This window comes from Actinomycetospora aurantiaca, from assembly GCF_037401875.1.
Classification (GTDB): Bacteria; Actinomycetota; Actinomycetes; order Mycobacteriales; family Pseudonocardiaceae; genus Actinomycetospora; species Actinomycetospora aurantiaca.
On record NZ_JBBEGN010000002.1, the window covers coordinates 617,269 to 661,149 of the forward strand.

General features: G+C 72.6%; 44 protein-coding genes, 2 tRNA genes and 1 other RNA gene (1 of these 47 only partly in view). 41 read left to right on the forward strand and 6 right to left on the reverse strand.

Annotated elements, in window-relative coordinates; all coding sequences use genetic code 11:
* From WCD74_RS07585 to WCD74_RS07675, 19 genes are all read left to right on the forward strand, one after another.
* A protein-coding gene (locus WCD74_RS07585) for an acyl-CoA dehydrogenase family protein (protein WP_337694210.1) crosses the window boundary here: on the forward strand, positions 1-332 show its final stretch. The gene continues 841 nt to the left of window position 1, outside the view; 332 of the gene's 1,173 nt are visible here — the last part of the coding sequence; its start codon lies off the left edge, out of view; it ends in the stop codon at positions 330-332.
* Positions 333-343: 11 nt separating this feature from the next.
* Positions 344-1,441, forward strand: a complete 1,098-nt coding sequence (locus WCD74_RS07590) for an acyl-CoA dehydrogenase family protein (RefSeq protein ID WP_337694211.1) — start codon at positions 344-346, stop codon at positions 1,439-1,441.
* A gap of 146 nt (positions 1,442-1,587) precedes the next feature.
* Positions 1,588-1,917: a putative quinol monooxygenase gene (locus tag WCD74_RS07595; protein WP_337694212.1), complete on the forward strand. Its 330-nt coding sequence runs from the start codon at positions 1,588-1,590 to the stop codon at positions 1,915-1,917.
* A complete protein-coding gene (locus WCD74_RS07600; RefSeq protein ID WP_337694213.1) occupies positions 1,914-3,044 on the forward strand; it encodes a DUF3500 domain-containing protein in 1,131 nt (376 codons plus the stop codon). The genes WCD74_RS07595 and WCD74_RS07600 overlap by 4 nt, the downstream gene beginning before the upstream one ends.
* Before the next feature lie 39 nt (positions 3,045-3,083).
* A complete protein-coding gene (prfB, locus tag WCD74_RS07605; protein ID WP_337694214.1) occupies positions 3,084-4,199 on the forward strand; it encodes a peptide chain release factor 2 in 1,116 nt (371 codons plus the stop codon).
* A gap of 52 nt (positions 4,200-4,251) precedes the next feature.
* Complete coding sequence (gene ftsE, locus WCD74_RS07610) at positions 4,252-4,941, forward strand: cell division ATP-binding protein FtsE (RefSeq protein WP_337694215.1); 690 nt, start codon at positions 4,252-4,254, stop codon at positions 4,939-4,941.
* Positions 4,938-5,843 carry a permease-like cell division protein FtsX gene (gene ftsX, locus WCD74_RS07615; RefSeq protein WP_337694216.1) on the forward strand — a complete coding sequence of 302 codons (906 nt, stop codon included), beginning with the start codon at positions 4,938-4,940 and terminating at the stop codon, positions 5,841-5,843. The genes ftsE and ftsX overlap by 4 nt, the downstream gene beginning before the upstream one ends.
* 13 nt (positions 5,844-5,856) lie before the next feature.
* Positions 5,857-6,399 (forward strand): SsrA-binding protein SmpB, encoded by a 543-nt coding sequence (gene smpB, locus WCD74_RS07620; RefSeq protein WP_337694217.1) that lies wholly within the window; start codon positions 5,857-5,859, stop codon positions 6,397-6,399.
* Entirely contained in the window at positions 6,393-7,316 is a 924-nt protein-coding gene (locus WCD74_RS07625) for an amidohydrolase family protein (RefSeq protein WP_337694218.1), read from the forward strand. The genes smpB and WCD74_RS07625 overlap by 7 nt, the downstream gene beginning before the upstream one ends.
* 57 nt (positions 7,317-7,373) lie before the next feature.
* Positions 7,374-7,750: a transfer-messenger RNA gene (gene ssrA, locus WCD74_RS07630) on the forward strand.
* A gap of 216 nt (positions 7,751-7,966) precedes the next feature.
* Positions 7,967-9,610, forward strand: a complete 1,644-nt coding sequence (locus WCD74_RS07635; protein WP_337694219.1) for a protein kinase family protein — start codon at positions 7,967-7,969, stop codon at positions 9,608-9,610.
* Between the two features lie 246 nt (positions 9,611-9,856).
* On the forward strand, positions 9,857-11,068 hold the full coding sequence (locus tag WCD74_RS07640) for an MFS transporter (protein WP_337694220.1): 1,212 nt from the start codon (positions 9,857-9,859) through the stop codon (positions 11,066-11,068).
* Positions 11,065-12,624: a cryptochrome/photolyase family protein gene (locus WCD74_RS07645; protein WP_337694221.1), complete on the forward strand. Its 1,560-nt coding sequence runs from the start codon at positions 11,065-11,067 to the stop codon at positions 12,622-12,624. The genes WCD74_RS07640 and WCD74_RS07645 overlap by 4 nt, the downstream gene beginning before the upstream one ends.
* A 24-nt stretch (positions 12,625-12,648) precedes the next feature.
* A complete protein-coding gene (locus tag WCD74_RS07650; RefSeq protein WP_337694222.1) occupies positions 12,649-13,389 on the forward strand; it encodes a DsbA family protein in 741 nt (246 codons plus the stop codon).
* 55 nt (positions 13,390-13,444) lie between these two features.
* A tRNA-Ala gene (locus WCD74_RS07655) sits at positions 13,445-13,517 on the forward strand.
* A 219-nt stretch (positions 13,518-13,736) separates the two neighbouring features.
* On the forward strand, positions 13,737-15,494 hold the full coding sequence (ctaD, locus tag WCD74_RS07660; RefSeq protein ID WP_337694223.1) for an aa3-type cytochrome oxidase subunit I: 1,758 nt from the start codon (positions 13,737-13,739) through the stop codon (positions 15,492-15,494).
* 23 nt (positions 15,495-15,517) lie between these two features.
* Positions 15,518-16,753 carry a phosphoserine phosphatase SerB gene (gene serB, locus WCD74_RS07665; RefSeq protein ID WP_337694224.1) on the forward strand — a complete coding sequence of 412 codons (1,236 nt, stop codon included), beginning with the start codon at positions 15,518-15,520 and terminating at the stop codon, positions 16,751-16,753.
* Positions 16,740-17,510, forward strand: coding sequence for a peptidyl-tRNA hydrolase (locus WCD74_RS07670; protein WP_337694225.1), 771 nt, complete (start codon positions 16,740-16,742; stop codon positions 17,508-17,510). The genes serB and WCD74_RS07670 overlap by 14 nt, the downstream gene beginning before the upstream one ends.
* Before the next feature lie 5 nt (positions 17,511-17,515).
* Positions 17,516-18,352 (forward strand): ATP-grasp domain-containing protein, encoded by an 837-nt coding sequence (locus WCD74_RS07675; RefSeq protein ID WP_337694226.1) that lies wholly within the window; start codon positions 17,516-17,518, stop codon positions 18,350-18,352.
* 1 nt (position 18,353) lies between these two features.
* Here the strand turns inward: WCD74_RS07675 and WCD74_RS07680 are convergent, their stop codons facing one another.
* Positions 18,354-20,408 (reverse strand): ATP-dependent DNA helicase, encoded by a 2,055-nt coding sequence (locus WCD74_RS07680; RefSeq protein WP_337694227.1) that lies wholly within the window; start codon positions 20,406-20,408, stop codon positions 18,354-18,356.
* 153 nt (positions 20,409-20,561) lie between these two features.
* On the opposite strand from WCD74_RS07680, the gene WCD74_RS07685 reads away from it, so the two are divergent.
* Genes WCD74_RS07685 through WCD74_RS07700 form a run of 4 tightly spaced genes read left to right on the forward strand, consistent with a single transcriptional unit; the run spans position 20,562 to position 23,592 of the window.
* On the forward strand, positions 20,562-21,008 hold the full coding sequence (locus WCD74_RS07685; RefSeq protein ID WP_337694228.1) for a hypothetical protein: 447 nt from the start codon (positions 20,562-20,564) through the stop codon (positions 21,006-21,008).
* Positions 21,009-21,021: 13 nt separating this feature from the next.
* Positions 21,022-21,663, forward strand: coding sequence for a hypothetical protein (locus tag WCD74_RS07690; RefSeq protein ID WP_337694229.1), 642 nt, complete (start codon positions 21,022-21,024; stop codon positions 21,661-21,663).
* Between the two features lie 28 nt (positions 21,664-21,691).
* The gene (locus WCD74_RS07695) at positions 21,692-22,987 is read left to right on the forward strand and encodes a DUF222 domain-containing protein (RefSeq protein WP_337694230.1); all 1,296 of its coding nucleotides are present in this window, start codon (positions 21,692-21,694) and stop codon (positions 22,985-22,987) included.
* Positions 22,984-23,592: a P-loop nucleotide/nucleoside kinase family protein gene (locus tag WCD74_RS07700; protein ID WP_337694231.1), complete on the forward strand. Its 609-nt coding sequence runs from the start codon at positions 22,984-22,986 to the stop codon at positions 23,590-23,592. Before WCD74_RS07695 ends, WCD74_RS07700 begins: the two co-directional genes overlap by 4 nt.
* Before the next feature lie 7 nt (positions 23,593-23,599).
* Here the strand turns inward: WCD74_RS07700 and WCD74_RS07705 are convergent, their stop codons facing one another.
* Genes WCD74_RS07705 through WCD74_RS07715 form a run of 3 tightly spaced genes read right to left on the reverse strand, consistent with a single transcriptional unit; the run spans position 23,600 to position 26,142 of the window.
* Entirely contained in the window at positions 23,600-24,286 is a 687-nt protein-coding gene (locus tag WCD74_RS07705) for a phosphotransferase (protein WP_337694232.1), read from the reverse strand.
* Positions 24,276-24,842 (reverse strand): isochorismatase family protein, encoded by a 567-nt coding sequence (locus WCD74_RS07710; protein ID WP_337694233.1) that lies wholly within the window; start codon positions 24,840-24,842, stop codon positions 24,276-24,278. The genes WCD74_RS07705 and WCD74_RS07710 overlap by 11 nt, the downstream gene beginning before the upstream one ends.
* Before the next feature lie 4 nt (positions 24,843-24,846).
* On the reverse strand, positions 24,847-26,142 hold the full coding sequence (locus WCD74_RS07715; protein WP_337694234.1) for a nicotinate phosphoribosyltransferase: 1,296 nt from the start codon (positions 26,140-26,142) through the stop codon (positions 24,847-24,849).
* 86 nt (positions 26,143-26,228) lie between these two features.
* Here WCD74_RS07715 and clpS point away from each other — a divergent pair, with 86 nt between their 5' ends.
* The 7 genes from clpS (at position 26,229) to WCD74_RS07750 (ending at position 30,453) form a co-directional block, all read left to right on the forward strand.
* Complete coding sequence (clpS, locus tag WCD74_RS07720) at positions 26,229-26,555, forward strand: ATP-dependent Clp protease adapter ClpS (protein ID WP_373696040.1); 327 nt, start codon at positions 26,229-26,231, stop codon at positions 26,553-26,555.
* Positions 26,556-26,558: 3 nt separating this feature from the next.
* Positions 26,559-27,131 (forward strand): DUF2017 domain-containing protein, encoded by a 573-nt coding sequence (locus tag WCD74_RS07725; protein ID WP_337694235.1) that lies wholly within the window; start codon positions 26,559-26,561, stop codon positions 27,129-27,131.
* A 12-nt stretch (positions 27,132-27,143) separates the two neighbouring features.
* Complete coding sequence (locus WCD74_RS07730) at positions 27,144-27,659, forward strand: M67 family metallopeptidase (protein ID WP_337694236.1); 516 nt, start codon at positions 27,144-27,146, stop codon at positions 27,657-27,659.
* 70 nt (positions 27,660-27,729) lie between these two features.
* Positions 27,730-28,005 carry a MoaD/ThiS family protein gene (locus WCD74_RS07735; RefSeq protein ID WP_286056863.1) on the forward strand — a complete coding sequence of 92 codons (276 nt, stop codon included), beginning with the start codon at positions 27,730-27,732 and terminating at the stop codon, positions 28,003-28,005.
* Between the two features lie 53 nt (positions 28,006-28,058).
* Positions 28,059-29,009, forward strand: coding sequence for a PLP-dependent cysteine synthase family protein (locus WCD74_RS07740; protein ID WP_337694237.1), 951 nt, complete (start codon positions 28,059-28,061; stop codon positions 29,007-29,009).
* A 31-nt stretch (positions 29,010-29,040) separates the two neighbouring features.
* Complete coding sequence (locus tag WCD74_RS07745; protein ID WP_337694238.1) at positions 29,041-29,685, forward strand: rhomboid family intramembrane serine protease; 645 nt, start codon at positions 29,041-29,043, stop codon at positions 29,683-29,685.
* 9 nt (positions 29,686-29,694) lie between these two features.
* Positions 29,695-30,453: an MBL fold metallo-hydrolase gene (locus WCD74_RS07750; protein ID WP_337694239.1), complete on the forward strand. Its 759-nt coding sequence runs from the start codon at positions 29,695-29,697 to the stop codon at positions 30,451-30,453.
* A gap of 98 nt (positions 30,454-30,551) precedes the next feature.
* On the opposite strand, the gene WCD74_RS07755 is transcribed toward WCD74_RS07750, so the two are convergent.
* On the reverse strand, positions 30,552-31,994 hold the full coding sequence (locus tag WCD74_RS07755; RefSeq protein ID WP_337694240.1) for an MFS transporter: 1,443 nt from the start codon (positions 31,992-31,994) through the stop codon (positions 30,552-30,554).
* Positions 31,995-32,060: 66 nt separating this feature from the next.
* Between WCD74_RS07755 and rph the strand changes: the two genes are divergently transcribed.
* The 6 genes from rph to WCD74_RS07785 all read left to right on the forward strand — a co-directional run bounded on the left by rph (position 32,061) and on the right by WCD74_RS07785 (position 35,628).
* Entirely contained in the window at positions 32,061-32,804 is a 744-nt protein-coding gene (gene rph / locus WCD74_RS07760) for a ribonuclease PH (RefSeq protein ID WP_337694241.1), read from the forward strand.
* Positions 32,801-33,409, forward strand: coding sequence for an RdgB/HAM1 family non-canonical purine NTP pyrophosphatase (rdgB, locus tag WCD74_RS07765; protein ID WP_337694242.1), 609 nt, complete (start codon positions 32,801-32,803; stop codon positions 33,407-33,409). Before rph ends, rdgB begins: the two co-directional genes overlap by 4 nt.
* Entirely contained in the window at positions 33,402-34,010 is a 609-nt protein-coding gene (locus WCD74_RS07770) for a class I SAM-dependent methyltransferase (protein ID WP_337694243.1), read from the forward strand. Before rdgB ends, WCD74_RS07770 begins: the two co-directional genes overlap by 8 nt.
* Positions 33,985-34,812, forward strand: a complete 828-nt coding sequence (locus WCD74_RS07775; protein WP_337694244.1) for an alpha/beta fold hydrolase — start codon at positions 33,985-33,987, stop codon at positions 34,810-34,812. Before WCD74_RS07770 ends, WCD74_RS07775 begins: the two co-directional genes overlap by 26 nt.
* 52 nt (positions 34,813-34,864) lie before the next feature.
* Positions 34,865-35,539 carry an HNH endonuclease signature motif containing protein gene (locus tag WCD74_RS07780; RefSeq protein ID WP_337694245.1) on the forward strand — a complete coding sequence of 225 codons (675 nt, stop codon included), beginning with the start codon at positions 34,865-34,867 and terminating at the stop codon, positions 35,537-35,539.
* 13 nt (positions 35,540-35,552) lie between these two features.
* Positions 35,553-35,628: transfer RNA gene (locus tag WCD74_RS07785), tRNA-Leu, on the forward strand.
* Here WCD74_RS07785 and bcp read toward each other — a convergent pair.
* A complete protein-coding gene (gene bcp / locus WCD74_RS07790) occupies positions 35,629-36,102 on the reverse strand; it encodes a thioredoxin-dependent thiol peroxidase (RefSeq protein ID WP_337694246.1) in 474 nt (157 codons plus the stop codon). It abuts the tRNA gene before it with no gap.
* A 177-nt stretch (positions 36,103-36,279) separates the two neighbouring features.
* On the opposite strand from bcp, the gene WCD74_RS07795 reads away from it, so the two are divergent.
* The 5 genes from WCD74_RS07795 to WCD74_RS07815 all read left to right on the forward strand — a co-directional run bounded on the left by WCD74_RS07795 (position 36,280) and on the right by WCD74_RS07815 (position 43,594).
* A complete protein-coding gene (locus WCD74_RS07795) occupies positions 36,280-36,501 on the forward strand; it encodes a DUF3618 domain-containing protein (protein ID WP_179796856.1) in 222 nt (73 codons plus the stop codon).
* An 84-nt stretch (positions 36,502-36,585) separates the two neighbouring features.
* Complete coding sequence (locus WCD74_RS07800; RefSeq protein ID WP_337694247.1) at positions 36,586-38,319, forward strand: AMP-binding protein; 1,734 nt, start codon at positions 36,586-36,588, stop codon at positions 38,317-38,319.
* Positions 38,316-38,735, forward strand: a complete 420-nt coding sequence (locus WCD74_RS07805; protein WP_337694248.1) for an acyl-CoA thioesterase — start codon at positions 38,316-38,318, stop codon at positions 38,733-38,735. The genes WCD74_RS07800 and WCD74_RS07805 overlap by 4 nt, the downstream gene beginning before the upstream one ends.
* Positions 38,736-38,879: 144 nt before the next feature.
* A complete protein-coding gene (locus tag WCD74_RS07810; RefSeq protein WP_337694249.1) occupies positions 38,880-43,244 on the forward strand; it encodes a TreTu family toxin in 4,365 nt (1,454 codons plus the stop codon).
* Positions 43,241-43,594, forward strand: a complete 354-nt coding sequence (locus WCD74_RS07815) for an immunity protein TriTu family protein (RefSeq protein ID WP_337694250.1) — start codon at positions 43,241-43,243, stop codon at positions 43,592-43,594. Before WCD74_RS07810 ends, WCD74_RS07815 begins: the two co-directional genes overlap by 4 nt.
* The last annotated feature ends 287 nt before the right edge of the window (positions 43,595-43,881 follow it).

The window sequence follows — 43,881 nt, forward strand, 5'->3', positions numbered from 1 at the left end:
TGGCCCGCCAGGAGCTCGCCCGGTGCCTGGTCGAGCTGGAGTGCCTGCGCTACCACGCGATGCACATCCTCACGCAGGTCGAGCAGGGCAAGGACCTCGGCTCGGAGTCGTCGATGACGAAGCTGCAGTGGTCCGAGGCGTTCCAGGACCTCTGGGAGGCCTTCGAGCACGTCCTCGGCCCGGAGGCGACGCTCGCCGCGCCGCGGCCCGACGTCGACCTGTCCCCGTTCCACGCGCAGGACCACTGGTCCCGGTCGGTCACGATCTGGGGCGGCTCGTCGCAGGTCCAGCGCAACATCGTCGCCGAGCGCGTGCTCGGCCTGCCGCGGTAGAGGAGAGGGACGTGTTCTTCGCACTGACCGACGAGCAGCAGGCCTTCGCCTCGACGGTGACCGAGTTCCTCGCCGACCGCTTCGACCTCGAGGCCGTGCGCGGCGTCGTGGAGGACCCGGACGGCGACGGCCACCCGCTGACGCTGTGGAAGGGCCTCGCGGACCAGGGCGCGCTCGCCGTCCTCGTGCCCGAGGAGCACGACGGCCTCGGCCTCGGGCTCGTCGACGCGCAGGTGGTCGCCCGCGCGCTCGGCGCCGGCGTCGCACCCGGCCCGTGGCTCGCGACCGTGCTCGCCGCCGAGGCGCTGCGGATCGCCGGGTCGGCCGAGCAGCAGTCCCGCTGGCTGCCCGCGCTCGCCGCGGGGGAGACCGTCGGCACCGTCGCGCTGCGCGGTGAGGGCGGCGCCTGGGACGGCTCCGGCATCACCGTCGACGCCAACGACGGGAGGTTGAGCGGCTCGGCCTCCCCGGTCGACTACCCCGCCGTCGCCGGCCTGCTCGTGGTCGCGGCCACCGACGCCTCGGGCACGCCGGGGCTCTACCTGGTCGAGGCGGGCGCGTCCGGGCTGACGGTGCGCGACCAGCACACCTACGACGGCACCTCTCGGGTGGGCGCGGTGGAGTTCGCCGACACTCCGGCGGAGCCGCTCGCCTCGGGCGACACGGTGGCCGTGCAGGCCCTGCTGGCCCGCGGCGCGGTGCTCAACGCCGCGGACCTGGTGGGCGTCGCGCGCGAGGCGCTCAACCGCACCGTCGCCTACGACCGCGACCGCAACCAGTTCGGCGTCCCGGTCGGGTCGTTCCAGGCGCTCAAGCACGCCCTGGCCGACCTGCACGTCGCGGTGACGATGGCCGAGCACGCGGTGCTGTTCGCCGCGCACGCGCTGGACAGCGACGACCCCGGGACGCAGATCGCGGTCGCGGTGGCGGGGTCGAAGGCCGCCGACGCCGCGTGGGACGCCACCGGCGCGATGATCCAGTTCTTCGGCGGCATCGGCTTCACGTGGGAGCACGAGGCGCACTTCTTCTACAAGCGCGCCCGCCGTCGGGCCCCGCTGTTCGGGTCGGCGGCCGAGCACCGCGAGGCGCTGGCGGCCCTGACCATGTGACTTCGTCACGTGAGCACTAAGTGGGGCCATAGGCCCACTTAGTGCTCACGAGGGCGGAGCCCACCTTTCGGACAGGTCGGGCTGCGCGTCGGGCCGAGGGGTGATGGCATGACCGCCGTCACCCCTCACCGACGAAGGAGACCCCCGTGGCGAGCACGCCGACCCAGGACGACCGCAGCCTGCTCACGGTGATCGCGCGCATGACCGCGAAGCCGGGCAAGGAGGCCGAGCTGCGGGCCGGGCTCGAGGCGCTGATCCCGACGACGCTGGCCGAGGACGGCAACGTCAACTACGACCTGCACGTCGCCGAGGACGACCCGGCCACGTTCTTCTTCTACGAGAACTGGACCTCCGGCGACAAGCTCGACGCCCACCTCGCGGCCCCGCACCTGGTCGACTTCGCGGGCAAGCTCGACGACCTGCTGGTCGGGGGCGCCGACGGCCTCGTCATCAGCCGGGTCAAGCGGATCGCGTGACGGCCACCCCCTCGTCCGTCGCCTCGGCCATGGCCGGGGCGGCGGCGTCGTGGATCGAGACCCTCGACGACGAGCAGGCGGCGCAGGGCTCGTGGGAGTGGCCCGGCTCGAAGGCCGCGGAGGCCGAACGCCTCCGCTGGTACTACACGCCCACCGACCACGGCGGGCTGACGCTGCACGAGCAGCTGCCGCAGCAGCAGCGGGCGGCGATGCGCCTGCTCGCCACGGGGCTCTCCGAGGCGGCGTACGTGTCCGCGTCGACGATCATGGGCCTGGAGAACGTCCTCGACCTCACCGAGGGGTTCGCCACCGGCTTCGCGCGCGACCGCGGACGCGACCCCGGCATGTACTACCTGCGCGTGTTCGGCGACCCGGAGGGCGACGCGCCCTGGGGCTGGCGCTTCGGCGGCCACCACGTGTCGGTGAACCACCTGGTCGTCGACGGCGAGGCGGTCGCGGGCTCGCCGTGCTTCCTCGGTGCCGACCCGATGGTCTCCCCGCTGCTCGGCGGGCAGGAGCTGCGCCCGCTCGGCGGCATCGAGGACGCGGGGCGCGCCCTGCTGCACGCGCTCGACGCCGGCCAGCGCGAGCGCGCGATCCTGACGCCGACCGCGCCCGCCGACATCATCGGCGCCAACCGCGTCGAGGTCTCGCCCGGCGACCGGCTGATCCCGCTGCCGGACCTGTGGCGCGGCCACTTCGACGACCAGACCCTCGAGGACCGCCTGTGGTCGATGCACGACGGGCTGGAGAGCCGGCTCGGCGTCACCGAGGCCGATCGTGCCGCCACCGAGTTCGCGGCGCGGCCGAAGGGGATCGCCGCCACCGATCTGTCCAGCTCGCAGCGCGACGTGCTGCGTGCGGTCGTCGCGGTCTACCTCGACCGCATGCCGGAGGGCCTCGTCGAGCGGGAGTACGAGCGTCTCGACCTCGGCGCCGTGCACTTCGCCTGGGCCGGGGGAGCCGAGCGCGGCGACCCGCACTACTACCGGCTGGAGGGCCCGGGCCTGCTCGCGGAGTGGGACAACACCCAGCGCGACGTGAACCACGCGCACTCGGTGTGGCGGGTGCCCGGTCACGAGTTCGGCCGCGACGTCCTGGCCGACCACCTGCGCGCGCACCACTGAGGTGTCGGGCGTCCCGGGGCCCGGGATTACCCTGGGGTCGTGGACGACTCGACCGCGACCGAACTCAAGGACCTCGCCGCCAGCCTCGACTCCGTGGAGGCGGCGATGGACCTCGACGGTCTGCGGCGGCAGGTCGCCGAGCTCGAGGCGCAGGTCGCCGCCCCGGACCTCTGGGACGACGTCGACACCGCGCAGAAGCTGACCAGCGAGTTCACGCACAAGCAGGCCGACCTCAAGAAGGCGGAGTCCCTGCGCTCGCGCCTCGACGACCTGACCACGCTCTACGAGATGGCCGACGAGGAGTCCGGCTCGGACGCCACGGAGCTGACCGTCGAGGCCGACGCGGAGCGGGCCAGCCTGCACTCCGACATCGACGCGTTCGAGGTCCGCACCCTGCTCAACGGCGAGTACGACGAGCGCGACGCGCTGGTCACGGTGCGCGCGGAGGCGGGCGGGGTGGACGCCGCCGACTTCGCCGAGATGCTCATGCGGATGTACCTGCGCTGGGCCGAGCGGCACGGCTACCCCACCGAGGTCTACGACACCTCCTACTCCGAGGAGGCGGGCATCAAGTCCGCCACCTTCAAGGTCTCGGCGCCCTACGCCTACGGGACGCTGTCGGTGGAGCAGGGCACGCACCGGCTCGTCCGCATCTCGCCGTTCGACAACCAGGGCCGGCGCCAGACCAGCTTCGCCGGGGTCGAGGTCGCGCCCGTCGTCGAGTCCACAGACCACGTGGAGATCGACGAGAAGGACCTCCGCGTCGACGTCTACCGGTCGTCGGGCCCCGGCGGGCAGGGCGTCAACACCACGGACTCCGCGGTCCGCCTGACGCACATGCCCACCGGCATCGTCGTGAGCTGCCAGAACGAGCGCTCGCAGCTGCAGAACAAGGCGACCGCGATGACGGTGCTGGCTGCCAAGCTGCTCGAGCGCCGCCGCGCCGAGGAGCGGGCGCTGCTGGACTCGCTCAAGGACTCCGGCTCGTCCTGGGGCAACCAGATGCGCTCGTACGTGCTGCACCCGTACCAGATGGTCAAGGACCTGCGGACCAACCAGGAGACCTCGCAGACCTCGCAGGTGCTCGACGGGTTCATCGACGACTTCCTGGACGCGGGCGTCCGCTGGCGCAAGCAGACCGAGGCCGCGGCGTAGCCGGGGTTCGCCCGTCCGGGAAGATCATCGCCGCCCAGTAGCATCGCGCCCCGTGCTCCGGCTCGAGAACGTCTCGAAGATCTATCCGACGTCCGCGCGGCCGGCGCTCGACGACGTCTCGGTCGACGTCGAGGCGGGTGAGTTCGTCTTCCTGATCGGCCCGTCGGGCTCCGGGAAGTCGACGCTGCTGCGCCTGCTGCTCCGCGAGGAGACGCCGACGCGCGGAAACGTCTACGTCGCGAACTGGAACGTCGCCCGCCTGGCGAACCGGAAGGTGCCGCGGCTGCGCCAGCGGATGGGGTGCGTGTTCCAGGACTTCCGGCTGCTGCCCAACCGCAGCGTGGGCGACAACGTCGCGTTCGCCCTCGAGGTGACCGGGAAGTCCGAGCACACCATCCGGGCCGTCGTGCCGGAGATGCTCGAGCTGGTCGACCTGACCGGCAAGGCCGACCGGATGCCCGCCGAGCTCTCCGGCGGCGAGGCCCAGCGGGTGGCGATCGCGCGGGCGCTGGCCAACCGCCCGCTGGTCCTGCTCGCGGACGAGCCCACCGGCAATCTCGACCCCGAGACCAGCGACGACATCATGCTGCTGCTCGACCGCATCAACCGCGCCGGCACGACGGTGCTGATGGCGACGCACGACCGCCAGATCGTCGACGCGATGCGCCGCCGGGTGGTGGAGCTGCACCTCGGTCGGCTGGCCCGCGACGACGCCCGGGGCGTCTACGGGGCCCGGCGATGAACGGACTGGCCTTCGTCTGGCGGGAGGCCCTCGCCGGGCTGCGGCGCAACGTCACCATGAGCGTGGCGATGATGCTCACGACGGCGATCTCGCTCGGCATGCTCGGCGCGGGGCTCCTCGCGGTGCGCACCATCGACCGCACGCAGGACCTCTACTACTCCCAGCTCGCGGTGCAGGTGGCACTGGACGAGCCGACGAGCGCCGGCGACCCGGACTGCTCCAGCCCGGTGTGTGCGGGGCTGCGCGGCCAGCTCCAGGGCGATCCCCTGGTGGCGGGGGTGACCTACGAGTCCCGGGAGCAGGCCTACCAGCGCTTCCTGCGGATCTACGCCGGCCAGTCGATCCTGCAGCTCGTCCGCCCGCAGTCGCTGCCCGCGACGCTGCGGGTCACGCTGGAGGACCCGACCCGCGGCGACGCGCTGGTCGCGGGCTACTCGACCCGACCCGGCGTCCGGAACGTGGTCGACCAGCGCCGCCTCGTCGAGGACCTCTTCACCTTCCTCGGCAGCGTGCGCAACGCCGCCTTCGGGCTCGCCTCGGTGCAGGCGCTGGCGGCCCTGCTGCTGATCTCGAACACCATCCAGGTCTCGGCGTTCACGCGACGGACCGAGGTGGGCATCATGCGGCTGGTCGGCGCCACCCGCTGGTACACCCAGGTGCCGTTCCTCATCGAGGCGGTGATCACCGGCGTGGTCGGGGCCGTCCTCGCGACGGTGGGCCTGGTGCTCGGGAAGCTGTTCTTCATCGACCGGCTGCTGTCCGGGCGCCTGATCTCCAACGCGATCCCCGCCGTCGGGATGAGCGACGTCCTGTTGTTCGTTGCACCCTTGTTGCTCGTGATCGGCGCTGCGATCGCGACGGCCACCGGGTATGTCACCCTGCGGCTGTACGTGCGCAACTGAGGAGGAGGACCTCGTGGCCAAGACGGCCGTCCCCACGGACTCGGGCCGCTCGAAGGAGAAGGCGTCGAAGAAGGCGTCGTCCAACCGGCCCGAGGAGCGACGCAAGATCGTCGCCACCAACCGTAAGGCGAAGTACGACTACCAGGTCCTCGACGTCTACGAGGCCGGGATCGCCCTGCAGGGCACCGAGGTGAAGAGCCTGCGGGCCGGGCGGGTCTCGCTCGCCGACGCGTTCGCCACCGTCACCGACGGCGAGGTCTGGCTGCGCGGCCTGCACATCCAGGAGTACGACTTCGGGTCCTGGACCAACCACGAGCCGCGCCGGCACCGCAAGCTGCTGCTGCACCGCGGGGAGATCGAGCGGCTCATCGGCAAGACCCGCGAGGGCGGCATGACGCTCGTCCCGCTCTCGGTGTACTTCTCCGGCGGCCTGTGCAAGATCGAGCTGGCCCTGGTGAAGGGCAAGGCGGCGCACGACAAGCGGCAGGCCATGGCCGAGCGCGACGCGAAGCGGGAGGCCGAGCGCATCGTCGGGCGCCGGATCAAGGGGTGGTAGAGCGGCTGACGTCCGACGAGGACGTCGAGCCCTGGGTCCGGTCCCTCGGGCTCGGTCCCGACGGCCGGTCGGGGCTGGTCGACGTGCACGTGCACTTCCTGCCCGACCGGATGCTGCAGAAGGTCTGGGCCTACTTCGACGACGCGGTCACGCACTACGGCTACGACTGGCCGATCCACTACCGCGCGCCGGAGCCCGAGCGGCTCGCCACCCTGCGGTCGTTCGGGGTCGAGGCCTTCGCGCCGCTGGTCTACCCGCACAAGCCCGACATGGCGGCGTGGCTGACCGGGTGGGCGCTGGACTGGGCGGCCGAGGTCGGGGAGGCGGTGCCGACGGCGACCCTGTTCCCGGAGGAGTCGGTGACGACCTACCTCGCCGACGCGGTCGATCGCGGCGCGCGACTGGTCAAGGCGCACGTGCAGGTCGGCGGCTACGACCCGCGCGACCCGCTGCTCGACCCGGCGTGGGGCCTGCTCGCCGAGGCCGGGGTGCCGGTGATCGCGCACTGCGGCGACGGCCCGATCCCGGGTCGGCACACCGGCATCGACATCATCGGCGAGGTGATGGACCGGCACCCGCGCCTGCCGCTGGTCCTGGCCCACGCCGGGCTCCCCGACTACGACGCGGCCCTGGCCCTCGTGGCGCGGCACCCGGCGGTGCGGCTGGACACGACGATGGTCGGCACGCCGTTCACCGAGGCGTTCGCCCCGCTGCCCGCGGACTGGCCGGCCCGGCTGGCCGACCTCGCGGGGGAGGGCCGGGTCGTCCTGGGCACCGACTTCCCGAACATCCCCTACGGCTACTGGCACCAGCTCGAGGCGATCCGCACCTGGGCGGCGGCCGACGAGCGGCTCGGCGAGGCCTTCCTGCGCTCGGTGTTGTACGACGCACCGGCCGCACTGGTCGGTCACGGATGATCGCGCCGCGGGTGGACGTTATGATGGGCAGTCCCGCCGGGAACATCGGTGGGAGAAGGGGGTGACTGGTTTCGACTCCGGACGGTTGATCAGGAGAAGCGTGCCGAGGAAGGCGACGATGATCTCGATAACCACCCGTCGCAAAGAAATAAGCGCCGAGAACAGTACTCAGCGCGACCTCCAGCTCGCTGCCTAAGTAGCGACTGAGGTCTGTCGGCCCGGGTTCGTTCCCGACCCGGTCGCCGGCATCAGCTAGGGGACTCCACCGTCGGGCCCGGTCACGGGGCCCGGCGGGACATCGAACAGTGACTGGGGTCGTCACGCCGGCGTGTCTGCACGATCGGCGGACCCGAGTAGAGACGACGCAGACTGCGCACGGAGAAGTCCTGACAGGTGTTCGGAGGACCCGGGTTCGATTCCCGGCACCTCCACCCCTCGACGAGGCCGGAGAGCGGATCGCTCTCCGGCCTTTGTCGTATCCGGATGGGACGCCCGCGCGGCCGGCGCGTGACGCGACCGGCACGAGATCCTCGTCGCGGTGACCGGGTCGGCGAACGGTGTCGACCTTCCCTCGGTCGGGGCGCTACGGTCACCCGGCCGAGCTATCTGGTTGGCACCAGTGCTGCACGCCGTGAGGCAGGGGGAGCGTCGTGACCGCCGACGGAACGGTCGAGACGACCGGGTCGACCCGGGACGGTGACGACGGGTCCGCGTCCGACACGCAGCGTGTCCTCGTCGACACCCAGGGCGAGACGGCGACGGACGTGCTCGTCACCGGCGCGGCCGACGCCGCGGTCCGCGGGGTCGACGAGGTCCTCGGCCGTGAGGTCCGGCTGGTCACCCTCCCGCCGACCTCCGGGGACGCCCTCTCCGACCGCATCGAGCAGGTCCGCCACCTCGCGCGTCTGCACCACCCGCACCTGCTCGAGGTCTACGACGTCGACGGGCTCGCGCCGGACACCGAGAGCACGCTGGTGCTCGAGAGCGTCAGCGGGGAGCCGCTGCCGTTGGTGCTGCGCGACGGGCCGCTCCCCGCGGCGGACCTCGCCCGCATGGGCGCCCAGCTCGCGTCGGCCCTCGCGCACGCCCACGCCCACCACGTGGAGCACGGCGCGATCGGACCCGCCAGCATCCTCGTGAACCGCGGCGGGCCCGAGGCGTGGCTGGTCGGCCTCACCGCCTCGCTGTCCGGTCCGCTGCCGGTGGTCGCGGAGACCGACGACGCCGCGGCCCGCCGGTCCGCCGACGTCCGGGCCCTCGTGCGGACGCTCGCCGAGGTCGCCCGGCCCGAGCCCGACGAGCAGGACGACGCGGTCACGGTCCCCACCACCCGCACCGCCCCGGACGACGACCCGCTGGCCGCTCCGCTGCTCGCGCTGCTGCGCGACGCCGACGGCCCGCTCCCGCCGTCCGCGGCGGCGCTGTCCGAGCGGCTCAACCGGCTCGGCCGCGATGACACCCCGGCGACGGACGACGCCGCGGCCGCCCGCCTGGTGCCGGTCGTCGCGTCCTGGTCGGAGAGCCCGTCCGTGCCCGGCGACACCGGGCCGACCGCCTGGTCGCCCGCCGTCGCCGTCGGGCCGGCGGTGCACACGCGCGGGTCGCAGGGCGTGACGCCGCTCGCGGTCGTCCCGGGTCCGCGGGCGGGCCGGGCCGGGGTGCTCGCCGCCGCGACCGCCACGCTCGCGCTCGCCTCCGGCCTGGTCATCTGGGCGGGGGAGTCGCACGTGGTCCGGCAGGAGCCGCAGGCCGAGGTGGCCGCCTCGCCGGCGTCCGTGCCGCGCGGGTTCCCGCCGTTCCTGCCCGTCGCCCCGGTGGTGCCGGCGTTCGCCGACGACGACGGGGAGTCGTCGGGCCGGAGCGACTCCGGGGAGACCGCGGCCGCGTCGGCGCCGTCGTCGGAGTCCCCGACGACGACCTCCACGACCTCGACGACGCCGCAGGGGACGACCAGCGGGCCGACGACGCCGTCGCGCGACACGACCCCGCCGGTCGTCCCGCCGCCGACCGGGCCGACGGGTCCGACCGGACCGACCGGGACGCCCCCGACGACGACGAGCTCGCCGGCCCCCACGCAGCCCACGACGCCGCCGACCACCACCACGGAGCCGACGACGCCGTCGACGACCACCTCGGTCCCGGGGTCGACGCCCCCGCCCGCCACGACGCCGACCGCCACGACGCCGCCTGCGACCCCGCCGCCCGGGACCACGACCACGACGACGCCGGTCACGACGACCACGACGACCACCCCGATCGCGGGGCAGATGCTCGCGTTCGCGCTGGGGCTGTAGCCCGCTCCGCACCGAGTGCGACGTGGCGCAGGTTCGCGCACCCGAATCCTGCGTGGTGTCGCGCTCGGCACGCGGCCGCGGGTCGCCCGTCGCGCGAGTGCGACGTGGCGCAGGTCCTGCGCCGCTGATTCCTGCGTGGTGTGGCACTCGGCGGCCGGGTGGGGATCCCGGCGCCCCGTGAGCGCGGCGTAGCGTCGATTTCCGCGGAGCCGGAGAGGGACCCCCGGGCCGTCGAGGAGGACGTGGATGTCCGTCGCGGCCGAGCGCCGTGCCGCCCTGCCGTGGGAGGTCTGGGCGCTGCTGGCCGGGAGCTTCCTGGTCGCCGCGGGCTACGGGATCGTCGCGCCGGCGCTGCCAGTGTTCGCGCAGACGTTCGGGGTCGGGGTGACGGCCGCGGCCGCCGTCGTCAGCGCCCTGCCGGTCCTGCGCCTGCTGTTCGCCCCGGTGTCCGGGCGGCTCGTGGCCCGGGTCGGCGAGCGGGCGATGTACCTGACCGGCCTGATGGTGGTCGCGGCGTCGACCGGTGCGTGCGCGCTGGCGACGAGCTACGTCCAGCTGCTGGTGTTCCGTGGTCTCGGCGGGATCGGCTCGACGATGTTCTCGGTCTCGGCGTTCTCGCTGATCTTCCGGCTCGCTCCCGAGGGCCGGCGCGGCCAGCTCAGCGGGCTGTTCACGGGGGCGTTCCTGCTGGGCGGCATCTGCGGGCCGGCCTTCGGGGGCGGGCTGGTCGCGGTCGACGTGCGCGCGCCGTTCCTGGTCTACGCGCTGGCGCTGGTGCTCGCGACCGCCGTCGTCGGGATCCTCCTGGCGCGGTCGAGCACGATCGGGGCCCGGCGCGACGATCCCGACGTCGCGCCGCTGACGCTCACCGGGGCCCTGCGCTTCCCGGTCTACCGGGCCGCCCTGGCCTCGGGGCTCGCGACCGGCTGGGCGGTGCAGGGGGTGCGGGTCGCGCTCGTGCCGCTGTTCGTCGCGGTGGCGCTCGGGCGCGAACCGCTGTGGGCGGGGGTCGCGCTGGCCGTGTTCGCGGTCGGCGACGGCGCGATGCTGCTGGCCACCAGCGGGCTGTCCGACCGCCGCGGCCGCAGGCCGGTGGTGATCGCCGGCCTCGCGACGGTCGCCGTCGGGACCGCCTGCCTCGGACTCTTCCCCAGCCTCGTCGTGCTGCTGGTGGCGTCGTTGCTGGCCGGTGCCGGAGCCGGCCTGCTGCAACCGGCGCAGGGGGCGGCGGTCGCGGACCTGGTGGGGTCGCGCCGCTCGGGCGGCCCGGCGCTCTCGGGGTTCCAGATGGCCACGGACGTCGGCGCGATCGTCGGGCCGATCGCCGCGGGTGCCCTGGCGGAGGGGCTGGGCTTCGGCGCTGCCTTCGCCGTGTCGGGCGCGATCGCCGTCGCCGCCCTGCTCGTCTGGCTGTCGGTCGGTTCACGCGCGGAGGAGCCGGGCACCCGCGACGCATGAGCATCGGGCCGAAGAGCGTGCCCAGCGGGGTCCGGGAGACCTACGGCGAGGCGATCGACGCGGAGCTGGACGGCGTCGACCCGGAGGCCCCGCTGTGGGTCTTCGGCGACCAGCTGGGGCCCGCGGTCCATCAGCTCCCGCAGCACGCCGACCGCGAGGTCGTGCTCGTCGAGTCGTCGGCGGTGCTGCGCCGCCGCCGCTACCACCGGCAGAAGCTGCACCTGCTGCTCTCCGGGATGCGCCACCTGGACGACCAGCTCGGCGACCGCTCCACCTACCACCGCACCACGAGCTACCGCGAGGCGCTGGAGAAGGTGGGCCGCCCCGTCGTCGTGCACGAGCCGACGTCGTGGGCCGCCAAGGACTTCGTGGACGGGCTGCGCGAGGAGGGCCTCGTCGCGGCGGTCCTCCCCACGACGACGTTCGCGCGGCCCAAGACGGAGTTCGCCGCGTGGGCGGGCGAGGACCGCTCGTTCACGATGGAGAACTTCTACCGCAACCAGCGGAAGCGGTTCGACGTGCTTATGGAGGGCGAGTCGCCGGTCGGCGGGAAGTGGAACCTCGACCACGACAACCGCGAGGAGCCGCCGAAGCGCGAGACGCTCGGCGTGAAGGACCCGTGGTGGCCGACCGAGGACGGCATCGACGACGAGGTCCGCCGCGACCTCGACGCGATGGATCTCCCGACGGTCGGACAGGACGGCCCGCGGCGGTTCGCCGTGACCCCGGACGAGGCCCGCCGCGCCCTCAAGCGGTTCGTGGACCACCGGCTGGACCCCTTCGGGCCGTACGAGGACGCGGTGCTGGCCAAGGACCCGACCATGGCGCACTCGCTGCTGTCCGTGCCGCTCAACCTCGGTGTCCTGCACCCGTTCGACGCCGTGCACGCCGCCGAGGAGGCCTATCACGACGGGACGGCCCGGCTGAACTCCGTGGAGGGCTTCGTCCGGCAGATCCTGGGGTGGCGCGAGTACATCTGGCACCTGTTCTGGCACTTCGGCCGGGACTACCACCGCTCCAACGAGCTCGACGCGAAGCGCCCGCTGCCGGACTTCTGGACCGAGCTCGACGGGGACGCCGTCACCGCGGCCTGTCTGGGCCACACGATGAACGAGCTCCGCGACCGCGGCTGGGTGCACCACATCCCGCGCCTGATGATCCTCGGCAACCACGCGCTGCAGCGCGGGTACCGGCCCGACCAGCTCACGGAGTGGTTCACGACGTCGTTCGTGGACGGGTTCGCGTGGGTGATGCCGACCAACGTGGTGGGGATGAGCCAGCACGCCGACGGCGGGCGGCTCGCGACGAAGCCGTACGCGTCCGGTGGGGCGTACCTCAACCGCATGACCGACCACTGCGGCCGGTGCGCCTTCGACCCCAAGGTGCGGGTGGGGGAGAAGGCCTGCCCCTTCACCGCCGGGTACTGGCAGTTCGTGCACCGCCACCAGAACCTGCTGCGGGGCAACCAGCGCACCGCCCGGGCCGTCGCGACGATGGACCGGCTGAAGGACCTCGACGCGGTCCTGGAGCAGGAGCAGGGCCGTACGGAGTTCTGATCGCGGCTGGCTACGGTGGTCGGCATGGCCAAGCAGCGCGCACGGGGCCGCGGTTCCGCCCCGACGATCGGGCGGTCGAGGACCCCGACGATCATCGCCGTCGTCACCCTGCTGGTGCTGGTCGGGGTGATCGCGGTCGCGGTCATCTCCGCCCAGTCGAACCGGGACGCCGCGCTGCCGGTCAACCAGCCGATCACGCCGGTGAACGCCACCTACCAGACCCGGGTCGACGGCGGCACGATCGCCGCGGGCAGCGGCCCGACCACGATCGACGTCTACGAGGACGCCCTCTGCCCGGCCTGCAAGCAGTTCGAGTCGGTGTACGGCGAGCGCTTCACCGACGCCCTCAACGCGGGCCGGGTGACCGTCCGCTACCACATGGTCAACCTGCTCGAGCAGCAGTCGACGCCGCCCGGCTACTCGACGGCCGGCGGCAACGCGCTGATGTGCGCGGCCGCGAACGGCGGGTTCCCGACGCTGCACAAGACCCTCTACGAGCGCCAGCCCTCCGAGGGCGGGGCCGGCTACACCGTCGACGACCTCGTCACCCTGGGCCGCAACGCGGGTGCCGGACCCGGCTACGAGGCCTGTGTGCGGGGGAACACCTACGGCGCGGCGGTCGCGCAGAACTACCAGCAGGCCTCCACCGACCCGCGGCTGCAGCAGACCTCCGGGGGCAGCACCGGCTTCGGGACGCCGACCATCGTCGTGAACGGTCAGCTCGCCGAGCCGAACTCGCCGCAGCTCAGCGCGGCGCTCGGGTAGGCGCCACCCCCGCCGTCGGCCGCCGTTCACCCGGCGTGTAACGTTCCGTCGCGTTGGGGCTGTGGCGCAGCTGGTAGCGCATCACACTGGCAGTGTGAGGGTCAGGGGTTCGAGTCCCCTCAGCTCCACCCACGGGACACGAGAGGCCCGCCGACCACCCGGTCGGCGGGCCTTCGTCGTTCCCGGGGCCGGCTCCGGACGGTCCTCCCGACTGTCGTACGACAGGGCGTCGTGGATACGCTCTCCCGGTGAGCCGCGAGGCTCCACGGCGGTTACGATCGCCGGGTCACGACAGGACGGCGCACCCGTGCCGTCGATCAGGAGGCACCCGTGGGCAGGAGGCATCCGTGACGGCCGTCGCACCGAAGCCGATCGCGACCACGCCGTACCCGGCGCGGGAGTACAAGCGCGGCTCGTTCATCGGTCGGATGCTGAAGACGACGGATCCCAAGGACATCGGGATCCTGTACATGATCACGTCTTTCGCGTTCTTCCTCATCGGCGGGCTGATGGCGCTGCTCATGCGCGCCGAGCTCGCCCAGCCGGGCCTGCAGATCCTGTCGGTCGAGCAGTACAATCAGCTGTTCACCATGCACGGCACGATCATGCTGCTGCTGTACGCGACGCCGATCCTCTTCGGCTTCGCGAACTACATCGTGCCGCTGCAGATCGGGGCGCCCGACGTGGCGTTCCCGCGGCTGAACTCGTTCTCCTACTGGCTGTTCCTCTTCGGCGGGACGATGGTCGTCTCCGGGTTCTTCACCCCCGGCGGCGCCGCCAGCTTCGGCTGGTTCGCCTACTCGCCGCTGTCGGACTCGCTCTACACCCCGGGCTACGGCGCCGACCTCTGGATCGTCGGCCTGGCCGTCTCCGGTCTGGGCACCATCCTCGGTGGCGTCAACTTCGTGACGACGATCGTCTGCATGCGCGCCCCGGGCATGACGATGTTCCGGATGCCGATCTTCACCTGGAACATCCTGGTGACGGTCGTCCTGGTGCTGCTGGCCTTCCCGATCCTGACGGCGGCCCTGTTCGGCCTGCTGGCGGACCGGCACCTCGGGGCCCACATCTTTGACCCGGCCAACGGCGGGGTGATCCTGTGGCAGCACCTGTTCTGGTTCTTCGGGCACCCCGAGGTCTACATCGTGGCGCTGCCCTTCTTCGGCATCGTCTCGGAGATCTTCCCGGTCTTCAGCCGCAAGCCGATCTTCGGCTACAAGACGCTGATCTACGCGACGCTGTCGATCGCGGCCCTGTCGGTCGCGGTGTGGGCGCACCACATGTACGCCACGGGCGCCGTGCTGCTGCCGTTCTTCTCCTTCACCACGTTCCTCATCGCCGTGCCGACCGGCATCAAGTTCTTCAACTGGATCGGCACGATGTGGAAGGGACAGCTGACGTTCGAGACGCCGATGCTGTTCTCGGTCGGCTTCCTGGTGACGTTCCTGTTCGGTGGCCTGACCGGCGTCCTGCTGGCCGCGCCGCCGCTGGACTTCCACGTCTCGGACTCGTACTTCGTCGTGGCGCACTTCCACTACGTGCTGTTCGGCACGATCGTGTTCGCCACCTACGCCGGCATCTACTTCTGGTTCCCGAAGATGACGGGCCGGATGATGAACGAGCGCCTGGGCAAGTTCCACTTCTGGGCCACGTTCGTCGGCTTCCACACCACGTTCCTGGTGCAGCACTGGCTGGGCAACGAGGGCATGCCGCGGCGCTACGCCGACTACCTGCCCTCGGATGGGTTCACCACGCTGAACACCATCTCGACCATCGGGGCGTTCGTCCTCGGTGCCTCGACGCTGCCGTTCATCTGGAACGTCTTCGCGAGCTACCGCTACGGGCGTCCGGTCGACGTGGACGACCCGTGGGGCCACGGCAACTCGCTGGAGTGGGCCACCTCGTGCCCGCCGCCGCGGCACAACTTCACCGAGCTGCCCCGGATCCGTTCCGAGCGGCCGGCGTTCGAGCTGCACTACCCGCACCTCACCGAGCGCATCCGGCTGGAGGCGCACGTGGGCGGTGGGCACTCGAGCATCGGTGAGGCCGCGACGGGCAAGGTCGGCCAGGAGCACCTCCCCGGCAGCGACCCCCGGAACAAGTGAGCCGCTCGTCGGGGGACGAGCACGTGGCCGGAGCCGTCGACCAGGAGCGCACCACGCTCCTGGTCACGGTCACCGGGGCGGACTTCCCGGGTGTCTCGGCGACGCTGTTCACCGTGCTGGCCGAGCACGGCGCCGAGATGCTCGACGTCCAGCAGGCGACGATCCACGGGCACCTGACGCTGTCGGCGCTGGTCGGGGTCACGGGGAACCCGACCCGGCTGGCGGACAGCCTCGACGTCGCGATCCCGGCGCTGGGGCTCTCCGTCACCGTCGAGACCGGCGGGGACGCGTCGTCGGTGCACCCGTACTCCACGCACGTGGTCTCGGTGCTGGGCCGGCCGATCACCGCGGCGGACTTCGCCGAGGTGGCGCGGACGCTCGCGTCGCTGCGGGTGAACATCGACCGGGTGCGCCGGGTGGCCGACTACCCGGTGACCGGCCTCGAGCTGCGGATCTCGGTGCCCGGCATCTCGCCGCCCACCGACACGGCCCTGCGGCAGGCCCTCGTGGGCGCCTCGCAGCGGGCCGGGGTCGACGTGGCCGTGCAGCGGGTGGGCATCGCGCAGCGTGCCAAGCGGCTGATCGTGTTCGACGTGGACTCGACCCTGGTCCAGGGCGAGGTCATCGAGATGCTCGCCGCGCACGCGGGCCGCGAGGCCGAGGTGCGTGAGGTGACCGAGGCGGCGATGCGCGGCGAGATCGACTTCGCCCAGTCGCTGCACCGGCGGGTCGCGACGCTCGCCGGCCTGCCCGCGTCGTGCCTGCACGACGTGGCGATGGGCCTCGAGCTGACCCCGGGGGCACGGACCACCGTGCGCACCCTGAAACGGCTCGGGTACCGGTGCGGCGTGGTCTCGGGTGGGTTCACGCAGGTCATCGACTACCTGGTGGACGACCTCGGGCTGGACCACGCGGCCGCGAACGAGCTCGAGATCGTCGACGGGCACCTGACGGGGCGGGTCGTGGGCGAGGTCGTCGACCGGGCCGGCAAGGCGCGGTCGCTGCTCGAGTTCGCGGAGCGCTTCGAGGTGCCGATCGAGCAGACCGTGGCGGTCGGCGACGGGGCGAACGACCTGGACATGCTGGCCGCCGCAGGGCTGGGCATCGCGTTCAACGCCAAGCCCGTCGTCGCCGCGGCGGCGGACACGGCGGTGTCGTACCCGTTCCTCGACGCGGTGCTGTTCGTGCTGGGGGTGACCCGCGACGAGATCGAGGTCGCCGACGCCGCCGAGGGTCTCCTGCGCCGTGTCCCCCTCTGAGTCCCTGGTGGCGCTCGCGCCGCTGGCGGCGCGGGTGTGCCCGTGGACGACGGACCTCGCGGCCCCCGAGGCGGACGAGGACCCCGACGGCCCCGTCCGCGCGATGCCGATGGTCCTGCGCCTCGAGCGGCAGGACCAGCCGTCGCGAACGGCCGTGCTCGAGGCCGCGGCCGCCGCGGCGCTCGCGCTGTGCCTGGACGAGCGCTCGGCGCCGGGCGGGGAGTGGTTCGACGCGGTCGCGGCGTGGTGCGGGGCCGGGCGGATCCGGAAGCTGGCCCGGCGGGCACGCACGTCCCACTGGCGCGCGGTGCAGGACGTCCCGGGTGTGACGGCGGGTGAGCTCGTCCGGGCGCTCGTGCCCGGGCCGGTCGACGAGGTCCCGCACGAGGTGCGGCGCCTGCAGATCGGCGGGACGGACCTGCCGGACGACTCGCCCGGACCTGTGGACGAGGGCCGCCCGGTGATCTGGCTGAACCCGCGCGTGGAGCAGTCGACGGGCAAGGCCGCCGCGCAGGTGGGGCACGCGAGCATGATCCTGGCGACGGTCCTCGCGTGGACCGGGGGCGACCCCGCCGACGTGACCACGCCCGCCGTCCGGACCGCCTCGACGTCGGACTGGGATCTCTGGTGCTCGGCGCTGGACGATCCGGAGAAGGCGTGGGCGCTCCACGGTGTCGCGCCGGTGCGCGACGCGGGCTTCACGGAGGTGGCGCCGGGCACGGTGACCTGCATCGGGCAGGTGCGTACGGGAGGCTGACCTCCGTGATCGTGATCGTCGCCAGTACCCGGGTGCGCTCCGAGCGGATGGACGCGGAGAACCAGCCGCTGGTGGACGCCCTGGAGGCGCGTGGCGCGGCGGCGCGGGTCGAGCCGTGGGACGCCCCGGACGACGTCGCCGGGTGGAGCTCCGCGGACCTGGTGGCCGTGCGCACCACGTGGGACTACACCGCCCGCCGCGACGACTTCCTGGCCTGGGCGCGCGACGTGGCGGCGGCGACCGCGCTGCAGAACCCGCTCGCGGTGCTGGAGTGGAACTCGCACAAGCGCTACCTGGTGGAGCTGGCGGACGCCGGGGTGCCGGTGGTGCCGACGCGACTGGTGCCGGCCGGGTCGTCGCCGGACCCGTTGGGGCCGTCGCGGGTGGTGGTCAAGCCGGCGGTGTCGGCCGGGGGCCGGGACACCTTCGCCGGGACCGGGCCGGAGCTGGACGAGACGCTCGCGGGCCTCGTCGTGGTCGGGGACGCGCTGGTGCAGCCCGCGGTCGAGTCGATCGGCGTCGAGGGCGAGGTGTCGTTGATCCGGCTCGGCGACCGGTGGTCGCACGCGGTGCGGAAGTTCCCGGCCGAGGACGGGTTCCTGGTGCACGAACGACACGGCGGGCGGCTGGAGGACCACGAGCCGACGCCGCGGGAGCTCGCCGTCGCCGACGCGGCGCTCGCGCACGCTCCGGCGCCGGTGCACGCCGCGCGGGTGGACCTGGTGCGCCTCGACGGCGAGCCGGTGGTGATGGAACTCGAGCTCATCGAGCCGGAGCTGTTCCTGCGGCGGTCGCCGGACGCGGCGGGCCTGCTGGCGGACGCGCTGCTCGCCGCCCGCTGACTCAGCCGCGGAGGCGCTCCAGGGCGCCCCGGACGACGGCGGGGTCCTGCGTCGTCCAGAACGGGGGGAGGGACCCGCGCAGGAAGCCGCCGTACTGCTTCGTCGCCACGCGGGAGTCCAGGATCGCGACGACGCCGCGGTCACCCGTCCCGCGCAGGAGGCGTCCGGCGCCCTGGGCGAGCAGGAGCGCGGCGTGGGTGGCGGAGACGGTGAGGAAGCCGTTGCCGCCGCGGGCGTCGACGGCGCGCTGGCGGGCGGCGACCAGCGGGTCGTCGGGCCGCGGGAACGGGATGCGGTCGATCATCACGAGCTGCAGCGACTCGCCGGGGACGTCGACGCCCTGCCACAGCGAGATCGTGCCGAAGAGCACGCTGCCGGTGTCGGCGGCGAACTTCTGCACGAGCGTGTTCGTGGAGTCCTCGCCCTGGCAGAGCACGGTGCCGTCCCAGCGGCCGCGGAGGTCCTCGGTGGCCTGCTTGGCCGCGCGCATGGAGGAGAACAGCCCGAGCGCGCGTCCGCCGGCGGCCCGAACGAGGCCGTCGATCTCGTCGAGCATCGCGCCGGAGAGCCCGTCGCGGCCGGGCGGCGGGAGGTGGCGGGCGACGTAGAGGATGCCGGCCTTCGCGTGGGCGAAGGGCGAGCCGACATCCAGCCCGTGCCACACGAGCTTGGTGGCGGGGTCGTTGCCGTGGCCGGACCCGTCGTCGGGAAGCTCGCTCTTCTGCTCCACAGGCAGGCCCCACTGGCGGGCGAGGGCGTCGAAGGAACCGCCGAGCACGAGGGTGGCGCTGGTGAGAACGACCGTGGACTGCCCGAAGAGCCGGTGGGCGAGCAGGCCCGCGACCGACAGCGGCGCGACGTGCAGCGCGCGCACCGTGGTCGAGCCGAGCTCGCGCTCGGAGCACCAGACGACGTCGGGGCGGGTCGCGGGGTCCTCGCGGTCGAAGGCGCTCAGCAGCCGGCCCGCGACGTCGTGGACCTCCTCGACCATCGCGGTGGCAAAGCGGCGGTTGGCGGCGTCGGCGTCGTTCTCCTTCGCGCCCTTCTCCCGCTCCGGTCCCAGCGCCTGCTTGCACGCCCAGGCCGCGTTGCGGATGGCCGACAGCATGCGGCCGACCGGTTCCGGGAGGTGCTCCCAGCGGCCGAGCGGGACGTCGGTCAGCACGGTGTCGAGGCCCTCGCCGGCGTCGACGAGCTGGTCGGCGAGGGCCTGGTCGATCAGCTTGGCGCAGCGGCGGGCGGCGGCGGTGGCGGTGGAGCCGGTCAGCTCGCCGGTGGCCACGGAGGTCACCCGATCGACGAGGTTGTGGGCCTCGTCGACGACGACGACGTCGTGCTCCGGGAGGACGGCGCGGCCCTCGATGGCGTCGATCGCGAGCAGGGCGTGGTTGGTGACGACGACGTCGGCCGCGCCGGCCTTGTGCCGGGCGAGCTCGGAGAAGCAGTCCTCGGCCACCGGGCAGCGCGAGGCGCCCAGGCACTCGCGGGCGGTGACGCTGACCTGGCGCCAGGCGCGGTCGGGGACGCCGGGGACGAGCTCGTCGCGGTCGCCCGTGGTGGTCTGCTCGGCCCACTCGTGCAGTCGCGTGACCTGGCGGCCGAGGGCGGAGACCTGGAACGGGTCGAAGAGCTGCTCGTCGCCCGGGTCCTCCGCCTGGGCGCCGGACTCGATCTTGTGTCGGCACAGGTAGTTGCCGCGGCCCTTGAGGATCGCGAACGTCGGCCTGCGTCCGAGCACCGGCTCGAGGGCCTTCGTCAGGCGGGGGAGGTCGCGGTCGACCAGCTGGGCCTGCAGGGCGATCGTGGCGGTGGAGACGACGACCGCCTGGTCGGCCTCGAGCGCGTGGCGGATCGCCGGGACCAGGTAGGCGAGCGACTTCCCGGTGCCGGTCCCGGCCTGCACGGCGAGGTGCTCCCCGGTGCGCAGCGCGCGCTCGACGGCGGCCGCCATGCGCTGCTGGCCCTCGCGCTCCGCGCCGCCGAGCGCCTCGACCGCCGCGGCCAGGAGGTCGGCGACGGAGGCGGACTCCGTGATCGACTCCGTCAACTGCGCCATGCGTGCACCCCCTTCGCAGGCTCAGAGTACGGAGGAGGCCGATCGGTTCCCGGCACCGCCACGATTGCTCCATCGGGGTGATCGATGGATCCGCGAGCACGGCGGACGAGTCGCAGCAGGAGAGAACCCACACCTGCGGACCGGGAGTTCACCGTGCGACGACTACTCGTGCTGCTGACCACCGTCGGCGCGCTGCTGGCGAGCGCCACACCCGCGGTGGCCGCTCCGGCGCTCGCAGCGGCCGAGGACTGCGGGGTGCGCGTCAACCGCCCCCACTACAGCCGCGCCTCCGAGCAGATACACACGCGCATCGAGAGCTTCTGTCGCACCCTGCCGGTCGTCGCGAACACGGTGTCGGGCAGGACCTATCGCGAACGCTTCTGGGGCTGGGAACTGGTCGCGGAGCAACCCGCGACGACGACGAAGGGACCGGCCGTCTTCGCGCAGGACCATCGTGAAACCGTCGTGGCCGACTGCGAGGCAGGGTCCCTGTACCGGTACCGGACCGAGGTCTTCGGGACGGTGACGTTCCCCCAGGGCACCTACTCGGCGTCGGCGTACGAGGAGAACGATCAGGAGATCCTGTGTGGGCGACCGTGAGATCGGAGACGACGTGAGCGAGACGGGTCGCACTCCGCGTGTGGAGCTGCTCGGTCGTCTGCTGCGCAGCGCCGTCGTCGCCCCACGTGGGCGCTTCCGGGCGACCGCCGACTACGTGACCTCGCAGGGCCCGCCATCCTCCGCGGTGCCGAGGCGTTTCTCGCCGTTCCGCGACGACGGCCCGCCTCGCGGCGGACAGAATCACGACGAGTGCGAGATCGTCCTGCACGACTGCGACCACTGGCACGTGACGACCTCGCGTGGCGGGGACTATCGGCGGACCGGCGACGACGTCGTCGTCGGGTACCCGGGCCACGCACCGCTCGAGATGGACGTGGAAAACCTCCGTGCCCCGAACGCGGACTGGCCCTACTACGCGGGCCACTGGGCGGAGGAGCTCGTGCTGCCGCACCGACTCCTGGGCCTGCTCGACGATCTCCTCCTCGACGAGGACGACGAGGCCCGCCCGCGCCTGCGGGGCACCGTGTCCCTGCGCCAACCCGAGGCGTACCAGGGGATGGCGGGTCACGAGGTGCTGGAGGTCGAGTTCACCGTCGACCTCCAGCTGGCCGTGATCGTGGACGTCACTGCAAGGACGTGGGATCACCGCGTCGACCGCTACACCCTGGAGGTGCTCGAGCTGAACGGCGCGTGACTGTCGGGGGTCGCGCTATCCTTCGAACATGAGTTCGGACGGTGGTGGGGACGCGGTCAGCGACGAGCTGACCGCGCTGCTCACCCGCCTCTCCGAACTCGCCGACCTTTCCACCGACCCGGCGTGCGGGATCACCGACACGGCGCGGATCGACCGGATCGCGCTGTTGGAGCAGGCCCGGGCCGCGCTCGCGGCCGCTCAGCACACCGAGATGGTCGCCTTCGCCAAAGCCCACGTGGAGGCCCAGGCCGACCTGGTCGCCGCCCACGAACTCGACCCCCGCGACCTCGGCAAGGGCATCGCCGACCAGATCGCCCTGGCCTGCCACGTCTCCCCGACAGTGGGCTCTCGGCGGTTGGGGGTCGCGCAGGCGCTGGCCGACGACCTGCCGTGCACGCGGGCGTTGTTGGTGGCGGGTCGGGTGTCGGAGCGGGTCGCGGAGCTGGTGGTGTCCTGGACCAGCCACCTCGACCCCGAACTGCGCCGACACGTCGACCAGCAGGTCACCGAGGCGGGGATCGAGGCGCAGAGCCGATTCCAGGCCGAGGCAACCATCAAGCGGCTCGCGTACGAGGCGGACCCGGCCGGGTTCACCGACCGCGGGCGGACCGCCCGCAAACAGCGGCGGGTCACGCTGCGCCCCGCCCCGGACACCATGAGCGTGCTCTCCGGGCTGCTGCCGGTCGAGCAGGGCGTCGCCTGCATCACCGCGCTACGCCGCCACGCCGACACGTTGATCGCCGGTGGCGACGCCGACGGGCGCACGCGGGATCAGATCGTGGCCGACACCCTGGTCGAGCGGGTCACCGGGCAGACCTTCGCCGAGGACGTCACCGTCGAGGTCGGGATCGTGCTGCCCCTCGACGCCCTCACCGACCCGGACAGCGAGAAGACCGGGGAGGTCGTCGGGTATGGGCCGCTACCCAGTGGGATCGTCGCGGACCTGCTCAACACCACCCAGGGAAAGAAGTGGTGGCGGCGGCTGTTCAGCCACCCCCGCTCCGGACGCCTCGTCGGCGGCGACCCCACCCGCCGGTTGTTCGACGGGTTCCTGGCCACCCTGATCCACTACCGCGACCACGGCCGCTGCCGCGACCCTTACTGCGGCGCCCCCGCGAGACACACCGACCACATCCGCGGCAAGACCGCCGGCGGGCCGACCAGCCTCGGCAACGGCCGCCGGACCTGTGTGCGCGGCAACCAGATCAAAGAACTCCCCGGCTGGTCCACCGACCTCATCGACGACGGCCTCGGCGAGCACCCCCACGAAGTCCGGACCACCACCCCCACCGGCCACACCTACACCAGCCGCGACGGACCATGACGCGACACCCTTCCGAGCCGGCCCGAGGTGCGAGGTTCGTCGATAGCGTCGTTCGGGTGGCCGCTCCTCCGCCCGTGCCGACGCCGCTGTTGATCTCGTTCGCCGGTTTGCCCGCGTCCGGGAAATCGACGATCGCGAAGGAGGTGGCGCGGTCACTGCGAGCCGCTCACGTGCGGGTCGACACGATCGAGGTCGCGGTGGGTCGAGCGGAGGGCACCGCGGCGGCGACCAACGGGTGGGCGTCGCCGCCCGGGTACGAGATCGCCTACGACGTCGCGGCCGATCAGCTGCGTCTCGGCGTGCCGGTGGTGGCCGACTCGGTGAACCCGCTGCGGGAGAGCCGGGACGCGTGGCGGTCCGTGGGCCGCGCGGCGGGCGCCCGTGTGCTGGAGGTCGAGGTGCTCTGCTCCGACCCGGACGAGCACCGACGCCGGGCCGAGCAACGGGCCATCGACGTGGTGGGACTGATTCGCCCGACCTGGGACGACATCCTCGAACGACGGTACGAGCCGTGGGAGCGCGACCGCACGGTCGTCGACACGTTCTCCATCACCCCCGACGAGGCCGCCGAGGTCGTCCTGACGGCAGTCCGGGGCAAGTCGTGAGGGTCCGTCAGTCGGCAAGATCCCAGAGCCGCCGGTAGTAGGCCGTGCGCTCGGGGTCCGGGGCCACGCCGTACGCATCGAGCAGTGGTTCCTCCCAGTCCGGGCCGTAGTTCCGCTGCGTGCTCCACGTCGCGACGGCCAGGTCGGCCCAGCGGTCGGCGACCCCGAGGGCCCCCAGGTCCACGTGACCGACCACCGCCCCGTCGTCGGCGAGGAGGGTGTTGGGCGCGCAGGCGTCCCCGTGACACACCACCGCGCGGTCGACCGGCGGCGGGTCGTCGACCGGTCCCCGGGCGCGCGATCCGCTCCCTCGCCGACCAGGAAAAGGGCACCCGTCCACCGGCAGCGCGTCGTGCAGCAGGCGCAGGCCACGGCCGAGCGCCCGTACCGCCGTCGCCGGCTCGGCCAGCCACCGCGGATCGACCGCACTGCGCCCGGGCAGGGCGGCCGTCGCGAACCAGTTCGGACCCGTCGTCAGGACCCTGGGGACGACGACGTGGCGCGCCGCCCAGGCGAGGCGTTCGACCTCGGGGCCGAGGTCCACGACGCCGGGCGGCGACCACTTCACGTAGTCCGACGACCTGACGGCGAACGTCAGCCCCCCGAGCTCGTTGCGCCACACGCACTCGAGTGGCCGCCCGGCGGCGAACCGGGCGACCTCGTCGGGGACCTCGACGGGAGAGTCAGGACGCACGGGCGAGCACGATGCCCGCCTCGCGCATCGTGCTGCACGCGGTTTCCGTCGTCGCCGGCGCGACGCCCGCCGTCAGGTCGAGCAGCACCGTCGTCGAGAAGCCCTCGGCGGCGGCGTCCAGGGCGGTCGCACGCACGCAGTGGTCCGTGGCGATGCCGACCACCTCGACGAGGTCGACGTCGCGGTTGCGCAGCCAGTCGACGAGGCGCTCGCCGGAGACCGAGGTCCCCTCGAACGCCGAGTACGCCGCGGTGTACCGGCCCTTGGAGAAGATCTCCTCGATCCGCGACACGTCGAGCTCGGGGTGGAAGGCCGCCCCCGCCTCACCGACCCGGCAGTGCACCGGCCAGCTGTCGACGAAGTCGGGGGTCTCGGAGAAGTGGTCGCCCGGGTCCTCGTGGTAGTCCCGGCTCGCGACGACGTGGGCGTACCGGCCGTGCTCGGCGGCCAGGAACCGGGTGATCGCCCCGGCCGTCGCCGCCCCGCCGTCGACCCCCATGGACCCGCCCTCGCAGAAGTCGAGCTGCACGTCCACCACGATCAGCGCGCGGGCCATCCCGTCACCCTAGCGAGTCCAGCAGGAACGTCGTCGGGATCGCGGGCTCCCCGCGGGAGAGCTTCAGCCCCTCCCACGGGATCGCGACGAGGTTGCGCCGCAGGTGCTCGCGGGCCTGGTCGAGCGAGGGCAGCCCGGCCACCGGCTCGCCGGCCTTGACCAGGTCGACCGGGACCACGCGGTCGTGCTCGCCGACCTCGACCGGGACGTGGTGCTGGTGCACGACCTCCTCGACCGCGGTGCCGGTCGGCTTGTGCCGGCGCACCGCGGACTTAACGCCGCCCCGCGACTCCTTCGACGACGAGCGCTTGGCGACCGGGCGGCCCTCGACCTCGACGAGCTTGTAGACCATGCCCGCGGTCGGTGCGCCCGACCCGGTGACGACCGAGGTCCCCACGCCGTAGGCGTCCACCGGCTCGGCGCGCAGACCCGCGATGGCGTGCTCGTCGAGGTCCCCGGAGAGCACCACCCGCGTGCCGGTCGCGCCGAGCGAGTCCAGCTGCGCCCGGGCGCGCTGCGCCATCACGCCGAGGTCGCCGGAGTCGATCCGCACCGCGCCGAGCTCCGGGCCGGCGACGCGCACCGCGGTCTCGATGCCCTCGGTGATGTCGTAGGTGTCGACCAGCAGGGTCGTCCCGACGCCGAGCGCGGCCACCTGGGCGCGGAACGCCTCCTCCTCGGAGTCGTGCAGCAGCGTGAAGGCGTGGGCACTGGTCCCGGTCGAGGGGACGCCGTGGCGCGCCGCCGCCTCCAGGTTCGACGTGGCGGCGAAGCCCGCCAGGTAGGCCGCGCGGGCCGCCGCGACGGCCGCCTCCTCGTGCGTGCGGCGCGACCCCATCTCGATCAGGCGCCGCCCGGCCGCCGCCGTCGTCATGCGGGCCGCGGCGGAGGCGATCGCGCAGTCGTGGTTGAGGATCGAGAGCACGAGCGTCTCGAGCAGGACGCACTCGGCGAACGTGCCCGTCACCGAGAGGATCGGCGAGCCCGGGAAGTACAGCTCGCCCTCGGGATAGCCGACCACGTCACCGGCGAAGTGCAGGTCCGCGAGGTGGTCAAGCACCCGCTGCGAGAGCGCCCCGGTGGCGCGCAGGGCCGCGATCTCCTCGTCGCCGAACCGGAACCGACCGAGCGCCTCGAGCACCCGCGGGATGCCGGCGACCACCCCGTACCGGCGCCCGTGCGGCAGGGACCGGGCGAACACCTCGAACGTGCACCGGCGGTCGGCCGTGCCGTCGGCCAGGGCCGCGTCGAGCATCGTGAGCTCGTACTGGTCGGTCATCAGCGCCGTACCGCTCGTCATCCGGCCAGCCTAGGGTGCAGGCACTCGCGGGGAGCTGAGACGATGGGGACATGCGCTGCGTCATCGGGTCGAGCTCCCCTATCGGCGTGCTCCCCCTGCCCCAGCGTCTCCCTGCCCTCTCGGCGCCCGTGGAGCCGGCGCCCACGGTGGAGGAGCTGCCCGACGAGCTCGTCGGCGCGGACACCCCGTGGCAGACGATCGTCTGGAACGACCCGGTCAACCTGATGTCCTACGTGACCTACGTCTTCCAGAAGCTCTTCGGCTACGACAAGCAGAAGGCCACCGCGCTGATGATGGACGTGCACCAGAAGGGCCGGGCGACGGTGTCGTCGGGCAGCCGGGAGAAGGTCGAGGGCGACGTCGCGAAGCTGCACGCGGCCGGCCTGTGGGCGACGATGCAGCGCTCGTCGTAGCCCGTGCGAGCCTGGAAACGACACGGGCGGGGTGAGCGGGCCCGCTACGTCGCGGTCCTCGACCCCGCGGAGGCGTCCGTGCTGCGCGGCCTGGTCGGGCAGGTCGACGACATGCTCACCGGCCGCGACGACGCCACCCCGCGCGACGAGCTCGCCGAGCTGACCGGCATCCGCACCGGCCCCGCGACGGCCCCGGACGACCCGGTGCTCGCCCGGCTGCTGCCCGAGTTCCACCGCGCCGACGCCGAGGGCGGGGCGGGCGCGGACGGCGTCGCGCTGTCGGCGGCGATGCGCTCGGTGCACGAGCCGGAGCTGATCGCGGCCAAGCGCCAGGCCATCGGGACGCTGCTCGCGACCTGCCCGTCCGGCGGCGGGCGGGTGGAGCTCACCGTGCCCGAGGCGGAGGCGTGGCTCACCGCGGTCAACGACGTCCGGCTCGCGCTCGGCACCGCGCTGGAGATCACCGAGGACATGCCCGACCAGCTCCCGCCGGACGATCCGCGCACCGACCACCTGCCCGTCTACCACTGGTTGACCTGGTTGCAGGACTCCCTGTTGACCGTGCTCCTGGTCTGAGCCCCACGTACGATGGACGCCGTGCTGGTGATCCGGGCCGACCTCGTCGAACAGATGGTCGAGCACGCGCGCCGAGACTTCCCGCGCGAGGCGTGCGGCCAGCTGCTCGGCCCGGAGGAGTCCGACCGGCCCGAGCGCTACGTCCCGATGACCAACGCGGACGACGCCGACGCCCAGGGCAGTGACTACCGCTTCGACTCCCGCGAGCAGTTCACCGTCTATAAGGAGGCGAGCGAGCGCGACGAGGAGACCGTCGTGGTCTTCCACTCGCACACGCGGGTCCCGCGGCGCGCGCTCACCGACACCGGTCTGCCCGAGGCCTACCCCTCGGTCAAGGACATCGAGTACATGGGCCTGCAGCCCGGCGTCCACTTCGCGATCGTCGCGCTGACCGGCCCCGACGCCGAGCCCGACCTCCGGTCGTTCCTGCTGGACGACGCGGGCGAGGTCGTCGAGGACGAGGTGCAGGTCGTCGAGAACTACATGTTCTCGCACACCGGCGCGGGTGACGTGCCGGACCGTTCCTGACGCCCCGGAACAACCCGGCGTCATGCGACGCTGTGCCTGACCGATCACCCCCGTCTCCTGGAGGAAAGCCGTGTCCGCCACCGTCTCGATCCCGACGATCCTGCGCACCCACACCGGTGGGGAGAAGCAGGTCAAGGCCGAGGGATCGACGTTGCAGGAGGTCATCACCGACCTCGAGGCCAACCACCCGGGCATCAAGGACCGGCTGGTCACCGACGGCGCGCTGCACCGCTTCGTCAACGTCTACGTCAACGACGAGGACGTCCGCTTCGCCGGCGGCCTCGACGCGCAGGTGCCGGACAACGGCACCGTGACGATCCTCCCCGCGGTGGCGGGCGGGCGCTGAGGCCCCGACCCCCGGGCCCGGACAGCCCGGGGGCCATCTTCTCTGGAGGACCGATGGCGCGGTACGACTCGCTGATCCACGCCCTGGGCGACACCCCCGTGGTGGGGCTGCCGTCGTTCTCGCCGGCGCCGCACGTCCGGCTGTGGGCCAAGCTCGAGGACCGCAACCCGACCGGCTCGATCAAGGACCGACCCGCCCTGCGGATGATCACGAAGGCCGAGGAGGAGGGCCTCCTGACGCCGGGGTGCACCATCCTGGAGCCGACGTCGGGCAACACCGGCATCTCGCTGGCCATGGCCGCGAAGCTCAAGGGCTACGAGCTGGTCTGCGTGATGCCGGAGAACACCTCCGCCGAGCGCCGTCAGCTGCTGGAGATGTACGGCGCGCGCATCATCTTCTCGCCGGCCGCGGGCGGCTCGAACCAGGCCGTGGCGACCGCGAAGGAGATCGCGGCGCAGCACCCGGACTGGGTCATGCTCTACCAGTACGGCAACCCGGCGAACCCGCTCTCCCACTACGAGGGGACCGGTCCGGAGATCCTGCGCGACGTCCCGACGATCACCCACTTCGTCGCCGGCCTCGGCACGACGGGCACGCTGGTCGGCACCGGCCGCTACCTGCGCGAGCACAAGCCGGACTGCCAGATCATCGCCGCCGAGCCACGCTACGGCGAGCTGGTCTACGGCCTGCGCAACATGGACGAGGGCTTCGTCCCGGAGCTCTACGACCCCGACGTCCTCACCGGCCGGTACTCGGTCGGCGCCCAGGACGCGCTGCGCCGCACCCGCCAGCTCGTGGAGCAGGAGGGCATCTTCGCCGGGATCTCGACCGGCGGCATCCTGCACGCCGCGCTCGCCCAGGCCGAGAAGGCCGCCGGCAGCGACGACGAGGCCGACATCGTCATGATCGTGTGCGACGGCGGGTGGAAGTACCTGTCGACCGGCGCCTACTCGGGAACGCTGGAGGAGGCCGCGGAGGGGCTCGAGGGCCAGCTCTGGGCCTGATTTCTCAGGTTCCGTCGCTATCGTCGGTGGGGTGAGCAGCCCCGCGGTCCCTGCGAAGCCCCGGATCCTCCCGGCGCACCCGATGCGGGCTGCCGTCGGCATGGTCGCGTTCCTCGCCCTGCTGTGGGTGATCGAGGGCGTCGACCAGTTCGTCCTCGGCGGATCCCTCGATTACGACGGCATCGTGCCCCGGCAGGTCGACGGGCTCGACGGCATCCTCTGGTCGCCCCTGCTGCACGCCGGGTGGGCGCACCTGATCGCGAACTCGATCCCCTTCCTCGTGCTCGGGTTCCTGGTGCTCGCCGGCGGCCTCGGCCAGTTCATCGCGGTGACGGCGCTGGTGTGGCTGCTCGGCGGGTTCCTGACCTGGCTGACCGGGTTCGGCATCACCGTCGGGGCGTCGGGCGTGATCTTCGGGTGGCTCGCGTTCCTGCTGTTCCGCGGCTTCTTCGCGCGGTCCGGGCGGCAGATCGTGCTGGCCGTCGTCCTCTTCCTGGCCTACGGCGGGGTGCTCTGGGGCGTCCTGCCCGGCACGCCCGGCGTCTCGTGGCAGGCGCACCTGTTCGGGGCGCTGGCCGGCGTCCTCGCCGCGCGGCTGGTGGCGTCCGCGGACCGCAGGACGTCCCGCGGGGGCCGTCCGTCCGACGGAGTGTCGCCCTACCCGATCGGGCCGTAGGGTGCGCGCGTGGAACTGATCGTCCTGGGGTGCTCGGGCAGCGGAGCCGGTCCCACCTCACCCGCGTCCGGCTACCTCGTGCGCACGCGGTCGACGACGATCGCGATGGACCTGGGCAACGGGACGTTCGGGACCCTGCAGCGCCACATGGACCCCTTCGACCTCGATGCGGTCGTGCTCTCCCACCTGCACCCGGACCACTGCGCGGACGTCTCCGGGCTGATCGTGCACCGTCGCTACCACCCGGACGGTCCCGGCAAGGTCATGCCGCTGCACGGGCCCAGCGAGTCCGAGGTGCGGCTGGCGGTGGCCTACGCGCCGTCGTCGGACGAGCGGGTGGCGACCGACCTCACCGACGTCTTCGACTACCACGTGTTCGCGGACGGCCCCGCCGGCGTGGGCGACCTCGCCCTGTCCAGCGCGCCCGTCGACCATCCCTGCGAGGCGTACGGGGTGCGGCTCGAGCACGAGGGCCGCACGCTCGTCTACTCCGGCGACACCGGCCCGTGCGAGAGCCTGGTCGAGCTCGCCCGGAGTGCGGACGTGCTGCTGTGCGAGGCCACGTGGACCGACTCGCCGGACCGGCCGCCGGGGGTGCACCTCTCGGGCAAGCAGGCCGGTGAGGTCGCCCGCCAGGCGGGCGTCGGGCGGCTCCTGATCACCCACGTCCCGGCCTGGTACGACGGCGAGGACCTCCTCGCCGAGGCCCGCACGCAGTACGACGGGCCGGCCGAGCTCGTGCGCCCGGACGGGCACTACACGATCTAGAGCCGTGCCGGGCCCGGGTGTCAGCCGTGGCCCACCGCTGACGTCCAGTGTCAGCAGGTCGCCACGCTCGATCAGGCGGGTGTGCCGGGACCGTCCGGTCAGCGAGCCGGAGCGCCGTCGATCGGTTCGTCGACCGCTCCGGCCGGGGTGCCCGCCGACGCCCGGTCCGTGCGCGGCAGCAGCAGCGACACGCAGCCGGCCACCGCGACCACCACGGCCGCGACGGCGAACGCCCGCGTGGTGCCGGCCGTCGACGCCGCGGCGGCGCTCGCCCCGTCGGCGGTGAGAGCGGCGGCCCGGGCGGTGGCGAGCGTGGTGAGGACGGCGAGCCCGATGGCCCCGCCGACCTGACGCGAGGTGTTCAGCAGCCCCGAGGCGAGCCCGGCCAGAGTGCGGTCGACCCCCGACGTCGCCGCGCCCGCGAGCGGGGTGAGCGCCACCCCCATGCCGAGCCCGACGGCCACGCCGGGCCCGAGCACCCCGCCCACCCAGGACGAGGTGGGCGTCAGCAGCGCGAACCAGGCGAAGCCGGCCGCCGTCAGGAACGCCCCGGTGGACAGCAGCGGACGGGCGCCGACCCGGGCCAGCATGCGGGACGAGAACTGCGACCCGAGCACGATCGCGACGGACTGCGGCAGGAACGCCAGGCCGGCCGTGAGGGCGTCGAACCCGAGCACGCCCTGCATGTGGATCGACACGAAGTACCACATGGCGAACATCGCCGAGGACACCAGCGCCATGGTGCCGTTGGCGACGCTGACCGAGCGGATGCGGAAGATGCCGAGCGGGACCAGGGGCGACGCGAGGCGGGTCTCGAGCAGGACGAACGCGGACAGCAGGACCGCGGCGACGACGAAGCTGCCCCACGTGAGCGGGGCGGACCAGCCGGCGGACTCACTGGACACCACGCCGTGCACGAACGCGACCAGCCCGCCGGTGACGAGCAGCGCCCCGCCGGTGTCGAGCCGCGGCCGGTCGTCCGCCCGGGTCTCGGAGACCGCGATCCGGGCCAGGACCGCCGTCAGGACCACCACGGGGACGTTGACCAGGAAGATCCACCGCCACGTGAGGAAGTGCACGAGCAGGCCGCCCGCGATGCCGCCGACGGCGCCGCCGACCCCGCCGATCGCCGCCCACGCCCCCAACGCCCGGGACCGCGCCGCGCCCTCGGCGAAGGTGGTGGTGAGGATCGTCAGGGTCGCGGGGGAGAGGACCGCGCCGCCGAGCCCCTGGGCGGCGCGGGCGGCGAGGACGAGGCCGGGGGAGTCGGCCAGCCCGCCGACCAGGGACGCCGCGCCGAACAGCGCGAGCCCGACGAGGAACATCCGCCGTCGGCCGAAGAGATCCGCCGCCCGGCCGCCGAGCAGCAGGAAGCCCGCGAAGGCGAGCGTGTAGGCGCTGACGACCCACTGCAGCCCCGTGGCCGAGAAGCCGAGCGCCTCGCGCATCGCCGGCAGGGCCACGTTCACGATCGACACGTCGAGCACGACCATGAACTGGGCCAGGCAGGCGACGAGCAGAACGAGACGGTCCCGGGGCACGTGTTCACGCTAACCAAGGGGTCCGACAGCGTCCTGCCGGGACGGCGCCTCCTAGGGTGGGCGACCGTGGCACGCAGTGACGGCAGGTCCGACGACGAACTCCGCCCCATCGAGATCCGCCGGGGGTTCCAGCAGCACCCGGCCGGGTCGGTGCTGGTGTCCTTCGGCAACACCCGCGTGCTGTGCGCGGCGAGCGTGACCGAGGGTGTCCCGCGCTGGCGGCGCGACTCCGGCCTCGGCTGGCTCACCGCCGAGTACGCGATGCTGCCCTCGGCGACGCACACCCGGTCCGACCGCGAGTCGGTGAAGGGCCGCGTCGGCGGGCGCACGCACGAGATCAGCCGGCTCGTCGGCCGGTCGCTGCGCGCGGCGATTGACCTCAAGGCCCTGGGCGAGAACACCATCCAGCTCGACTGCGACGTGCTGCAGGCCGACGGCGGGACCCGCACGGCGGCGATCACGGGCGCCTACGTCGCGCTCGCCGATGCCGTGACGTGGCTCGGCGCGAAGAAGAAGCTCGCCGACCCGAACCCGCTGTCGTGCTCGATCGCGGCCGTGTCGGTGGGGGTGGTCGACGGGCGCGTGCGCCTCGACCTCCCCTACGAGGAGGACAGCCGGGCGGAGGTCGACATGAACGTCGTCGCCACCGACGCGGGCACCCTCGTGGAGGTCCAGGGCACGGGCGAGGGCGCGACGTACACCCGCGCGACCCTCGACGCCATGCTCGACTCGGCCCTCGCCGGGATCGCGAGGCTCACCGAGATCCAGACCGCGGCGCTCGCCGAGCCGTACCCGGGGGAGCTGCCGTGAAGGTCCTCCTCGCCACGCGGAACGACGCGAAGCTCGCGGAGCTGCGCCGGATCGTGTCCGGCCTCGGTGTCGAGGTGGTCGGTCTCGACGAGGTCCCGGAGTTCCCCGAGGCCCCCGAGACCGGTGCGACGTTCGCCGAGAACTCCCTGGCCAAGGCGCGGGACGCGTGCGCGGCGACCGGCATGCTCGCCGTCGCCGACGACTCGGGGCTCGCGGTGGACGCGCTGAACGGGATGCCGGGCGTGCTGTCGGCACGGTGGTCCGGGTCGAGCGGGGAGCGGCGCGACAAGGACGCGAAGAACCTCGCGCTGGTGCTCGACCAGATGGCCGACGTGCCCGAGGAGCGGCGTGGCGCGGCGTTCGTCTGCGCGGCGGCCGCCGCGCACCCGGACGGGCGGGAGGCGGTCGTGACGGAGCGGTGGCCGGGCCGGCTCATCCGGTCGCCGCGGGGCCTCAACGGCTTCGGCTACGACCCGGCGTTCGTCCCCGAGGGCGAGTCGCGGACGTCGGCGGAGATGGCGCCGGAGGAGAAGGACGCGGTGTCGCACCGGGCGCGCGCGTTCCGGGCGTTGGTGCCCGAGTTGCGTGCGCTCCTCGATGGCTGAGCAGTACTTCGCCGAGGAGCCGACGACTCCCTCGTCGCCGGAACCGGCCCGCCTCGACGTCCGGGGCCTGTCGCTGGACGTCACCACCGACTCGGGCGTGTTCGCCCGCGGCCGGCTCGACAAGGGCACGCGGGTGCTGCTCGAGCAGGCCCCCGAGCCGGAGCGGGGCGGCGACCTGCTCGACCTGGGATGCGGCTGGGGCCCGATCTCGTTGTGGCTCGCGACGATCCGGCGCCGCTCGACGGTCTGGGCGGTGGACGTGAACACGCGGGCGCTGTCCCTGGTCGAGCAGAACGCACGCGCGGCCGGCCTGGCCAACGTGCGCGCCTGCCGTCCGGACGAGGTCCCCGACGACGTCCGCTTCGCGGGGCTCTGGTCGAACCCGCCGATCCGCAGCGGCAAGGCCGCGTTGCACGACCTGCTGCTGCAGTGGCTGCCGCGCGTCGACGGACCCTCCTACCTCGTCGTCGCGAAGAACCTCGGATCGGACTCGCTGGGTCGGTGGCTGGGCGATCAGGGGTACAGGGTGTCGAGGCTGTCGTCGAACGCGGGGTTCCGCGTCCTGGAGGTCGTGCGTGCTGACGGTGGAGCGGAGCGGTAGCGGTGCCCCGGTGCTGTGCCTGCACGGGTGGCCGGGCGGGGTGTCGGACTACCGGCTGCTGACGCCGCTGCTGGTGGACGTGGCGGACGTCGTGGTGCCGCACCTGCCGGGGTTCGGTCGGTCGTTCACCCCGGGCGACGAGCTGCGTCCGGCGTCGGACTTCGATCGCGCGCACCTCGTGGCCGCGCTGGTCGAGGTGCTGGAGTCGTCGTTCTCGGAGCCGGCGGTCGTGGTGGGGTACGACGTCGGGATCACGACGGCGGTCGCGCTCGCCCGGGAGGTGCCTGTCCGTGCGTTGGTCCTGGGCAACACCCTGGCGCCGTCGGTGACGGTGGAGGCGGTGCTCTCCGACGAGTACCGCCCGGAGTTCTGGTACCAGGACTTCCACCAGCTGGAGCTGGCCGCTCGCCTGATCGACGGGAACCCGGCTGCCGTCCGGACCTATCTGGAGCACTTCTGGTCGCACTGGGGCGCGCGGCCGGACGCGTTGGTCGACGAGTCGCTGGTCGAGGACTACTCGCGGCCGGGGGCGTTCACGGCGTCGATGAACTGGTACCGGTCCGGGTCGTCGTCGCTCTACTCGGCGTTGGCACTGCGCGGTGTCACGGAGTTCCCGCCGCCGGTCGACGTCCCGGCGACCGTCCTGTGGGGCGCGCAGGACCCGATCTTCCCGGTGGCGTTCGCCGGCGCCGTGACGGACCTGCTGCCGCGGGCCGACGTGCGGGTGCTCGACGACGTCGGGCACTTCACGCCGGTCGAGGCGGCGGCGGAGATGGCGGAGGCGGTGCGGTCGTACCTCTGAAGGGGTGACGGCTGTTGAGTGGGTCGGCTGTTGTTCGAACACGTGTTCGAGTATGATCAACACCATGCCACGCCAACGCTCCTGGACCGACGAGCAGCTCAGGGCTGCTGTCGCCGCCAGTTCCACGCTCGCCGAGATCCACCACCGGTTGGGGCTGAAGCCCGGTCGGTACGACGCGATGCTCAGGCACATCGACCGGCTCGGTCTACCGCGGGCGCACTTGACGACGGTCGTCAACGGCAGGGTCCGAGCGTCGAGGGCGGACACATGCTCCGACGACGAGATCCGCGACCTCGTTGCCCGTTCGACAAGCTTGGCGCAGGTGATCAAGGCGGTCGGCCGGCAGCCGAACGGCGGCTACCACCGATGGATGGCTGGCCGGATCAGGGCCCTGGGACTCGACACCTCGCACTTCACCGGCCAGAGCTGGTCGAGGGGCCGAGACTTCTCGGATCGTCGGAAGCGCTCGCTCGACGAGATCCTCGTGAAGGGGTCCCTCGTAGGTTCTGGAAAGCTGCGTCAGCGGTTGATCCGCGAGGGTCTGAAGGAGCCGCGCTGCGAACTCTGCGGGCTGTCGGAGTGGCAGGGCAAGCCGCTCCCACTGCAGCTCGACCACATCAACGGCGACCACACCGACAACCGGTTGGAGAACCTCCGTATCCTGTGCGGCAACTGCCACTCCCAGACGGATACGTGGTGCCACAGGCGGCGCTCGAGGTCTGGGTAGTCCAAGCGGCAGCGCCGGCGTACTCCAACGGCAGAGAGACTCGGCTTAGACCCGGGACAGTGTGGGTTCGAATCCCATCGCCGGCACCACTACAGCTTCAGATCGCGCAGCAACCGGCCGACGTGCCCGGTGGCCTTGACGCCGTACTGGGCGACCTCGATCTTGCCCTCGGCGTCGACGACGAAGGTCGAGCGGATGACGCCGGTCGAGGTGCGGCCGTACATCGTCTTCTCGCCCCAGGCGCCCCAGGCCGGCATGACCGTCTTGTCGACGTCCGAGAGCAGCGGGAACGTCAGGCCCTGGTCGGCGCGGAACTTGGCGAGCTTCTCCGGCTTGTCGGGGGAGATGCCCACGACGTCGATCCCGGCGTCGTCGAACGTCGCCAGGTTCTCGGTGAAGTCGCACGCCTCCTTGGTGCAGCCCGGGGTGTTCGCGGCCGGGTAGAAGTAGACGACGACGCGGCGCCCGTGGTAGTCCGCGAGGGACACCGTCTCGCCCGTGTCGGACGTCAGCGAGAAGTCCGGTGCGACGTCACCGGGGGTCAGACGGTTATCGGCAGCCACGGCAGGGCACGATAGCCGGGCGAGCGGAGCGACGGGGACACGGAACCGCTCGGATGTGATGGTCGACCGTGCGGCGCGTCCTCCCCGGACTCGCCGCGCGGCCGCGACACCATGCCGCCACGATGTGCGGCAACCGAGTGCCGAAGAGCACGGACCGAGAAGGACGAGGAGGCTCGAGTGGCACGCGACCCGGACACCATCGAGCGGGAGATCGAGCAGGCTCGTGAGGCGCTCGCCGGGGCGCTGGACGAGCTCTCCGAGCGGGCCAACCCGCAGCGTCTCGCCGACCAGGGCAAGGAGATGGCCGCCGAGAAGTGGGCCGACCCGAAGATCAAGTACGCCGTGATCGCGGCGGGCACGCTGATCGGGCTGCTGGTGCTGCGCAAGCTGTTCAAGTAGCCGGTCGTACGGCTGTGGGCGGGTGCCGCGAGGTGATAGGAACCTCGCAGCGCCCGCCCGTTGTCGTTCCCGGAGGTTCCCGCCGTGCCGACGTCGTCGTCGCAACTGACTCCCGCCGCGCAGGCCTTCCGCGCCGCGCGTGACCTGCTCGTCGAGCGGCAGACCGACTACGACGCCGCCCGCCGCGACTTCGCCTGGCCGCAGCTCGAGGAGTTCAACTGGGCCCTGGAGCACTTCGACGCGATCGGGCGCGACCCGGCGTCGGCGGACCGCGCCGCGCTGTGGATCGTCGAGCAGGACGGGTCCGAGGCGAAGTACTCGTTCGCGACGATGACCGAGCGCTCCAACCGCACGGCCAACTGGCTCCGTTCCCTGGGTGTGCGTCGCGGCGACAAGCTGATCCTGATGCTCGCCAACCAGGTCGAGCTCTGGGACACGATCCTCGCCGCGATGAAGCTCGGCGTCGTGCTGATCCCCTCGACCCCGATGCTGGGCGCGGCCGACCTGCGTGACCGCATCGACCGCGGCGCCGCCGGCCACGTGGTGGTCCGCGACGCCGACGTCGACAAGTTCGCCGACGTGCCGGGCGACTACACGAAAATCGCCGTCGGCCCCGCCGTCCCGGAGGGCTGGCTGGACTTCGCGTCGGCGTCCTCGGAGTCGGCGGAGTTCGAGCCGGACGGCCCGACCCGCTCCGACGACACGCTGCTCCTCTACTTCACCTCGGGCACCACGTCGAAGCCGAAGCTCGTGCAGCACACGCACGTGTCCTACCCGGTGGGACACCTCTCGACGATGTACTGGATCGGCCTGCAGCCGGGCGACGTCCACTGCAACGTGGCCTCGCCCGGGTGGGCGAAGCACGCGTGGTCGAACGTCTTCGCGCCGTGGTGCGCCGAGGCCACGATCTTCATCTACAACTACACGCGCTTCGACGCCGACACGATGCTGAAGACGCTCGTCGACCACGGCGTGAGCACCTTCTGCGCGCCTCCGACGGTGTGGCGGATGCTCATCCAGGCCGACCTGAAGGCGTGGAAGGTGCCGATGCGCGAGCTGGTCGGCGCCGGCGAGCCGCTGAACGCCGAGGTCATCGAGCAGGTGCGCGAGGCGTGGGGCCTGACGATCCGCGACGGGTTCGGGCAGACGGAGTCGTCGCTGCAGATCGCGAACACCCCGGGGCAGCCGGTGAAGGACGGCTCGATGGGCCGCCCGCTGCCGGGGTTCGAGATCGCGCTGGTGGACCCGGTGTCGGGGGAGGTCGGCGAGGAGGGCGAGATCTGCGTCGACCTGTCCCGTCGTCCCGTGGGTCTGATGGTCGGGTACGCCGACGACGACGAGCGCAACGCCGAGGTCATGCGCGGCGGCTACTACCACACCGGTGACGTCGGGGCGCGTGACTCCGACGGCTACATCACCTACGTCGGGCGCTCCGACGACGTGTTCAAGGCGTCGGACTACCGCATCTCGCCGTTCGAGCTGGAAAGTGTGCTGATCGAGCACGACGCGGTGGCCGAGGCGGCGGTCGTGCCCTCGCCCGACCCGCTCCGCCTCGCCGTCCCGAAGGCCTACGTGGTGCTGGCGCGCGGGTTCTCCCCGGACGAGTCGACCGCGCGGTCGATCCTCGAGTACTGCCGCGAGCACCTCCCCGCCTACAAGCGGGTGCGCCGGCTGGAGTTCGCGGAGCTGCCGAAGACGATCTCCGGGAAGATCCGCCGGGTCGAGCTGCGCGGCCGGGAGAACGAGCTGCGTCCCCCGGGGTCCACGGCGGCTCCCGACGGCGAGTTCTCGGACGAGGCGCTCGGGCTGCGGTCGTGACCTTCGCGTTCCCGGTGGTGCCGCGCTACTCCGAGATCGACCAGCAGGGCGTGGTGTTCTTCGGGCACTACCTGACCTGGTGCGACGAGGCGTTCACGGCCTTCCAGGCGTCGGTCGGCTATCCCTACCCGGAGATGATCGCCGACGGCGTCGACATCCAGATCGTCCACGCGTCGCTGGACTACGGGTCCTCGGTGCACTGGGGCGATCTCGTGGAGCTCGTCGTCGAGAACGAGAAGGTCGGGACGACGTCGCTGACGTCGCGGGTGTCGGTACGCCGGCGGTCGCGGTCCGACGAGGGTTGGTCGGACGCTGTGACGGTGCAGCTGGTGCACGTCTGCGTCGACGCGTCGGCGTTCACGAAGGTGCCGGTGCCTCCGCGGCTGGTCGAGGGGTTGGCGGCGGCTCGGGCGTGAAGGGTGGTGGCCGAACCGGGTCCCTCGGACACGGTTCGGCCCGGACTCCACGAGCTGCGAGACGAGCGACTTTCCCGAAACGGCACCCACGCGATCGGCGGCTTCCCTAGCGTCTTGGCGCGAAGGGGGTGGTCCGGGGTGCCGATGCCGGGGGATCCGGGGGCGGTGGAGGCCGGGGCGTCGCAGTTGACGTCGATGGCCGAGCAGTTCACCAGTGCCGGGGAGGGCATCCGGGCGGCGGGCGGGAGTCTGGGCAGCGCGTGGAGCGGTGGGGCGGCGTCGGCGGCGACCGGGCAGATCGGGGAGATCGGGGCGCGGGCGGGCATCGGGGCGGACGTGTCGCGGCTGGTGGGCCAGGCGCTGACGGCGTACGGCGCGGAGTTGCGGGCGGCGCAGGAGATGTTCGCCCGCGGCGAGGAGATGGTGCGCCAGGGCGAGGCGGAGTTGGCGACGGCGTCCGCCCGGGTGGCGACGTTGGCGGCGGCTCCGGCGCCGGCGGGTCAGCAGGCGGACGCGGCGATGAACGCGGCGAACGGGGCGATCAACGCGGCGAACGCGAGGATCGCCGAGGGTCGGGCGTTGATGGAGCAGGCCACCGCCCGTGAGCAGCAGGCCAACCAGGCGGCGGCGTCGCAGGTGGCGGGCGCGCAGGGTCAGTTGGCGGGGATGACGGCGCCGGTTGGCGGCGCGGCCGGTGGAGTACCGGGAGCGGTGGCGGGCGCTCCCGGTGCTCCACTCGGGACTCCGCCGCAGTTCGCGGCGGCGGCGGCGCCGGTGGCTCCGGAGGAGGAGGCGGGCTTCTCCTGGTCCGATCTCGGGCATTCGGCGTTGGACGTCGCGGGTCTGATCCCGGGGGTCGGGGAGATCGCCGACGGGGCGAACGCGGCCTGGTACACCGCCGAGGGCGACTACCTCAACGCCGGGCTCTCCGCGGCGGCGATGATCCCGTTCGTCGGGTGGGGTGCGACCGGACTCAAGGCCGGTCTGCGCGCCGGCGAGGCCATCACCGACGCCTCGCGACTCGCGCCGGACGCGGCAGCCGCCGTCCGTACCGCTCCGACACCCGCGGCCTCGACACTCATCAACGCGGCCGCGACGACGTCGACCGCGCCCGTCGACGCAGTTGTCCGCCGTGAACCCGTCGACATGGGCACCGGGCACCTCCTGCTGCCGGCCGTCGACGTCGCCCTGCCCGGTGCTCTCCCGCTCGTCCTCGAGCGGTTCCATCGGTCGTCGTACCGCTCCGGGCGCTTCTTCGGCCCGACCTGGACCTCGACCCTCGACCAGCACCTCGTCGTCACCACCGACGAGGTCGTCCTCGCCCGCGTCGACGGCATGGCCCTGCACTTCCCGACGGCAGGTGGCGCGTCCCGCGAGGACCCGCGCTGGGTGCTCGACGGGACCGGACCCGTCGTCAGGAACGGGGACCGGAGCTGGCACTTCGGCGCGGCCGGGGACCAGCGCTGGCTCGTCGCGGTCGTCGAGCGGGGGCACCGGTACGACGTCGACCGGTTGGTGGACGGGACGCCGCTCGAGGTCGTCCATTCCGGTGGCTACCGGGTGAAGGTCCTGAGCGAGCGCGACCGGATCGTCGGGTACGACCTCGTCGGCGCCGGGCCCGACGGCACCGACCGCGCGATCGTCCGGTTCGGCTACGAGGCCGGGAACATGACGGCGGTCGTCAACTCCTCCGGGCCGCCGACGCGCTTCGGCTACGACGAGCGCGGACGGGTCACCGGCTGGGCCGACCGCATCGGGACCTGGTTCCGGCACGAGTACGACGACGAGGACCGGATCGTCCGCCAGGTCGGCTCCGGCGACACGATGAGCTGCACGTTCCACTACGACGGCGCAGTCGTCGCGTGCACCGACTCGCTCGGCCACACCACGCGCTACGTGCACGACGACGAGGGCCGGGTCGTCCGCAGCATCGACCCGCTGGGACACGAGCGGCACAGCGAGTACGCCGCGCGGCGGGTGGTCGCGGAGACCGACGAGCTCGGCCGGACCACCCGGTACGGCCACGACGCGCTCGGTGTGCTGGACCGGGTCGTGCGGCCGGACGGGTCGGAGATCGTCGAGGAGCACGGCGACGCCGGGCGGCCGGTGCGGGTGCGCGACGCGGACGGCGCCGTCTGGGAGCACTCCTACGACGCGTCGGGGCGGCGGGTCGCGACCACCGATCCGCTCGGCGCCCGCACCCGCTACGAGTACGACGCGGTGGGTCTCGTCGCCGTGGTGGACGCGCTCGGCGCGACGACGCGCGTGGAGAACGACGCGGCCGGGCTGCCGGTGGCCGTCGTCGACCCGGTGGGCGCGGTGACTCGGTGGGAGCGGGACGCGTTCGGTCGGGTCGTGGCCGAGACCGACCCGACAGGTCTCGTCACGCAGTACACCTGGACGCTCGAGGGGCGCCTCGCGACGAGGACGGCGCCCGACGGCGGGGTGGAGCGGCGGCTGTACGACGGCGAGGGCAACCTGACGTCGATCACGTCGCCGACCGGCGCCGTGACCCGGTTCGAGCACACGCACTTCGACCTCGTCGCGGCGCGGGTCGAGCCGGACGGGTCGCGGTTCGAGCAGGCGTGGGACTCCGAGATGCGGTTGGTCGGGGTGCTCGCGCCGGACGGTTCGCGCTGGTCCTACGAGTACGACGCCGCCGGCCGACTGGTCGCCGAGACCGACTTCGACGGGCGCCGTCGGACGTACGACGTCGACGCGGCCGGGCAGGTCCGGGCGCGGACCGACGCGCTGGGCGAGACCGTCACGTACGCGTTCAGCGAGCTCGGTCTGGTCACCGAGCGACGGGCCCGCGGCTCGCTGACGACCTACGATCACGACCCGGTCGGTCGCATCATCCGGGCGACGACGCCCGAGGTCGACGTGGTGCTGACCCGGGACGCGGTGGGGCGGGTGGTCGACGAGGCGACGAACGGCCGGAGCGTGACCTCCTCGTACGACCTGCTCGGCCGCCGGGTCGAGCGGGTGACGCCGAGCGGGCAGGCGTCGCGGTGGTCGTACGGGCCGGACTCGACCGTGCGGGCGCTGCTGGCGGGCGTCGAGATCGGGTTCGACCACGACGTCGCGGGGCGCGAGACCCGTCGTCGGGTGGGGTCGGCCGTCGTCGAGCAGGAGTGGGCCGACGGCCGGCTGGTCGGCCAGCGGGTCGGCGGGTCGGAGCGCGAGTACCGCTACCGCGCCGACGGGGCGTTGACGGGTATCGGCGCCCGGGAGTTCGAGCTGGACCTCCGGGGCCGGGTGACCGGCGTCCGTGCCGACGGCTGGACCGAGCAGTACGCCTACGACCCCCTCGGGAACACGACCGGTGCCGCCTGGCCGGGGGCCGACCCGGAGGTGAGCGGTGCGCGCGCGTTCCGCGGGACGGTGGTGGAGCGCGCCGGCCGGGTCAGCTATGCCCACGACGCCGAGGGCCGGTTGGTCCAGCGCGTCCGCCGTCGGTTGGGCCACCGCCCGGACGTGTGGCGCTACGAGTGGGACGCGCTCGACCAGCTGGTCGGGGTGACGACGCCGGACGGTGCGCGGTGGCGCTACGTCTACGACGCGTTCGGGCGGCGGGTCTCGAAGATCGGCCCGTCCGAGCAGGTCGACTTCACGTGGGACGGGTCGACGCTGGTCGAGGAGGTCCGGCACACCCCGGCCGGTGTCTCCTCGACGACCTGGGACCACCGGGGACTGCACCCGGTCTCGCAGCGGGTGCGACGACGGGCCGCCGGCCAGGCGGAGATCGACGAGGCGTTCTTCGCGATCGTCACCGATCTGGTCGGGGCGCCGACGGAACTCCTGTCCGACGACGGGTCGGTGGCGGGCCAGGCACGTCGGTCGTTGTGGGGCCGGACGACGTGGAGCGGTGTCTCGACGCCCCTGCTCTTCCCCGGCCAGTACCTCGACGCCGAGACGGGCCTCGCCTACAACCTGCACCGGTACTACGACCCGGACACCGCCCGATACCTGTCCCAGGACCCCCTCGGCCTGGCCCCGGCTCCCAACCCGGCGGCCTACGTGCACAACCCGCACACGTGGACGGACCCGCTGGGCCTGAATCCCTGCGGTCCGCAGCCGCCGTCGCCGGGTGGTGGAGGAAGCGGCTCGTCCGCGTCGCCATCGGGCCCCAGCGCCGGCCAGAGCACAACACCGGGCGGACCCGGGACCGGCGGCGAGAACATTCGCGTCGGCCGTTGGATGGGCGCCGAGGAACACCAGGCCATGGTCGATACTGGGCGCGTGCAGAACGGGTCTGGTGGTCACGGGACCTACGTCGCGCAACCTCCAAGCCCCGAGTCTTACATGGCTCAGGCCAAGCCGGGCACGCGTTACGTAGAATTCGACGTCCCCGGCAACACGTCTCTCAAGCAAGGTGGGCAAAAGGATTGGAAGTTGATCCCGGGTCCCAACTCGATGTATGGAAGGGCTGCCGCGCGGAACGGGTTGCCGCTCGAGATGCCGACCGCGTCGAACATCGAATGGATAGCGACCAGGGTGCGACCATGAAGATCGACGAACCCGCTGAATATCCCATCCTCTCCCAGGCGCTGGCACGTTGGTGTGAGCAGTACCGGCCGGAGTTGCACGAGAGAGGAGTCGAGGCGTCTGTCAGCAGGAGTAGCGATTCGGTCGAGAAGCCGATGATCGCGCTCGCTCTCGACGGCGCTGACCGCCTGGGTCAACTGCTGCTCTGGAGTACCGGGGAAACCGAGTTGGGTGTCATCGAGGCCGACGGAGAGACCGAGATCCTGGTGGAGACTCGGGAGACGACGACATTGTTCGGGCTGCAGGAGAGCGTCGATGCGGTGACGTCCGCGGTGCTCGCGGAAGAAACGACATATCGGTTACCGCTCTGAGGGAGGTGGGTGTCGACGAGGCGCCGACCGTGCAGACGCAGGCCGCGGCAAGACGGTCGGCCCACCACACGTGTCAAGCGACTGCGCGGCAGGGTCGTCGGTCGGAGCAGTACCCGAGGACGTGTGGCCCTGAATAATTTCATGTGCAGCGATCCCGTTCTCGCTGTTCCGCCGAGTCATGTCGGGGTGTCCGAGGAACTTGTGCTGCTGGAGCGGTGCGCCCGCAAGCGTCCGTCGGGCGTCTTGTCGCGGGCAATCGGAGCGCTGGCCCATCTTGTCGCTGTGAA

Bases quoted from the DNA above. Each gene is read 5' to 3' on its own strand.
- ftsX (WP_337694216.1), top strand. From the start codon at position 4,938: ATGAACGGACTGGCCTTCGTCTGGCGGGAGGCCCTCGCCGGGCTGCGG.
- WCD74_RS07640 (WP_337694220.1), top strand. From the start codon at position 9,857: ATGTCCGTCGCGGCCGAGCGCCGTGCCGCCCTGCCGTGGGAGGTCTGG.
- WCD74_RS07645 (WP_337694221.1), top strand. From the start codon at position 11,065: ATGAGCATCGGGCCGAAGAGCGTGCCCAGCGGGGTCCGGGAGACCTAC.
- WCD74_RS07650 (WP_337694222.1), top strand. From the start codon at position 12,649: ATGGCCAAGCAGCGCGCACGGGGCCGCGGTTCCGCCCCGACGATCGGG.
- WCD74_RS07680 (WP_337694227.1), bottom strand. From the start codon at position 20,408: ATGGCGCAGTTGACGGAGTCGATCACGGAGTCCGCCTCCGTCGCCGAC.
- WCD74_RS07695 (WP_337694230.1), top strand. From the start codon at position 21,692: ATGAGTTCGGACGGTGGTGGGGACGCGGTCAGCGACGAGCTGACCGCG.
- WCD74_RS07700 (WP_337694231.1), top strand. From the start codon at position 22,984: ATGACGCGACACCCTTCCGAGCCGGCCCGAGGTGCGAGGTTCGTCGAT.
- WCD74_RS07710 (WP_337694233.1), bottom strand. From the start codon at position 24,842: ATGGCCCGCGCGCTGATCGTGGTGGACGTGCAGCTCGACTTCTGCGAG.
- WCD74_RS07715 (WP_337694234.1), bottom strand. From the start codon at position 26,142: ATGACGAGCGGTACGGCGCTGATGACCGACCAGTACGAGCTCACGATG.
- WCD74_RS07730 (WP_337694236.1), top strand. From the start codon at position 27,144: ATGGACGCCGTGCTGGTGATCCGGGCCGACCTCGTCGAACAGATGGTC.
- WCD74_RS07740 (WP_337694237.1), top strand. From the start codon at position 28,059: ATGGCGCGGTACGACTCGCTGATCCACGCCCTGGGCGACACCCCCGTG.
- WCD74_RS07770 (WP_337694243.1), top strand. From the start codon at position 33,402: ATGGCTGAGCAGTACTTCGCCGAGGAGCCGACGACTCCCTCGTCGCCG.
- WCD74_RS07780 (WP_337694245.1), top strand. From the start codon at position 34,865: ATGATCAACACCATGCCACGCCAACGCTCCTGGACCGACGAGCAGCTC.
- WCD74_RS07810 (WP_337694249.1), top strand. From the start codon at position 38,880: ATGCCGGGGGATCCGGGGGCGGTGGAGGCCGGGGCGTCGCAGTTGACG.
- WCD74_RS07815 (WP_337694250.1), top strand. From the start codon at position 43,241: ATGAAGATCGACGAACCCGCTGAATATCCCATCCTCTCCCAGGCGCTG.